The organism is Brevibacillus fortis (genome assembly GCF_003013395.1).
GTDB lineage: Bacteria > Bacillota > Bacilli > Brevibacillales > Brevibacillaceae > Brevibacillus > Brevibacillus fortis.
Window position 1 is genome coordinate 1 of record NZ_PXZM01000006.1, and the last position, 56252, is coordinate 56252.

The 56252-nt window shown below is 48.0% G+C and carries 62 protein-coding genes and 15 tRNA genes (1 of these 77 running past the window's edge); 64 read left to right on the forward strand and 13 right to left on the reverse strand.

Going from position 1 to position 56252, the window contains the following annotated elements:
* Positions 1-67 precede the first annotated feature (67 nt).
* The 15 genes from C7R93_RS05600 (at position 68) to C7R93_RS05670 (ending at position 1728) form a co-directional block, all read left to right on the forward strand.
* A tRNA-Asn gene (locus C7R93_RS05600) sits at positions 68-143 on the forward strand.
* 6 nt (positions 144-149) lie between these two features.
* Positions 150-225, forward strand: a tRNA-Thr gene (locus C7R93_RS05605).
* Positions 226-245: 20 nt separating this feature from the next.
* Positions 246-319: transfer RNA gene (locus tag C7R93_RS05610), tRNA-Glu, on the forward strand.
* 34 nt (positions 320-353) lie between these two features.
* Positions 354-429 (forward strand) — tRNA-Val (locus tag C7R93_RS05615).
* A 78-nt stretch (positions 430-507) separates the two neighbouring features.
* Positions 508-584 (forward strand) — tRNA-Met (locus C7R93_RS05620).
* Positions 585-661: 77 nt separating this feature from the next.
* Positions 662-738, forward strand: a tRNA-Asp gene (locus C7R93_RS05625).
* Positions 739-838: 100 nt separating this feature from the next.
* Positions 839-914 (forward strand) — tRNA-Thr (locus tag C7R93_RS05630).
* A 7-nt stretch (positions 915-921) separates the two neighbouring features.
* Positions 922-1006, forward strand: a tRNA-Tyr gene (locus C7R93_RS05635).
* 8 nt (positions 1007-1014) lie between these two features.
* Positions 1015-1090: transfer RNA gene (locus C7R93_RS05640), tRNA-Lys, on the forward strand.
* A gap of 65 nt (positions 1091-1155) precedes the next feature.
* A tRNA-Leu gene (locus C7R93_RS05645) sits at positions 1156-1241 on the forward strand.
* A gap of 19 nt (positions 1242-1260) precedes the next feature.
* A tRNA-Gly gene (locus tag C7R93_RS05650) sits at positions 1261-1336 on the forward strand.
* Positions 1337-1342: 6 nt separating this feature from the next.
* A tRNA-Arg gene (locus C7R93_RS05655) sits at positions 1343-1416 on the forward strand.
* A gap of 34 nt (positions 1417-1450) precedes the next feature.
* A tRNA-Pro gene (locus C7R93_RS05660) sits at positions 1451-1527 on the forward strand.
* A gap of 25 nt (positions 1528-1552) precedes the next feature.
* Positions 1553-1640: transfer RNA gene (locus C7R93_RS05665), tRNA-Leu, on the forward strand.
* Positions 1641-1654: 14 nt separating this feature from the next.
* A tRNA-Gly gene (locus C7R93_RS05670) sits at positions 1655-1728 on the forward strand.
* Positions 1729-2021: 293 nt separating this feature from the next.
* Here the strand turns inward: C7R93_RS05670 and C7R93_RS05675 are convergent.
* Positions 2022-3188, reverse strand: a complete 1167-nt coding sequence (locus C7R93_RS05675; RefSeq protein ID WP_106837889.1) for a sensor histidine kinase — start codon at positions 3186-3188, stop codon at positions 2022-2024.
* A 213-nt stretch (positions 3189-3401) separates the two neighbouring features.
* On the opposite strand from C7R93_RS05675, the gene C7R93_RS05680 reads away from it, so the two are divergent.
* From C7R93_RS05680 to ytfJ, 13 genes are all read left to right on the forward strand, one after another.
* On the forward strand, positions 3402-4052 hold the full coding sequence (locus C7R93_RS05680) for a TerC family protein (RefSeq protein WP_106837890.1): 651 nt from the start codon (positions 3402-3404) through the stop codon (positions 4050-4052).
* A 121-nt stretch (positions 4053-4173) separates the two neighbouring features.
* A complete protein-coding gene (locus C7R93_RS05685; RefSeq protein ID WP_106837891.1) occupies positions 4174-4758 on the forward strand; it encodes a YkoP family protein in 585 nt (194 codons plus the stop codon).
* Positions 4758-5888 (forward strand): MGDG synthase family glycosyltransferase, encoded by a 1131-nt coding sequence (locus tag C7R93_RS05690; RefSeq protein ID WP_106837892.1) that lies wholly within the window; start codon positions 4758-4760, stop codon positions 5886-5888. The genes C7R93_RS05685 and C7R93_RS05690 overlap by 1 nt, the downstream gene beginning before the upstream one ends.
* Positions 5889-5967: 79 nt before the next feature.
* Positions 5968-6171, forward strand: a complete 204-nt coding sequence (locus C7R93_RS05695; RefSeq protein ID WP_106837893.1) for an alpha/beta-type small acid-soluble spore protein — start codon at positions 5968-5970, stop codon at positions 6169-6171.
* Between the two features lie 150 nt (positions 6172-6321).
* The gene (locus C7R93_RS05700) at positions 6322-6528 is read left to right on the forward strand and encodes a DUF1657 domain-containing protein (protein WP_007717150.1); all 207 of its coding nucleotides are present in this window, start codon (positions 6322-6324) and stop codon (positions 6526-6528) included.
* An 82-nt stretch (positions 6529-6610) separates the two neighbouring features.
* Entirely contained in the window at positions 6611-7471 is an 861-nt protein-coding gene (locus C7R93_RS05705; protein ID WP_106837894.1) for a DUF421 domain-containing protein, read from the forward strand.
* A 16-nt stretch (positions 7472-7487) separates the two neighbouring features.
* The gene (gene spoVAC, locus C7R93_RS05710; RefSeq protein ID WP_106837895.1) at positions 7488-7961 is read left to right on the forward strand and encodes a stage V sporulation protein AC; all 474 of its coding nucleotides are present in this window, start codon (positions 7488-7490) and stop codon (positions 7959-7961) included.
* A 3-nt stretch (positions 7962-7964) separates the two neighbouring features.
* Positions 7965-8981: a stage V sporulation protein AD gene (spoVAD, locus tag C7R93_RS05715; RefSeq protein WP_106837896.1), complete on the forward strand. Its 1017-nt coding sequence runs from the start codon at positions 7965-7967 to the stop codon at positions 8979-8981.
* 4 nt (positions 8982-8985) lie between these two features.
* Positions 8986-9336, forward strand: coding sequence for a stage V sporulation protein AE (spoVAE, locus tag C7R93_RS05720; RefSeq protein WP_106837897.1), 351 nt, complete (start codon positions 8986-8988; stop codon positions 9334-9336).
* 95 nt (positions 9337-9431) lie between these two features.
* Positions 9432-10079 carry a spore cortex-lytic enzyme gene (sleB, locus tag C7R93_RS05725; protein ID WP_106837898.1) on the forward strand — a complete coding sequence of 216 codons (648 nt, stop codon included), beginning with the start codon at positions 9432-9434 and terminating at the stop codon, positions 10077-10079.
* A gap of 150 nt (positions 10080-10229) precedes the next feature.
* Positions 10230-11198 carry an S-layer homology domain-containing protein gene (locus C7R93_RS05730; RefSeq protein WP_106837899.1) on the forward strand — a complete coding sequence of 323 codons (969 nt, stop codon included), beginning with the start codon at positions 10230-10232 and terminating at the stop codon, positions 11196-11198.
* Between the two features lie 66 nt (positions 11199-11264).
* Entirely contained in the window at positions 11265-11924 is a 660-nt protein-coding gene (locus C7R93_RS05735; RefSeq protein ID WP_106837900.1) for a DUF2953 domain-containing protein, read from the forward strand.
* A gap of 109 nt (positions 11925-12033) precedes the next feature.
* Positions 12034-12516, forward strand: a complete 483-nt coding sequence (gene ytfJ / locus C7R93_RS05740; RefSeq protein ID WP_106837901.1) for a GerW family sporulation protein — start codon at positions 12034-12036, stop codon at positions 12514-12516.
* 69 nt (positions 12517-12585) lie between these two features.
* On the opposite strand, the gene C7R93_RS05745 is transcribed toward ytfJ, so the two are convergent.
* Together C7R93_RS05745 and C7R93_RS05750 are read right to left on the reverse strand one after the other, a co-directional pair.
* A complete protein-coding gene (locus tag C7R93_RS05745) occupies positions 12586-13272 on the reverse strand; it encodes a hypothetical protein (protein WP_106837902.1) in 687 nt (228 codons plus the stop codon).
* Positions 13273-13346: 74 nt separating this feature from the next.
* Complete coding sequence (locus C7R93_RS05750) at positions 13347-16793, reverse strand: pyruvate carboxylase (protein ID WP_106837903.1); 3447 nt, start codon at positions 16791-16793, stop codon at positions 13347-13349.
* Positions 16794-16905: 112 nt separating this feature from the next.
* Between C7R93_RS05750 and C7R93_RS05755 the strand changes: the two genes are divergently transcribed.
* From C7R93_RS05755 to C7R93_RS05815, 13 genes are all read left to right on the forward strand, one after another.
* A complete protein-coding gene (locus C7R93_RS05755; protein ID WP_106837904.1) occupies positions 16906-17349 on the forward strand; it encodes a gamma-glutamylcyclotransferase family protein in 444 nt (147 codons plus the stop codon).
* 49 nt (positions 17350-17398) lie between these two features.
* Positions 17399-17932, forward strand: a complete 534-nt coding sequence (locus C7R93_RS05760) for a hypothetical protein (RefSeq protein WP_106837905.1) — start codon at positions 17399-17401, stop codon at positions 17930-17932.
* Positions 17933-18020: 88 nt separating this feature from the next.
* Positions 18021-18542, forward strand: a complete 522-nt coding sequence (gene tpx / locus C7R93_RS05765; protein ID WP_106837906.1) for a thiol peroxidase — start codon at positions 18021-18023, stop codon at positions 18540-18542.
* A gap of 176 nt (positions 18543-18718) precedes the next feature.
* Complete coding sequence (locus C7R93_RS05770; protein ID WP_106837907.1) at positions 18719-19348, forward strand: TetR/AcrR family transcriptional regulator; 630 nt, start codon at positions 18719-18721, stop codon at positions 19346-19348.
* Between the two features lie 7 nt (positions 19349-19355).
* The gene (locus tag C7R93_RS05775; RefSeq protein WP_106837908.1) at positions 19356-20060 is read left to right on the forward strand and encodes an MBL fold metallo-hydrolase; all 705 of its coding nucleotides are present in this window, start codon (positions 19356-19358) and stop codon (positions 20058-20060) included.
* Positions 20061-20133: 73 nt separating this feature from the next.
* A complete protein-coding gene (locus tag C7R93_RS05780) occupies positions 20134-20649 on the forward strand; it encodes a hypothetical protein (protein ID WP_106837909.1) in 516 nt (171 codons plus the stop codon).
* A gap of 49 nt (positions 20650-20698) precedes the next feature.
* Positions 20699-21619, forward strand: coding sequence for an RluA family pseudouridine synthase (locus C7R93_RS05785; RefSeq protein WP_106837910.1), 921 nt, complete (start codon positions 20699-20701; stop codon positions 21617-21619).
* A 281-nt stretch (positions 21620-21900) separates the two neighbouring features.
* Complete coding sequence (locus tag C7R93_RS05790; protein ID WP_106837911.1) at positions 21901-22818, forward strand: fumarylacetoacetate hydrolase family protein; 918 nt, start codon at positions 21901-21903, stop codon at positions 22816-22818.
* A gap of 25 nt (positions 22819-22843) precedes the next feature.
* Positions 22844-24004 carry a homogentisate 1,2-dioxygenase gene (locus C7R93_RS05795; protein ID WP_106837912.1) on the forward strand — a complete coding sequence of 387 codons (1161 nt, stop codon included), beginning with the start codon at positions 22844-22846 and terminating at the stop codon, positions 24002-24004.
* A 19-nt stretch (positions 24005-24023) separates the two neighbouring features.
* On the forward strand, positions 24024-24644 hold the full coding sequence (locus C7R93_RS05800) for a flavin reductase family protein (protein ID WP_106837913.1): 621 nt from the start codon (positions 24024-24026) through the stop codon (positions 24642-24644).
* Between the two features lie 116 nt (positions 24645-24760).
* Entirely contained in the window at positions 24761-25108 is a 348-nt protein-coding gene (locus C7R93_RS05805) for a PspC domain-containing protein (RefSeq protein WP_106837914.1), read from the forward strand.
* Between the two features lie 110 nt (positions 25109-25218).
* Positions 25219-25404, forward strand: coding sequence for a LuxR C-terminal-related transcriptional regulator (locus tag C7R93_RS31095; RefSeq protein WP_425266728.1), 186 nt, complete (start codon positions 25219-25221; stop codon positions 25402-25404).
* 415 nt (positions 25405-25819) lie between these two features.
* On the forward strand, positions 25820-25999 hold the full coding sequence (locus C7R93_RS05815) for a hypothetical protein (protein WP_106837916.1): 180 nt from the start codon (positions 25820-25822) through the stop codon (positions 25997-25999).
* 66 nt (positions 26000-26065) lie between these two features.
* Here C7R93_RS05815 and C7R93_RS05820 read toward each other — a convergent pair whose 3' ends face one another.
* From C7R93_RS05820 to map, 3 genes are all read right to left on the reverse strand, one after another.
* Entirely contained in the window at positions 26066-26662 is a 597-nt protein-coding gene (locus tag C7R93_RS05820) for a TetR/AcrR family transcriptional regulator (protein ID WP_106837917.1), read from the reverse strand.
* A 14-nt stretch (positions 26663-26676) separates the two neighbouring features.
* Positions 26677-27702 carry an LLM class flavin-dependent oxidoreductase gene (locus C7R93_RS05825; RefSeq protein WP_106837918.1) on the reverse strand — a complete coding sequence of 342 codons (1026 nt, stop codon included), beginning with the start codon at positions 27700-27702 and terminating at the stop codon, positions 26677-26679.
* 180 nt (positions 27703-27882) lie between these two features.
* Positions 27883-28629 carry a type I methionyl aminopeptidase gene (gene map / locus C7R93_RS05830; protein WP_007717062.1) on the reverse strand — a complete coding sequence of 249 codons (747 nt, stop codon included), beginning with the start codon at positions 28627-28629 and terminating at the stop codon, positions 27883-27885.
* Positions 28630-28761: 132 nt separating this feature from the next.
* On the opposite strand from map, the gene nadE reads away from it, so the two are divergent.
* The 3 genes from nadE (at position 28762) to C7R93_RS05845 (ending at position 30627) form a co-directional block, all read left to right on the forward strand.
* Entirely contained in the window at positions 28762-29514 is a 753-nt protein-coding gene (gene nadE / locus C7R93_RS05835) for an NAD(+) synthase (RefSeq protein WP_106837919.1), read from the forward strand.
* Between the two features lie 2 nt (positions 29515-29516).
* The gene (locus tag C7R93_RS05840; protein ID WP_106837920.1) at positions 29517-30341 is read left to right on the forward strand and encodes an MBL fold metallo-hydrolase; all 825 of its coding nucleotides are present in this window, start codon (positions 29517-29519) and stop codon (positions 30339-30341) included.
* Positions 30342-30405: 64 nt separating this feature from the next.
* Positions 30406-30627 (forward strand): hypothetical protein, encoded by a 222-nt coding sequence (locus C7R93_RS05845; protein ID WP_106837921.1) that lies wholly within the window; start codon positions 30406-30408, stop codon positions 30625-30627.
* 64 nt (positions 30628-30691) lie between these two features.
* On the opposite strand, the gene C7R93_RS05850 is transcribed toward C7R93_RS05845, so the two are convergent.
* Entirely contained in the window at positions 30692-31177 is a 486-nt protein-coding gene (locus C7R93_RS05850; RefSeq protein WP_106837922.1) for a DUF2062 domain-containing protein, read from the reverse strand.
* Positions 31178-31389: 212 nt separating this feature from the next.
* Here C7R93_RS05850 and C7R93_RS05855 point away from each other — a divergent pair, with 212 nt between their 5' ends.
* From C7R93_RS05855 to C7R93_RS05885, 7 genes are all read left to right on the forward strand, one after another.
* Positions 31390-32019, forward strand: a complete 630-nt coding sequence (locus C7R93_RS05855) for a DedA family protein (RefSeq protein ID WP_106837923.1) — start codon at positions 31390-31392, stop codon at positions 32017-32019.
* Positions 32012-32530, forward strand: coding sequence for a YkvA family protein (locus C7R93_RS05860; protein WP_106837924.1), 519 nt, complete (start codon positions 32012-32014; stop codon positions 32528-32530). Before C7R93_RS05855 ends, C7R93_RS05860 begins: the two co-directional genes overlap by 8 nt.
* Before the next feature lie 19 nt (positions 32531-32549).
* Positions 32550-33497 (forward strand): 3'-5' exoribonuclease YhaM family protein, encoded by a 948-nt coding sequence (locus C7R93_RS05865; RefSeq protein ID WP_106837925.1) that lies wholly within the window; start codon positions 32550-32552, stop codon positions 33495-33497.
* A gap of 124 nt (positions 33498-33621) precedes the next feature.
* The gene (locus tag C7R93_RS05870) at positions 33622-35181 is read left to right on the forward strand and encodes a YcdB/YcdC domain-containing protein (RefSeq protein ID WP_106837926.1); all 1560 of its coding nucleotides are present in this window, start codon (positions 33622-33624) and stop codon (positions 35179-35181) included.
* A gap of 169 nt (positions 35182-35350) precedes the next feature.
* On the forward strand, positions 35351-36346 hold the full coding sequence (locus C7R93_RS05875; protein WP_106837927.1) for a hypothetical protein: 996 nt from the start codon (positions 35351-35353) through the stop codon (positions 36344-36346).
* Positions 36343-36618: a hypothetical protein gene (locus C7R93_RS05880; RefSeq protein WP_106837928.1), complete on the forward strand. Its 276-nt coding sequence runs from the start codon at positions 36343-36345 to the stop codon at positions 36616-36618. Before C7R93_RS05875 ends, C7R93_RS05880 begins: the two co-directional genes overlap by 4 nt.
* Before the next feature lie 81 nt (positions 36619-36699).
* Positions 36700-38769 (forward strand): YecA family protein, encoded by a 2070-nt coding sequence (locus C7R93_RS05885; protein ID WP_106837929.1) that lies wholly within the window; start codon positions 36700-36702, stop codon positions 38767-38769.
* Between the two features lie 78 nt (positions 38770-38847).
* On the opposite strand, the gene C7R93_RS05890 is transcribed toward C7R93_RS05885, so the two are convergent.
* Positions 38848-40065, reverse strand: a complete 1218-nt coding sequence (locus tag C7R93_RS05890; protein WP_106837930.1) for an MFS transporter — start codon at positions 40063-40065, stop codon at positions 38848-38850.
* Positions 40066-40294: 229 nt separating this feature from the next.
* Here C7R93_RS05890 and C7R93_RS05895 point away from each other — a divergent pair, with 229 nt between their 5' ends.
* From C7R93_RS05895 to C7R93_RS05930, 9 genes are all read left to right on the forward strand, one after another.
* Complete coding sequence (locus tag C7R93_RS05895) at positions 40295-41248, forward strand: carbohydrate kinase family protein (protein WP_106837931.1); 954 nt, start codon at positions 40295-40297, stop codon at positions 41246-41248.
* 56 nt (positions 41249-41304) lie between these two features.
* Entirely contained in the window at positions 41305-41442 is a 138-nt protein-coding gene (locus C7R93_RS30185; RefSeq protein ID WP_167402436.1) for a hypothetical protein, read from the forward strand.
* 229 nt (positions 41443-41671) lie between these two features.
* Positions 41672-43135 carry an LCP family glycopolymer transferase gene (locus C7R93_RS05900; protein ID WP_106837932.1) on the forward strand — a complete coding sequence of 488 codons (1464 nt, stop codon included), beginning with the start codon at positions 41672-41674 and terminating at the stop codon, positions 43133-43135.
* A 176-nt stretch (positions 43136-43311) separates the two neighbouring features.
* Entirely contained in the window at positions 43312-43626 is a 315-nt protein-coding gene (locus tag C7R93_RS05905) for a hypothetical protein (RefSeq protein ID WP_007717017.1), read from the forward strand.
* Positions 43627-43701: 75 nt separating this feature from the next.
* A complete protein-coding gene (locus C7R93_RS05910) occupies positions 43702-44178 on the forward strand; it encodes a hypothetical protein (RefSeq protein ID WP_106837933.1) in 477 nt (158 codons plus the stop codon).
* Between the two features lie 139 nt (positions 44179-44317).
* Positions 44318-46321, forward strand: a complete 2004-nt coding sequence (locus C7R93_RS05915; protein WP_106837934.1) for an oxidoreductase — start codon at positions 44318-44320, stop codon at positions 46319-46321.
* 165 nt (positions 46322-46486) lie between these two features.
* Positions 46487-46783, forward strand: a complete 297-nt coding sequence (locus C7R93_RS05920) for a hypothetical protein (RefSeq protein WP_106837935.1) — start codon at positions 46487-46489, stop codon at positions 46781-46783.
* Between the two features lie 73 nt (positions 46784-46856).
* Positions 46857-47705, forward strand: a complete 849-nt coding sequence (locus C7R93_RS05925; RefSeq protein ID WP_106837936.1) for a YtnP family quorum-quenching lactonase — start codon at positions 46857-46859, stop codon at positions 47703-47705.
* Positions 47706-47933: 228 nt separating this feature from the next.
* The gene (locus C7R93_RS05930; protein WP_106837937.1) at positions 47934-49169 is read left to right on the forward strand and encodes an MDR family MFS transporter; all 1236 of its coding nucleotides are present in this window, start codon (positions 47934-47936) and stop codon (positions 49167-49169) included.
* Here C7R93_RS05930 and C7R93_RS05935 read toward each other — a convergent pair.
* Positions 49161-49949: a GDSL-type esterase/lipase family protein gene (locus C7R93_RS05935; protein ID WP_106837938.1), complete on the reverse strand. Its 789-nt coding sequence runs from the start codon at positions 49947-49949 to the stop codon at positions 49161-49163. The two genes, C7R93_RS05930 and C7R93_RS05935, sit on opposite strands and share 9 nt — an antisense overlap.
* A gap of 129 nt (positions 49950-50078) precedes the next feature.
* Here C7R93_RS05935 and C7R93_RS05940 point away from each other — a divergent pair, with 129 nt between their 5' ends.
* The 3 genes from C7R93_RS05940 (at position 50079) to C7R93_RS05950 (ending at position 52528) form a co-directional block, all read left to right on the forward strand.
* Positions 50079-51038, forward strand: a complete 960-nt coding sequence (locus tag C7R93_RS05940) for an ABC transporter ATP-binding protein (RefSeq protein ID WP_106837939.1) — start codon at positions 50079-50081, stop codon at positions 51036-51038.
* Complete coding sequence (locus tag C7R93_RS05945; protein WP_106837940.1) at positions 51004-51999, forward strand: ABC transporter permease; 996 nt, start codon at positions 51004-51006, stop codon at positions 51997-51999. Before C7R93_RS05940 ends, C7R93_RS05945 begins: the two co-directional genes overlap by 35 nt.
* 88 nt (positions 52000-52087) lie before the next feature.
* Positions 52088-52528, forward strand: coding sequence for a small multi-drug export protein (locus C7R93_RS05950; protein WP_106837941.1), 441 nt, complete (start codon positions 52088-52090; stop codon positions 52526-52528).
* Positions 52529-52582: 54 nt separating this feature from the next.
* On the opposite strand, the gene C7R93_RS05955 is transcribed toward C7R93_RS05950, so the two are convergent.
* Positions 52583-53029, reverse strand: coding sequence for a GNAT family N-acetyltransferase (locus C7R93_RS05955; RefSeq protein WP_106837942.1), 447 nt, complete (start codon positions 53027-53029; stop codon positions 52583-52585).
* A 159-nt stretch (positions 53030-53188) separates the two neighbouring features.
* Between C7R93_RS05955 and C7R93_RS05960 the strand changes: the two genes are divergently transcribed.
* Entirely contained in the window at positions 53189-53449 is a 261-nt protein-coding gene (locus C7R93_RS05960; RefSeq protein ID WP_106837943.1) for a DUF2573 family protein, read from the forward strand.
* Between the two features lie 46 nt (positions 53450-53495).
* Here C7R93_RS05960 and C7R93_RS05965 read toward each other — a convergent pair whose 3' ends face one another.
* The 3 genes from C7R93_RS05965 to C7R93_RS05975 form a co-directional block, all read right to left on the reverse strand.
* On the reverse strand, positions 53496-54332 hold the full coding sequence (locus tag C7R93_RS05965) for a DUF1835 domain-containing protein (protein WP_106837944.1): 837 nt from the start codon (positions 54330-54332) through the stop codon (positions 53496-53498).
* Positions 54333-54472: 140 nt separating this feature from the next.
* Positions 54473-55867 carry a hypothetical protein gene (locus C7R93_RS05970; RefSeq protein ID WP_106837945.1) on the reverse strand — a complete coding sequence of 465 codons (1395 nt, stop codon included), beginning with the start codon at positions 55865-55867 and terminating at the stop codon, positions 54473-54475.
* Positions 55848-56252, reverse strand: the 3' portion of a protein-coding gene (locus tag C7R93_RS05975; RefSeq protein ID WP_106837946.1) for an RNA polymerase sigma factor. Its footprint extends 165 nt past the window's final position; the window shows 405 of its 570 coding nt (coding positions 166-570); the start codon falls outside the window, past its right edge — the gene reads right to left on this strand; the stop codon is at positions 55848-55850. The genes C7R93_RS05970 and C7R93_RS05975 overlap by 20 nt, the downstream gene beginning before the upstream one ends.

Consider the following 56252-nt stretch of genomic DNA (forward strand, 5'->3'; position numbering starts at 1 on the left):
CGAGGACTTATCCACAAATTCTTAGCAATCATGCGTATTCAGTTTTGAAGGAATAAACCTTCAACGTTCCTCGGTAGCTCAGTTGGTAGAGCAATCGGCTGTTAACCGATCGGTCGGCGGTTCGAGTCCGTCCCGAGGAGCCATACGATGCTCCTGTAGCTCAGTCGGTAGAGCGTTTCCATGGTAAGGAAGAGGTCGCAGGTTCGATTCCTGTCGGGAGCACCAGAAGTAATCTCATGATATTTGGCCCGTTGGTGAAGCGGTTTAACACAGCAGCCTTTCACGCTGTCATACAGGGGTTCGAATCCCCTACGGGTCACCTAGGAAAATCCCTACATACTTGTAGGTGATTTGGAGGCTTAGCTCAGCTGGGAGAGCATCTGCCTTACAAGCAGAGGGTCGGCGGTTCGATCCCGTCAGCCTCCACCACTTATATTAACGGACAAGGAAGGTCAGCTAAAAGCGCCACGTCCTGTGGCAACACTGACACTCAGTCGTCCTGACTATCGCGGGATGGAGCAGCTCGGTAGCTCGTCGGGCTCATAACCCGAAGGTCGCAGGTTCAAATCCTGCTCCCGCAACCAAATTTTCTACTTGCTCTACGTCGAGTAATCTTCTTGATCAAGTAGGATCAGAGTGCCCATTGGGTGCAACCAAATATGGAGCTGTGGTGAAGTTGGAGTTCACGCCGGTCTGTCACACCGGAGGTCGCGGGTTCGAGTCCCGTCAGCTCCGCCATCTTTCTTAACGAGATGGCATAGTTCATAAACATGAAAAAGGTTTAACGTAATAAAAAAACGTTGATTTTTCATGAAAGATATGCCATAATTAAAGATATGCCGGTATAGCTCAATTGGTAGAGCACCTGACTTGTAATCAGGGGGTTGTGGGTTCAAGTCCTATTGCCGGCACCATGAAAATGGGGAGATAGTGAAGTGGCTAAACACGGCAGACTGTAAATCTGCTCCCTCCGGGTTCGGCGGTTCGAATCCGTCTCTCCCCACCATTTTTCATGAGCCATTAGCTCAGTTGGTAGAGCATCTGACTTTTAATCAGAGGGTCGAAGGTTCGAGTCCTTCATGGCTCACCAGTTTTTATAAACCCGAAAAGTGAAAGTCAGCTTATCAAAGGCTCTGGCTACTTGGATGGGAAAATGCGGTCGTGGCGGAATGGCAGACGCGCTGGCTTCAGGTGCCAGTGGTGGCAACACCGTGGAGGTTCAAGTCCTCTCGACCGCACCAATCAACTTCTTCTTGCGATGCGGACGTAGCTCAATTGGTAGAGCGTCGCCTTGCCAAGGCGAAGGTCGAGGGTTCGAGACCCTTCGTCCGCTCCATAATGTGTGCCCTTAGCTCAGCTGGATAGAGCGTTTGACTACGAATCAAAAGGTCGGGAGTTCGAATCTCTCAGGGCACGCTTCTTTACTACAAAAGTAAAGAAAATAAAATGTCGGGAAGTAGCTCAGCTTGGTAGAGTACTTGGCTTGGGACCAAGGGGTCGCAGGTTCGAATCCTGTCTTCCCGACCATGATTTGCCCACGTTTTACAGGTTTGCCGGGGTGGCGGAATGGGCAGACGCAACAGACTTAAAATCTGTCGGGAGTTTCTCCCGTACCGGTTCAAGTCCGGTCCTCGGCACCAGCATCTATTTTGATGCGGGTGTAGTTCAATGGTAGAACTCCAGCCTTCCAAGCTGGTCGCGTGGGTTCGATTCCCATCACCCGCTCCATACATAAAGCAGAGAGCCAACAGGTTCTCTGTTTTTTTACGTCTAGGAAAGCAGGCCTATTTTTACTGGAGCCAAAAGTATGAAGGCTTATCCAAGAGTTGAATGGATAAGCCTATTTTCAATACAGATATAAATTTATGTCGAAAGCTGTCTGACGTTTTCTATGGTTGAAACATATATTTTCGTGTACAGTAAAACTAAGATCGCTTACCGATGAAATTGGTAACGGATCTCTTGCCTTGCCTCCTGCACTGTCAGGGGGCTTTTTTACGTTGTACAAGAGAGAATGTGTCTTAGAGGGCAGCCATTTTCGGACCAGTCTCCTGGGTATTCGCAATAGGCAGAGAAACGATAAAGCGCGTACGTTTTTCATTGGAATCACAATGAATCGTGCCTTGATGCTTTTCGATAATATTTTTGCAGATGGACAAGCCGATACCCGTCCCATTTTGTTTAGTCGTAAAGAATGGTTGGAAAAGATTCTCTACGATCTCGGGTGGAATCCTTTCGCCGTTGTTTTCCACACTCAAATAGAGCCAACCATCTGAAGACGTGGAAATGACATGAATATATTTGTCTGAACGATTTTGTACAGCGTCAATAGCATTGTTTAATAGATTGACGACAACTTGCTTCAAGCCTTCTTCATAACATGCGAGTGAGCAGGGGTGGATTTGTTTTTCAAAACGTATGTTTTCTCCCACGAGGCGAGGCGTAATCAGCATTTCTACTTCTTCAAGCAATTCTTCTACTTGAACGGTTTTAAAAATTTCATCGAGAATTGGTTTCTTGGAAAAGCTGAGGAATCCGGTTAGTTGCCGATGTAAATTCTCAAATTCATGCATGACGACTTGGATATACGTCTGAAGCTGGGCCTGTTCCTGTGTAGACTCGCCGATCAGTTTCAGGAACCCTTCAATGGCGCACAACGGATTGCGCAGCTCATGAGCCATATTAGCGGCAATTTTTCCGAGCATGGTCAATTTGTCGTTATGCAAATACGAGATCGTTTCTTCCTTCTGGACAAGCTCTTTATTCATCATTTGTTCAAAATGATAAACAGCCCAGAAGACACTTTCATCCATGGCTTTGCCCAGTTGGCTTTCTAGATAGTGCATTTCTTGTGAGGAGAGGGACCATCTCTGTAATTCTGGTTGAAGAACCCGCCAGAATACATTCCGGTACAATTGATATGTGCGCAAAATGGAGGAGAAAGGGAATTCCTGAGAACGAAGCCACTCTCCCATATCTAATGCCCAAGTCTGCATGTCATGATCTACATCCTCAACCAGATAGCGAGCCAAGAGCACTGTTCGTTTTTCTGCAAAATCGCGAGGAATGGTTACAGGAATTTCCATGCTGCGAACAATTTCTTGCAGCCATATTGTGGTGATACTTGGTGTTAAGTCTAAAATCTTCCTTGAAACTTCGTAAAGGTTTAGCGTCACAGTCTCCACCATCTCTTATCCACCCCACTAAAATCGTAAGGGAAAAGGCCTAGATTAGACAAGGTATAATTAGCCTGATTTCGCAATAAAATGTATTTTTTTCGGAAGTTTTTATCTACAAAATCCGCTGAAAACCGCCTTTTTTCGGAAAAATATTCAATCATGAGTCCGATTCCAGTCGCATAAAGTAGAATGGACGAACTTTATTGGACCAGGGAGGCAGGGATGGGCGAGTATTTTTGGCTAGGTCTTGTACACATCTTCATGATCGATCTGGTATTAAGCAGTGACAATGCTGTGGTCATAGGTATGGCCTGTCGCGGACTACCTCAAAATGAGAGAAAACGGGCGATATTATATGGGACATTGGGTGCAATTCTATTGCGAATTGTATTAACGGGAATGACTACCTGGATGTTGGATATTCCTCTCGTGAAGGCAATCGGGGGAGTATTATTGCTATGGATAGCGTGTAAGCTGATGCTAGGGGAGAACGAAGAGCTCGCAGACGTATCGCATAATCAGACAATTGGCCAGGCAGTCAGAACCATCATAGTCGCAGATTTTGTCATGAGTTTGGACAATGTTTTGGCAGTTGGTGGAGCAGCACATGGCGATTTATGGTTAGTTTTGCTGGGTTTAGCTATGAGCATTCCATTATTAATGTGGGGAAGTGTGTGGATTGCCGGCATAATGAATCGTTTTCCCAGTATGGTCATCATAGGCGGCGGAATTCTTACCTTTACAGCAGTTGATATGTGTCTTCAAGATCCGTATGTCTGGAAGTGGGTGAATCCTTTGCTCCTCAATCATATGTGGTTGCCCGTATTTGCTGCCGTAGTGGTCATGTTTTGGGGGCGGATGAAAAGGACGTGAAAAGGTGATGAGGATCGTACATTCTGGGGCATACTACAACAAAAGTCATGACCGTTGTTGCGGAATGTAAGTGGTCATATCAAGCTGAATGAAAACATAGCGGGAAAGGAACTATTTCGAAATGAATACAAGCCTCTTGATGCTATGGGGATACTGGGATGAAATCTACCAGCGTTGCACCAGACTTACCTATATTGAAAAAGGGAAAAATATATTTCGGGTTGTCGTTTTACGCTATCGGGGAGAGCCGCTCGTTACTACCGATAATTGCATCATCCATGACGGGGATTTGATCTTAAAGCTACATATACACAATTATTACTTTGCTACTCTGAGTAAAGAAGTGAAGGATGAACTGCGAATGGCTCTTCTCTTGCGTAGACATATCCTCCAGTCACTGCCGAAGCTAGCCACGTTTCTGAATTCCATGGAAAATAAAGACCAAATAAAAGGGATAGTGGGAACGACCATGCTACATAAAGGGGTAACACCTTTGGGTTTCTCGATTTCTGATGTGCCCATGACCCGTTTTTTTCGATACAAGCGATGGTACTTGCGTCTCATGCTCAGAATCGTACACCCTAATGGAAAGCGGCGATTGCAATCATGGAATCATGAAATGCCCCTAAAGCGTGTTTATATGTCAAAGGATTTATTAGTGAATCGATATGCTGAGAGCAAGCAGTCTCTAGGAGAGTCCTACTAATGGCAAAGCGGTTTCTATTAGTGACAGAGGAATGGGCAGGGAGCGGTCATCGGATGGCTGCCGAAGCTCTGCAAGAAGTTTTAATGGAAAAGGAGGGTGCACGATCTGCGCGAGTGGTGGGAGGACTGAAAACCGCCAGTCCAAGCTTACGTGTGCTCTCTCATTTTTTTTATCGCAATATGCTGCGGTACGGTCAACCAGTGTGGCAACGCATCTATGAACAAGAAGAGATGCTGGGTAGTGCATTGACCAAAGCACTGGGATGGTGGCTATCTGAAAGACTAACCAATCAACTATTACAAGAAGAGAAACCAGATGTGGTCATCGCTACGCATGCATACTGCTTGTCCGCATTGGCAGAAGCGAAGAGAAGGGTATCCAAGCCCTTCCAGCTCGTTTGTGTGCCCACGGACTTCCATATCAATCGGTTTTGGATTCATCCAGAAATTGATGCGTACATGGTGGCACATGAGCAAATTGCGCAAATTCTGCGTGAGCGCTATGGGATTGCCCCTGAAAAAATACATGTTTATGGCATTCCAGTTCGTCCTGCTTTTACTACAGCGTTACTTACAGACAAAGCGGCTTGGAAAAGACAGCTTGGACTCGTGCCAGATCAATTCACTGTGCTGATTAGTGGGGGAGAAGGCGGTTATGGTGGAGTGGAGCAGGTCGTACGAGAGTTGATGTTGGAAGAACATCCATTGCAGATCGTCGTCGTAACAGGGAAGAATACTGGACTGTACAAACGACTGGCGGACTTGCTAAGTACGGAGGCCAACTGTCATCGTTTTATATTGAAAGGGTTTGAACCGCAAATGTGGCAGTGGATTGGAGCAGCAGACGCCTATATAACGAAGCCAGGTGGCATTTCGTGTGCGGAGGCACTTGCTCTTAAGACACCCCTCATTTTATTCCATCCATTGCCTGGACAAGAACAGCATAATTGTTCCTTTTTACTCGAGCAGCAAGCGGCGATCTTGGCTGAAACGCCAGTAGAAATCAAAGAAATCATCAGGTTATGGCGTCAGCCTGAAACAAGGGATGCTTTTGTAGGCTGTTTGGACAAGCTGGGCCGACCAGAAGCAGCGCATCAAATTGCCCACGCTCTTCTCCAATTAACAGACTAAAATTGGAAGAAAAAAAGAACGAATGAACAAGCAAAACTTCACACATATTAAACTTACAAACGACGAGGAGGTGATACAGATGGCTAACAACAACAGATCCAGTAACAATCTGGCGGTTCCTCAAGCAAACCAAGCTCTGGACCAACTGAAATACGAAATCGCATCCGAATTCGGTGTTCAGCTTGGACCAGACACCACTTCCCGTCAAAACGGTTCAGTTGGAGGAGAGATTACAAAACGTCTTGTCTCCTTTGCTGAGCAACAATTGGCTGGACGTGGCTAATCTAATAAGCTGGATGAAGGAGAGGCACCTATGGTGTCTCTCTTTTTGTTATCGAGAAAAAGGGAAATTATTTACAGATAAAATTGGGGTAGACCACCGCATAAATAATGGGCGGAGGCAGATTCTATATGTGTTAGGAGGTGAGTGGAAATGACAGTAGGAGCACAAGTGAAACAGACGCTTGCCAGCTTAAAAGGTGCACAAGCAGATTTTGAAACGTTTGCTCTTAGTACGCAAAACAAGAAAGCAAAGCAATTGTATTCGCAAGCAGCAGAGCAAACACAATCCATCGTAGATAACCTCCAACAGCGTGTAACGGAGCTGGAAAAGGAAGAACCACAGTTTAAGGGATTCTAGGAAGTGTTGGGAAAGGGAGAGGGACTTCCTCTCTCTTGGTTTTACTACCTATAAAAATCACCTCAGGTGATGGAGGTGGCTTATGCCTGACTGGATAAATATCACGTTGCGTGCTATTGGCGCAATTGCGTACTTATTTTTATTGACGAAGATCATTGGGAAAAGGCAAATCAAGCAACTTACATACATCGAATATATTGTCGGCATCAGCATCGGTTCGATTGCCGCCTTTATGGCAACCGAAATGGATGGACCGATCTATCATAGTTTGATCGCCATGGGGGTCTTTGCGCTCTTCCCTGTTTTAATGGAGTGGCTTTCACTCAAAAGCAAGTTTCTCCGTGACTTTTTTGAAGGGAAATCAACCGTTCTCATCAAGGAAGGCAAAATTTTGGAGGACAATCTGAAGAAGGAACGATTGACCACGGAAGACTTGATGGAGCAATTACGAGTCAAAAATGTGTTCCGCGTAGCGGATGTAGAGTTTGCGTTAATGGAAACAAGCGGGGAAGTCAGTGTCCTATTAAAATCAGAGAGTCAGCCGGTAACACCCAAACACCTTGAATTGACCGTGGCTCCTTCGGAAGAGAATCAAGTGGTCATTATGGATGGGATGATCATGGACGAGCCCCTGGCAACAGCAGGTCTGAATCGCAGATGGGTTCGCACGGAGCTACAAAAAGCAGGAGTGGCCCTGGAAAATGTTTTCCTGGGGCAAGTAGACAAAGGTGGAGAGCTCTACCTCGACCTCTATGACGATAAACTGATGGTCCCTGAGGCCCAAGCGATGAAGCTGGCATTTGCTACATTGAAAAAATGTCAGGCGGATCTGGAGCTATATGCACTCAGTACAAAAAATGAACAAATGAAGCGTACCTACCAAACGGATTCGGAACAGCTACAACAGATCATCGATGAAGTAAAACCGTTCATGATACGGTAAAAAGGAGTGAGTGAGAATGGCAGATCAAAAAAAGAAAAAGCTGACCCCGGTCCAGCAAGAATATCAGCAATTGGCAAAGGGGCACGAGCCTCCGCGACCGCTTTTGCGCAATTTTACCCGGGCATTTTTAGTGGGTGGCCTGATATGCGTGATCGGACAAGGGATACAAGAAATGTTCATTCACTACTTCGATTTTACGGAGAAAACCGCTGGGAATCCCACAGTTGCTGTCTTGATCATTCTTTCAGCACTCTTGACCGGTCTAGGACTATATGACCGGATTGCCCAATGGGCTGGGGCAGGTACGAGTGTGCCGGTTACGGGTTTTGCCAACTCGATTGCTTCTGCGGCCATTGAGCATCGCAGTGAAGGATTTGTGCTGGGGGTCGGCGGCAACATGTTCAAGCTCGCGGGGTCAGTGATTGTGTTTGGAGTGGCGGCGGCTTTCGTCGTTGGCTTGATCAAAACATTGTTTACGATGGGAGGCTGACGGATGCGCCAAGGTCATCAGTCTTGGGTCTTTCCTTTAAAACCTGTCATTCTCGGGCACGCTGCAATTGGTGGGCCTTTTGAGGCTACGGGACCGTTAGCCGAAGACTTTGATATCTTGCACGGAGACTTGAATCTCGGACAAGACAGCTGGGAAAAGGCGGAGAAAGTCCTGCTGGAAGAAGCGTGCTCGAAAGCAGTGGAGAAAGCGGGGCTCACGAAAGAGCAAATAAACTTTATGCTTGCCGGGGATTTAATGAACCAGATCATCTCTGCTAGCTTTTCAGCCCGGACGCTTTCGATTCCGTTTCTGGGGATTTTCGGAGCGTGCTCAACCGCGATGGAAGGCTTGGCCTTGGCTGCTCTCATGGTGAATAGTCAATCTGCTGATTTCGTCTTGGCTGCTACCTCCAGTCACAATGGAGCTGCGGAAAAGCAATATCGTTATCCAACGGAGTACGGTTCACAGAAGCCCCCAACAGCACAATGGACAGTGACGGGAGCAGGTGCTGCGGTTGTAGCCAGTCAGGGTAGTGGATTGCGGATTACGGGAGCCACCATCGGGCATGTCGTCGATATGGGATTGACAGACCCCTTTAATATGGGGGCAGCGATGGCACCAGCTGCGTTATCCACGATTGAGTCTCATTTCCGTGACTTTCAGATCCCTCACGACCATTACGATTTGATCGTAACGGGCGATTTAGGACGAACGGGCCATGCCATTTTATCTGATTTGTTGCCCAAGCATCGCATGCAAATTCCATTAGAGCGTTACATCGATTGCGGGAAGCTCATTTATGGAGAAAATCCGAATGTGTGGTCGGGTGGTAGCGGATGTGGTTGTATCGCGACAGTTACCTATGGACATCTACTTCGGCGGATGAAGCAAGGAGAATGGAAGCGAATCTTGCTGATTGCCACGGGAGCCCTCTTATCCCCGTTGTCCTTCCAGCAGGGAGAAAGCATACCTTGCATCGCCCATGCCGTGGCTGTTGAGTCGGAGCAACTTGGAGAGTGATACCATGATGTTTTTGTGGGCGTTTCTCGTAGGAGGAACGATTTGTTTAATTGGTCAATTTCTCATGGATGTCGTCAAGCTCACACCTGCCCATACGATGTCCTCTCTTGTTGTCACTGGAGCAGTGCTGGACGGATTCGGTCTATACGAGCCACTGGTTAATTTTGCCGGAGCAGGAGCGACAGTACCTATAACGAGCTTTGGAAATGCACTGGTCCACGGGGCAATGGCGGAGGCCGAGCAACATGGAGTCATTGGCATTATAACTGGCATTTTTGAAGTGACGAGTGCGGGGATATCGGCTGCCATCGTCTTCGGATTTATCACGGCAGTCTTGTTCCGACCAAAAGGATAATGGCGAGGTACATGTTACCACTTGTGCCAAAATACTTGAATTGAACCTACTTTCGCCAACTAGTAGAATGGGTTGGGTAAAGGAGGGAACAATTTATGTGGTGGAGCAAGAAAGCAGTAACAACCTTGCTTGCTGCCTTTATGGCTGTAGCGTTTATTTTCCCGGCCAACTCCCTGGCGGCTACACAGATTCAACGCGGTAGTGTGAACGGGGATGTATGGGATTTGCAATATCGTTTGCAGATGCTGGGTTACTACAATGGCAAATTGGATGGCATTTACGGTGCGAATACAACGAAGGCCGTCAGACAGTTTCAAAAAGCATACGGATTACAGATTGACGGTATTACTGGTACAAATACATGGCGTGTTCTAAAGAAAGTGTCGGTAAATAAAGCCGAAATGCAAATGCTGGCACAACTGGTCTATTCTGAAGCGCGCGGAGAACCTTATAAGGGCCAAGTAGCCGTGGCTGCGGTCGCGTTGAACCGTATCCAGTCCAAAAGCTTTCCCAATACACTTGAGGGTGTCATCTTTGAGCCATTAGCGTTTACCGCTGTAGATGATGGACAATTCTGGATGACTCCTAACAAGACTGCTTACCAGGCAGCATGGGATGCTGTACGTGGATGGGACCCAACAAGTAATTCTCTTTACTACTTTAATCCTGTTACGGCTACCTCCAAGTGGATTTGGTCTCGTAAACATGTGAAAAAGATCGGCAAACACATTTTTGCCATTTAACGAACAACCATTTTAGCCCTTGAAACAGTTTTCGTCATGATGCTGTTCGAGGGCTTTCCTTTTAATTGGAAACTATTGTCCGTTGTGTTTGCAAAATAGTTCGATAAAATGAAACGAAAGGATTCGCATAGTTCCCTATGGAGGTTGATGATGAAGAAACGGATGATCCTTGCCTCGCTGGTAGCCTTTTTGCTCGTAGGTACACCAGTTGTCGAGGCAGAAACAACTCAAATTAACGAAACACCTTATGTAGACATTAGCGGCCATTGGGCAGAACAAGAAATCAATCAACTTTACATAACTGACGTAATTGGTCAAAATGAATATTTTCGACCTGATGACAACGTAACATTGGGTGAACTGCTCACGATGTTTGTGAATGCAAAAGGAATTGAACCTGTGGGTAACAAGCAAACATCCTTTGCGGACGTACCTGCAAACAGCTGGCTGTCGCCCTATGCTGAGACGGCCTATCGGCTGGGAATTGTCCATGGACAAAAGCAGGGGAATCACCTGTACTTACATCCGGATGCTCCAGTCAAAAGAGCAGAGCTCGCCTCTATTCTGGTAAGAACGATGGGAGCCAGTGGAGCAGTCAATAACCTGAAGTGGTCTACGACGATCCAGACATTGAACCAATACCCGGATGGGAACAACGTGAAAGAGAATGAGCAACGTCCACTTGTATACGCCATGCAAAGCGGGTTAATGAGTGCCTATGGGGACGGTACATTAAAGCCGAACAAGTACATGACGAGAGCCGAAGCAGCCACATACGCGGCCCTTCACTTGGTTTCGGATAAGCCGCGAACGACAAAAGCCCTCTCAAACGGTACACCTTTTCGCCAGGAATTAACGGTACAGACGACTGCCTACAGTTACACGAACGACAAGATCCTGTCGTATCTCGAGTATCCACTGCGCGAAGGTGTTGTAGCGGTTGATCCAAATGTCATCCCGCTTGGTACACACTTGTACATCGATGGCTACGGCTATGCAGTCGCAGCGGATATCGGTGGTGCGGTAAAGCAACGCCATGTGGATCTGTATCTTCCGACGATGAACGAAGCTGAAAATCACGGCTTGCAAAAAGGCGTCAAAGTATACGTGCTTGACTAATAAAAATGCTGAACATATTTCCTGCTCTTTCCACTCATACTAACGTGGAAGGGGTGGGATTTTTTCATGGTATGGGTGTTGCTAGGATTGGTTTGTTTATTTGTCCTAATCATTATCACGCCAATACAATTGACGTGTTTCTACAGTCGCGAGGGCGAAAATGATCAATTGGACATTACGATTGCAGCTTGGGGTATCATTCGCAGGAAATATGAAATTCCCATTCTTCTCGTGAAAATGACAGAAGCTGGGCCTGAGCTTGTCGCAAAGGTGGAAACGATCCAGCATGGAAGCAAGCTTCGGGAAAAGGTCAAAGATTTTACGCGGAGGCAAGTGAAAATATGGTATCGCAATTATCGAGATGTGCTGGAAAGAGTACGTGATTTACTGCCTGTGCTAAAAGATCTGCTCAAACAAATTCGCTGCACGAAGTTAGAATGGCATACGTTGTTGGGCACAGGTCAGGCGGCGGAAACAGGGGCGCTGACAGGATTAATCTGGGGAGTGAAAAGCCTGATTGTCGGGGTTCTCTCCCACTCCATCTCTTTACAGACGATGCCTGCCATGAGTGTACAGCCTGTCTGGAACCAAGCACTTCTACATACGAAAGTTCATGCTGTGTTGAATTTTTATTTGGGTCATTTCCTGTACTCAGCGCTAAAAGTATTTCTGCGGGTCCGAAAAAGTAAACAGCGAAAATGGCAAGCTGCGCCAACGCGTGCCTAAACACAAATGTGGGAGCACGCATATTTATTCCTTTGTACAAAGGTACATGCTCCTGATTTGTTGGGGGAATGATAAAACATGACACAGACAGGAAGGAGGAGCGACAAATATGGCAGACCACCCGATTCAAGGCCTCATGAGAACAGCGATGGAAAATCTCAAGCAAATGGTGGACGTGAATACAATCATTGGTGATCCTGTTGAGACACCTGACGGTAGTGTCATTCTTCCGATCTCCAAGGTCGGATTTGGATTCGCGGCCGGGGGTAGTGAGTTCCAATACGATCAACATCATAATGGGCATCAACACCATCAGCAGCATGAACATACTGGTCACCCGTTTGGTGGGGGTAGTGGGGGCGGTGTCTCCATCACACCCGTAGCTTTTTTGGTCGTTGGTAAACAAGGAATTCGTTCGATTCCGCTTGAAAATACGACTCATCTCTATGACCGGATTTTGGATTCTGTTCCGCAAATCGTGGATAAAGTTCAGGGGATGTTTACCAAAACGGATGAATCACCTGTTTATTCCAATACGATTATTGCCAGAGCAGAAGAACAAGATTTGGATGATCTTATGGATCGAAAATAAGGAAAGCACAAAACAGGTATGCCTCCATAAAAGGGGCATACCTGTTTTTTCGGTAGTAAGCGTATGGTATTACCAGCGTTCGTTTACATACAATCCTGTTTTCGCAACATGCTGATATTGAAGGCTCGAGCTGGAGGAGGCGATATAAGGATGGAGAGCCATCGCTTCCTCGTAGTAACGTGAAAAGGAGCCAAGGGGCTTGCTTTGTAATCCCAATGTACCTGCTCTGAATGCTTGGGCTACACTTTCCATTGTATTTGTATAGTCCGCATAGCGGGTCTGTACGGACTCCAGCCAATTCTCATCGTCCATTTCCAGTTGTCCATCGGGTAACAGCTTGATTCCAAACGATTGGAGTATTTCCTCAGCGTCTTTTGCAACTTGAGCGAATGTATCCAGCTTTTGCGTCGTCAAGGTATCTGCTTTTTCCTCAAGAAATTGCTGCAGGCGATTATAATTACTTACTATTGAGTGTGTGCGCTCATGTAATTGCTCAATGTCAGGTCCAGCCTCGTTGTCTTTTCCCGCTGCAATTAATTCCCGAGAACTCTTCTCCAAATCTGAGGAGAACCGGTACAGACGCGATAAGGAATCGGAAAGCTCCGTTGTCCATTGCTGCTGACGAGCGTAGTAAGGCTGCAAATTATAACGAAAGATCGGATTGACTGGCGTGCTTAATTTTGCCTGAAGCATATGGGAATGATAGCGGCCTACCCGCTGCGTAAATGGAACATGGCTGACTCGATTCGTTTTCATGTTCGGTCACCTCCTCACAAGTAAATGGAATGAATCTCCAGGAACAATTTACTATCTCCTATTATAGACGATGCCTACTCCATTTCAATGAGTAGATCGCCAGTTTGAATGGCTTCGCCAGCTTTCACATAGACGGCTTTAATTTTTCCATCGAGCGGGGCCTGGATCGTCGTTTCCATTTTCATCGCTTCACTCACCAAAAGATGCTCGCCTTTACGCACCTTGTCACCTTCTGCTACAAGCACCTTGAGCACTTTTCCTGGCATGGAGGCACCGAGGTGGGCAGGGTTTTGCGCTTCTGCTTTTCGACGGATCAGTTCAGAGACTTTCGCAGACTGGTCGCGGATGAAGATTTCACGCGGCTGTCCGTTCAGTTCAAAATAGATGATGCGTCGGCCATCTGGATGAAGCTCGCCGACTGCGACTAGTTTGATAATCAGCGTTTTACCGCGCTCGATCGTAATGGCAGTTTCCTCACCCGGACGCAATCCGTAGAAAAACGTTCCCGTATTCAATACAGACAGGTCACCGTATTCCTTCAGGCGTTGTTCAAATTGCAAATAAACTTGCGGATACATGATATAGGACAGGACATCTAAATGACTCGGCTCACGTCCGATTTTAGCTCCCAGCTCTGCCGCAACTTGCGTAAAGTCAATGGGCGCAAGCAATTCACCGGGACGTGCAGTAAAGGCATCGCGACCTTTTAGCACGAGCTCCTGCAACTCCTTCGGGAATCCGCCCGGCGGTTGACCGAGATACCCTTGGAAAAATTGAATGACGGAATCCGGAAAGTCGAGGCGGGTGCCTTTCTCCCAAATGTTCTCCTCATTCAAGTTGTTTTGGACCATGAACAGTGCCATATCACCGACGACCTTGGAAGACGGCGTCACTTTTACAATGTCGCCACACATTTGATTGACGACAGCATACATGTGTTTCACTTCGTCCCAACGACCTTCCAGACCAACCGCTTTGGCTTGCTGCTCCAAATTGGTGTATTGTCCACCTGGCATTTCGTGAACGTATACCTCCGTGTTGCTCGCTTTCATGCCGCTTTCAAAGCCTTGGTAGTACGGACGTACATCCTCCCAGTAATCAGACAGCTTGTTAAACGAATCAAGGGATAAACCAGTCTCACGCTCCGTGTGGGCTAAGCTCGCGATCAACCCGTTCAAGCTTGGCTGGGAAGTGAGTCCGGACAAGGAGCTGACGCAAGCATCGACGATATCCACGCCTGCTTCGATTGCTTTAAGAAGCATGGCGCCAGCATTTCCTGATGTATCGTGCGTGTGCAGATGGATCGGAATGCTAATTTCTTGTTTTAATGCAGAGACGAGCGAATAAGCAGCATACGGCTTCAAAAGACCTGCCATATCCTTGATCGCGAGAATATGGGCACCTGCTTTTTCCAATTCCTTTGCCAGATTGACATAGTAGTCCAAGGTGTATTTGGTTTTGGACGGGTCCAGAATATCGCCAGTGTAGCAAATCGCTGCCTCGGCTACCTTGCCAGATTCACGAACGGCTTCAATGGCTGTTTGCATCCCGGGAAGCCAGTTCAGGCTGTCAAAGATCCGGAAGACATCGATGCCATTTTCCGCAGAGGCTTTGACGAAGGATTGGATCACATTATCTGGGTAATTGGTGTAGCCTACGCCATTTGCTCCGCGCAAGAGCATTTGGAACAGGACATTAGGTATGCGCTGGCGAAGGATTTGCAGCCGCTCCCAGGGAGATTCCTGCAAAAAGCGCATCGTTGTGTCAAAAGTGGCGCCGCCCCACATCTCCAGCGAGAAGAGCCCGGAACCGAGCTTGCCTGTCGCTTCTGCAATGGAGGCGATATCGTAGGTGCGCACACGCGTAGCAAACAAAGACTGATGAGCATCGCGGAATGTCGTGTCTGTGACAAGCACCTGCTTCTGCTCCTGAATCCAGCGTACCAGACCGTCGGCGCCTTCTTTGTCCAGAATTTGCTTCGTACCGTCGGGATATGGCTGAGTAAATGGTGTCCGCGGGATGCGGGGCGAGTCGAAGTGCGGCTTTTTCTCCGATTTACCCAGTCCTGGATATCCGTTGACAATCGTGTCTCCGATATAAGATAGTAATTTGGTACCTCGGTCTTGACGGCCAGGGAAGATGAACAGCTCTGGTTTGGTGTCAATGAACGACGTATCGTAGTTGCCACTCAAAAAATCGGGATGCGTCACGACATTTTCCAAAAACGGAAGGTTCGTTTTCACGCCACGAATACGGAACTCACGCAATGTTCGTAGCATTTTGCGAGCGGCTTGATCAAAGCTCGCGCCATACGTGGAGATTTTGACCAGTAGCGAGTCATAAAACGGCGTAATGATCGCGCCTGGATAACCATTGCCGCCGTCGAGCCTTACGCCGAAGCCTCCACCGGAACGCCAGGCGGACAAGCGACCGGCATCTGGCAGAAAATTGTTTTCAGCGTCTTCGGTCGTGACACGGCATTGGATGGCAAAACCACTCATCTGGATATCACTTTGCGCCCGGATGCCAATCTCTGCATCGGAGAGAGAATGCCCCTCGGCTACACGAATCTGCGACTGAACAATGTCGATTCCAGTGATGAGCTCCGTGATGGTATGCTCTACTTGAATGCGTGGATTGACTTCTATAAAATAAAAACGCTTGTCCGGCGTTAACAAAAACTCGACAGTACCAGCGTTCGAATAACCGACTTTTTGCATGAGAGTGAGAGCAGCATGGCAAATATCTTCACGCAACTTGTCATCCAGCGATAGGCTCGGTGCTACTTCGACCACTTTTTGATGGCGCCGCTGAACAGAGCAATCGCGCTCATACAGATGAACGATGTTTCCGTGGTTGTCACCGAGAATTTGGACCTCGATGTGTTTGGGCTGTTCTAGGTATCGCTCCAAATACACCTTGGCATTACCGAAGGAAGAGCGAGCCTCGGAACGTGCACGATCTAACGAATCTTGCAATTCCTCCTGACTGCGGACGATACGCATGCCACGGCCTCCGCCGCCAGATACGCCTTTAATAATAATGGGGTAGCCGTATTCTTTGGCAAAAAGAAGCGCCTCTTGGAGTGTTTCGATTGGCTCCGGAGTGCCTGGAATCACTGGGATTTCCGCTTCAGTCGCAAGACGACGGGCTTCTACTTTGTCCCCGAATTTTTCGATCAGCTCAGGGGATGGACCAATGAAAATGATGCCTTCCTCTTGGCAACGCTTTGCAAAATCAGCATTTTCAGCAAGGAATCCATAGCCTGGGTGAATGGCATCGATATCGTTGCGCTTGGCAATTTCGATGATACTTTCAATATCGAGGTAAGCCTCAATAGGCCCTTTTCCCGCTCCAACCAAGTATGACTCGTCAGCCTTGAAGCGATGGATAGAAACGTTGTCCTGCTCGGAGTACACGGCTACCGTACGTATGCCGAGTTCCGTTGCTGCACGAAAGATCCGAATGGCGATCTCACCGCGGTTTGCTACCAGTAGGCGATTGATTTTTCTCTTTTTCATTATTCTCTCCCCCTTACGTCTCGGAAAAAAAGACGTATTAAAATTATATATAGAACAAATATACAAAATTTTCACGACACAAGACACACTTTTTTCGATTACAGGAGGATGGATGAACGTGACCAATCAGAACGACAGGCTGCCTGTATTTGTGTACGGCACACTTTTGGCGGGCTTTGGAAATCATAGGAATTACGTCAAACCGTATAAGCATGAGGCAACACTTGCAACGATTCAAGGTCAGATCTATCATTTGCCGGCAGGCTATCCGGGATTGCTTCAAGGAGAGCAGGAGGTCGTGGGGGAAATCGTCACGTTTGCTCCTGATGTGTACGAGCAAGCACTAGCTGGACTGGACGAGCTGGAGACGTACTATGGTGAGGGTGATCAGCGCAATGAATATGAACGAATCATCGTGCCTGCGACAATGGAAGGAACAGGTCAGGTCGTGAACGTCTACGTATATCGTTATTTGGACCAAGAACTTGTCAAGCAAACAGGGGTGCACATTCCGCATGGGAATTGGCGACGCTACATGCAAGAGCTGTCTGAATAGCCAGTGCTAGTTTTGCCAAAACTGGTAGGGAAAAGGAGGGAACCCTACCATGGAATTACTCCATTGTGATCCTGCACAGATCTGGCGTTACCTGATTCCGCAAAATCACTGGATGTTTCCCGACGAAGTTCCAGAAGATGAACTGATCTTTCATTATCGCGACCATATTTATTTTGTAAACAATGACGGCTCAGTTTTGTCCATGCCTCAGCCTGCTTGCTTCGAAACGCTGGATATGGGGACCTTGCTGGAGTATTTGGCAATATCGGATGACACCATTGATTTTGACGATGAAGGAGAATTCGATTACGGTCATGTCTTAAAGCGTATGGGGTATATCGTGCCAGTCAGGGACAAACGGGAAAAAGCCACGTATCAAATCGAGATTATCAACACGGCATTGCCAAAAGCACATGGAACGCGGTACGAAATGAAGCAGGTTACCTTCGCTTTTGCCCTCTATCACGCGCTGATGCGCTGTCATGAGCTGAATGCGAAAACGGATTGGGAATATGAGCATGAAGTGAAGCGAATCGCCAAGGTACAAGCCAAGCAAGGTGGTAAAGTGCAAGTGAATCTGTAATTTCTACTATTGGCATAGTGAAAAAAAGTGAATGATAGGGTATGATAATTGAGGTACATATGAAAGATTTGGTGAGGAGGAAGAAATCATGACAACTGCTGTTGAGCGTCAAGGCGCATTTGTATTCAAAGGTGGTCCTGTAACACTACTCGGTCCTGAAATCAAAGTGGGAGATACTGCTCCTAACTTTACTGTAGTAGGTGGCGATCTGTCCCCTGTAACTTTGGAAGACTCCAAAGGCACTATTCGCATCATCTCCGTAATCCCTTCTATTGACACAGGCGTGTGCGATGCACAAACTCGCCGTTTCAACGAAGAGGCTGCGAAATTGGAAGGCGTAACGGTGTTGACTGTTTCCGTTGACCTGCCATTCGCGCAAAACCGCTGGTGCGGTGCTGCTGGCATCGACAAGGTGAAAACAGTATCTGACCACAAAGACCTGTCCTTCGGTACAGCTTATGGCGTAGCGATCAAAGAATTCCGTCTCTTGGCTCGCGCTGTATTCGTAATCGATGCAAACGACAAGGTTGTACACGCTGAGTATGTGGCTGCTGCTGGTGAGCATCCAAACTACGAAGCTGCGATTGCTGCTGCACAAGCTGCGAAGTAAGCAAAATCATAAGCAAGCTCCCTTTTTGTCCAAGTGACGAAAAGGGAGTTTTTTATTTGCAGCAAGTGGAAAAAATAGTCTTGACGGAATTGGTAACCAGTGGTTATATTATAACCAACGGTTACTAACCACTGGTTACAAAAACCACAACAGAAGTAAGGAGCTGAATATCACGCATGGCAAGCAAACAAGAAATACGCTCAGAAGAAACGAAACGGGCGATTTTGACGGCGGCAGCAGACCTATTCGCCACCCGAGACTTTGATACGGTCTCCATCAGGGAAATCGCCAAAGCAGCCGGCTGTTCTCATACAACTCTCTATATATATTTCAAGGACAAAGAAGCGCTACTTCATCATCTGTCCAAGGAACCGTTGCAAAGCTTGGCGCAACAAATGGAAGAAACACTATCAAAACGCGGACGAACACCAGAAGAGATCTTGCGTGAAATCAGCAGTCAGTTCATCCACTTTTGCTTGCGCAACCGAACGATGTATACCTTATTCTTCATGATCAAAGCCTCTCGGATCGATGTAGAGGAACCGGAAAAAGAATTGCAAACGCTGCGCAATCAATTGTTTGGTTTGTTGAGGCAGGCAGTAAGTAGATGCTTGCCAAGTGAGATAGAGGAAGAAAAAGCGCTTGCCCATGCACGGATTTACTTCTACACGCTGCATGGCATCGTCGGTACGTATACACATTCCGAAGAACCGTTGGACAGCTTGATGGAAAGGCTGGCACCTACATTCGCTTTAGCTGTAGATGTTTTTCTCGCAGGAAGTCAAAAAATAATGAACAGGGAGTGACGATAGAATGATCAGAGTGGAACAAATCTCGGAGAACATTTGGTGTATCAAAGCGTGGTTGTTGATTCCTTTGCGGGTCTGGATTGTCAGGGAGGAAGACGGCGTTACACTTGTCGATGCGGGGATGCCATTTATGACAAAACGGATTATGGCATTTATCAAGCAGTTGAATGCAGGACCACTCAAACGAATTTTGCTGACGCATGGTCATTCGGATCACGTGGGGGCCGTTAAAAAAATCACGGAGGCAGAATCTGTACCAGTCTATGCACATCGAATCGAAATTCCATATATGGAAGGGCAAGAGCTGTATCCTCGTCGTAAAAAGCTGGAAGCAAACGTTCAGCCGGGCGTAGCTCAGTCTTTGCCAGAGGATGCCGAAGGGAATGTAGCTCCGATAGGCGGACTGCAACCGTATCTGACACCTGGTCATTCTCCGGGGCATGTGGTGTATTATCACGAAAAGGACGGAGTGCTTTTGGCGGGAGACTTGTTTACTTCCAAACGCGGCAGATTGCATCGTCCCATGCCGATGTTCACAGCGGATATGGCACAAGCACTCAAAAGCAGTTTGATCGTCCGACAATTGCGACCACGCCATTTGGAAGTATGTCATGGCAAGCCGATTCAAAATCCGGCAGGGCAGCTCGATGACTATTTGAAAGAGGTCTCTACTTCTTTTTCGATTCCAAGTAGTGTTTGGCAATCATAGGGCATTTTTCGCCTGAATCGAATCGGATGAAACGAATCCCCTTTTCCTCCCGTCATAGGTTTGAGGTGATTGGATGAAAAAGGTAGGATGGATTGGTCAACTATTTCTGATAGCGACACTGTTACTGACGGGGTGTGGGAACGGATCGTCCGCGCAAGGGAATTCGCAGCTTGCGCAACCACCGCAGCCAGTCATCGAATGGAGTGGAAAAACAGCTGCGACGGTGCCTGCATCTTCCTGCTGGAGCTATAATAACGAGGCGATCTGCAAGGATACGGCGGCACCACCGGAACTCGTCGCAGAGCAAAAGCCTGCACCGCTGCAAGTAAGGCCAGGGGCCACGCTGACCGTAACTTTTGCCCAGCAGCCAACCGCAAATACGCTCAAGGTAACCCAATGGAATGGCATGAAAGAAGTGGAGCAAGTGATAGAGAATGGCAATCAGTGGAAGGCGCCCGAACAGCCAGGCTGGTATTTGTTTGACGTTCGCGGTCAGTGGGCGCAAGGTGATGCAGGTCATGCATTTGTTATCGAAGTAAAGGACAGCATCGGATCATCCTTCCAGACGGTTATGGCCAAACAGCCATGATCGTTTTTTGCTATACTGAAGGGGAGGGAAGACTTAAAGGAGAGACAACATGCTAGAAGAAGTAATAAGCTTCACGGTTGATGAGGCAGATGCAGGGCAAACTGTGCGAGAAGTACTTCAAAAGCGGTATGGTGTATCGCGTCGCTTGCTCATTCGTGCTAAGTTTAAAGGCTCCATTACACGGAATGGCGTCCTCGTATTCGTGAACGAAAAATTGCAAGTTGGCGACAAAATAGCAGTCATGGTTGAAGAAGAGGCAGAAGAGACCGTTGCTCCAGAGGACATGCCGCTCTCCATCCGTTATGAGGACGAGGATTTGATGGTCATCGCAAAGCCAGCGGGATTGGTCGTTCATCCGACAGGAAATCATCCGAGTGGAACCTTGGCAAACGGGATGATCGCTTATTGGAAAAAGCGTGGCGAGCACAGAAAGTTCCGAGCGGTGAACCGTTTGGATAAAGATACATCAGGCTTGATGATCGTGGCGAAAAATCAATGGGCGCATGAACAATTCAGCCGCATGCAACAGATCAGGACGCTTACGCGGACCTATCGAGCTATCGTGCAAGGGATCGTTGATTCAGACGAAGGGACGATTGATGCCCCGATTGGCCTTGCGGAAAATTCGTTTATCACCAGACAGGTAAGACCGGATGGGCAGACAGCTGTTACCCATTATCGTGTGCTTGCCCGAGGAGAAGGAATGAGTTTTGTCGAGGTGAAGCTGGAGACTGGGCGAACACATCAGATTCGCGTGCATATGAGCAGTGAAGGGCATCCACTAGCAGGAGATGATCTGTACGGGGGAGAACGGGAGCATATCGGCAGACAAGCTTTGCACGCATGGGGGCTATCCTTTGTCCATCCGCGTAGCGGTCTTGCGATGAGCTGGGAGGAGCCGCTGCCAAGCGACATGGAGCAGGTAGCCCAACAGTTTTTTCCGGATTATCTGCGCAAGGAAATGACCTAGGCGAAAAATTTCGTCATTTCCCTCTGGAAAGCTGTAAGCGTTTTCGATATGATAGAAGAAATACGTTACAAACATTGGAAACACAACAGAGAATAGCTGGCTGTCTGCGGGGGGAAATCCCGCAAAGATTTTTTTCAGTAGCAGACTAGACCCAGCTTGCGCCTGATGCCTGTTTCGGATCGTTTTGACAAAGAGGGCTTCCCTTTTTATTTGTCATGCACCGGAATTGCTTTGGGGGTGAGCTGGGTTTTCTTATTTGCCCAAGAGAAGGAGAGGGTTTCATGAAGCTGGTTTCCTATCGAGAAAGGGAAGAGGATGCTTGGCGAGGGGGGTTTATGCACGAAGGAAGAGTCAAGGATATTGCACATGCTTGCCCGGGGGCGCCAAGTACAGTGCTGGGTTTGCTCGAGGAGTGGGCGAACTGGTTGCCCGTTCTCCAAACAGCTTACGAGGCACAGGATGGCTGGGATTTGGAGCAAGTCGAGCTAGGTTCGCCACTTCCCCGTCCCGCCAGCTTTCGTGACTTTTATGCCTTCGAGGCCCATGTGAAGACTGCGCGAGCCAAACGCGGGCTTCCGATGGTGCCCGAATGGTATCACTTCCCCGTTTTTTATTTTTCAAATGCAGCAGCTTTTACAGGGACGCAAGCGAATATTCGCAGACCAAAAGCAACCGAGTGGCTGGACTATGAGCTGGAAATAGCCTGCGTAATTGGGAAAGCAGGAGTTAACATTCCAGTTGAACGAGCGGAAGAGCACATCGCAGGATATTGTATCTTAAACGACTGGAGCGCCCGGGATATACAGCGCGAGGAGGTCAAGGTCGGCTTAGGGCCAGCCAAGGGCAAGGACTTCGCAACGTCCATGGGACCGTGGCTGGTTACACCGGAGGAGCTGGCGGATGTACGCATCACAGGCGAAAAGGGTAGCCGCTACGATCTGGAGATGGTGGCACGTATCAATGGTAACGAGTACTCAAGAGGAAACCTCAAAGACATTCACTATACATTCGCTGAAATGATTGCTCGCGCCTCGGAGGACTGTTCCTTGTATCCCGGAGATGTCATCGGATCGGGAACAGTAGGGACTGGCTGCATTTTGGAGCTTGGGGCAGAACAGTATGACTGGCTTGTGCCAGGTGATGTAGTGGAGCTAGAGGTGGAACGCCTCGGTGTGCTCCGCAATACGATTTCTGAATAAGGATGAAAAAAGGAGGAAGGAACGTATGGCTTTTTATCAAAGGATGGGGGAGCTTCCACAAAAGCGGCATACGACGTTTTACAAGCCGGATGGGGGACTATACCGCGAACAAGTGATGGGAACGAAAGGGTTTTCCGGGATTCAATCGATTCTGTATCACCACAATCCGCCTACCCAAGTAAGGGAGACGCGCAAATACGCAGACGTCCGCTTGGAATATGTAGAGCAGGTTGATTTGAAGCATCAGCATTTTAAAACGTTTGATGTTCAGCTAGGCGGGGACCCGATTTTCGGACGGCGCTACATGCTGGGGAATAACGATGTCGTCATGGCTGTATGCGCACCGACAGAGCCGATGGATTACTTTTATCGCAATGCAGATGGGGATGAGGTTGTTTTTGTCCATCAAGGTGAGGGAGAGCTGCAAACGGTTTTTGGTACGCTCACTTACAAGCCTGGCGACTACCTCGTCATTCCGATCGGCACGACCTATCGGATTGTACCTTCTGTGCAGAGTCGTTTCCTCGTCATTGAGTCCCAAAATGAGATCGTTCCCCCAAAGCGTTATCGCAACGAGCATGGTCAATTATTGGAACATTCTCCGTTTTGTGAACGAGATATTCGTGTACCGGAAAAATTGGTGACACATGTGGAAACCGGAGACTTCGAAGTGCGCGTCAAACGCCAGTCCGTGGTCTACAGCTACTTCTTTGACTTCCATCCGTTCGATGTCGTTGGCTGGGACGGTTATTTGTATCCGTATGCACTGAGTGTACATGATTTTGAACCGATTACTGGACGCATTCACCAACCGCCACCTGTCCATCAAACCTTTGCCGGTCAAAACTTTGTCATCTGCTCGTTCGTTCCGCGGATGTACGACTATCATCCGCAAGCGATCCCTGCGCCTTACTATCACAGTAATGTAGAAAGTGACGAGGTGTTATACTACGTAGATGGCAATTTTATGAGTAGAAAAGGGATTTACGAGGGTTCTATTACTTTGCATCCAATGGGGATTCCTCACGGGCCGCATCCAGGCAAGGTAGAGGCGAGCATTGGGAAAAAAGAAACGCAGGAGCTTGCCGTCATGTTGGACACATTCCACCCGCTTCGCGTCACAAAGCATGCGTTGGAAATCGAGGATGAGGCGTACATGGCGAGCTGGTTGCCGCCGCGCGAGTAGGAAGAGGGGTAAGCGTATAATGGAAATCGCCATTCATGAGATAGAACGACAGGAAAAATACAAGCTTTTGATCGGATGTATCGTCCCAAGGCCGATCGCTTGGGTCACCTCATTAGGGGAGGGAGGGATCGTCAATGCCGCTCCTTTCAGTTATTTTAATGTCGCCAGCATTGAGCCGATGATGGTTTCGGTTGCCGTCATGCGCAAGCCGGGTAGCGTCCCGAAAGATACGGCACGAAACATCATACAAACGGGAGAATTCGTGGTCAATATGGTGGACGTTCACAATGTGGATGCGGTCAATCAGACTTCTGCTGATTATCCGCCAGAGATCAGTGAAGTAGAGGCATTGGGGCTGGAAGTCGCTCCTTCTGTTCGCGTCAAGGTGCCGAGGCTGCGTGCATCCCGCATCCATTTTGAGTGCAAGCTGCATCAGATTGTGGAATTAGGGAGTCCGACGACTTCGGATTTAATTATCGGGGAAGTGGTGCATGCTCATGTAGAGGATGAACTGTATCATGCAGGACGGATCGATTCCGCAGCGTTTGCACCCGTTAGCAGATTAGCGGGCCATACGTATGCGACTCTGGGCGAACGGTTTGATCGTCCACGCCCCGTTTATGAGCCACCGGTCAAATGATTGATCTCCGCCCAGCGACGGAGGACAAATCCCTCTACGGACCATTTTACCGGAATCGCCTATCGGGTATCCTGTAGATACAAGGCAAGCGGATACTGTAGAGAGGGTGGAATGCAATGATGGAAAGACGACTATACCGTTCTCATGATAAACGGTTATTTGGGGTTTGTGGTGGGATTGCGCAATTCTTACGCATTGACTCTACGCTGGTACGTGTAGGAGTTGTCGTTCTCACTGTTTTTACAGGAGTACCGATTTTGTTTTACTTGCTGATGGCGATGATCATGCCAAAGGAACCGCAGTGGTCATACGCTTCTGACGGTTTCCCGATGCATGATGCACCGTATAGTGGACATGCACGCATGAACGATTTGGATCAGGAAATTGACCGTCTGGAGAAGCGTGCTTTGGTACAGGAAGTATATCGCCTGCGCGAAGAGTTGGGTAAATATAAAGGGCTTTAAAGTAAAAAGGGAATTCTAGAGCAGAACTGTGACCCGTTAGTTGGATACTTTGAAAAAAGTGACCGGCTAACGGGTTTTTGTGTTGTAATCATCATGAACAAATTAAAAGATTGTTCCTACGTAGCAAAAAAGAAAAAGAAATACTTCGGTTGATCGGACAGGGATTATCTGATTCTGAAATCACAACATCACAGCATATAAGCCTTTCAACAGTCAGAGCTCATGTGAGAAACGTTTTAGCAAGTGAGGCACTGGGTCTCTATTCTGAATCAAAGGAGAAATTTAATGATTCTTAAAAAAAGACTAATAGGAATTTTTGGCATAGTATTACTTTTTTCAGGAGTAGTTGTTCCATTGGGCATTGCTCCAAAAGAAGCGTGGTACTACACATCTCTACCAGGTTTCATTCTGCTGTTGGTGTCAAGCTTCATAAAAAAGTAGTACTCATTTATAAAGTGCTTTATCAATGAGTCGGGTGTGAACTGTGACCCGCTAGACAGATACTTTAAAAAAAGTGACTGTCTAGCGGGTTTTTGTGTTTCATTTAAACGCTTTTTCAAATATTGTTCTCGGGTCACAGTTCAGGCGTAAAAGCCGCAAAAATCTATTTCCCCGTTTGCCTTATTTGATCTTACGAAAAAATGGTCTGCAACTTCTGGCGATCGCTGCATAACATGTAAGGTGGAAAACCTACATAGGGAGGGAAAAGTAGTGTATCTCGGCGTGTTCGATTTGAATCAGCGTTTGGAGCAAACCCGCAAAATTCTGCGGGAAAAGCAACATCTGAAAAAACTGATTGAAGAAGACATTCATGACTTGGAAAAAGACGTCAAAGAATTAGAAGCGATGACGGCGAAACAAGAAAAGTATGCGACCAGTGCCCAGCGCTAAAAACAGCTGGATGAGCGACAAAAGAAGGAAGTGGCAACTGCCGGAAAAAGGCAGGGAGCCACTTTTTTAATTTTGAATCGCTTGGTCCAAAACTTTTTCAACGATGGCAGGAACCATGCGGATCGCTGCACTATCGGTGCCGTACGTCTGGCTATCCGCGTAAGTACCTTCCATCAACAAGATAAGCGTATAGGCCAGCTCGCATGGATTCGAAGCGCCAAGGGCAGTCGTGCGTTCCAAAAAAGCGTCGCGGATTCGTTTCTGATGCGAGCAAACCAACTCGCGAACAGGATGAATCGGATCAGGAAACTCTACAGCTACATTGATAAAGCAACAGCCGCGAAATTGCTCATTGGTCGCTCGCTCAGCCAAATCAGCAAAAAACTGAATGATTTGCTCTCGTGGCCGTTTGGGGTGTTTGGCAATGCTCTCTTCCCACTCTTGCCAAAAAACATCCTGCTTCCTCGTCATGTAGGCGAGAATCAGGTCTGTTTTCGAGGAAAACTGCCGATAGACGCTCATTTTATTCATGCCAGCACGCTCAACAATGGCGTCTACACTGACGGCATGGATCCCTTCTTGATAAAACAATTCTTCAGCAGCATTCAAGATGATCTCTTGTGCTTTTTCACGCGGCACGCGAGGCCGTTTTGCTTCCGTCATATACATTCCCCCATTTAGGACTCCCAGACGTCGGCGACAATTTCAAAAGAGCGCACACGATCGGCATGGTGGTACATTTGCGTCGTAATCATGAGTTCATCTGCTCCTGTAGCGTCGAGCAACTCTTGCAGTTTGCTTTTCACGGTAGCAGGGCTGCCGATGATCGAAGAACGTAGCTGCGCTTGGACAGACAGTTTTTCGAATTCGCTCCATAGCTCATCCATATTGTCCACAGGTGGTTGGATTGGCTTGAGATCACCACGGACGAGATTTAAGAATGCCTGATAATGAGAGGTGGCCAGTCGATTCGCGAGCTCATCCGTATCGGCTGCCATCACATTGACGCCAACCATGGCATATGGCTGATCCAGCACTTCCGATGGACGGAAGCAATGGCGATACGTTTGCAGCGCAGGCAAGGTAAAGTTCGGTGAAAAATGTCCTGCAAAGGCAAACGGTAACCCGAGCATACCTGCCAGTCGCGCTGAGAAATCGCTGGATCCGAGCAGCCAGATCGGGATGTTCAGACCTTCGCCAGGGATAGCGCGAATAGCTGATGCTGACTCACTGGTTTGTGGACGAAGATATTCACGCAGCTCCTCCAAAAGCTCCGGGAAATCCTCTCCACCAATCCGCAAATCTCGGCGTAGCGCTCGTGCTGTTCGTTGGTCTGCCCCGGGTGCTCGCCCAAGACCTAAGTCGATCCGGCCTGGATAGAGAGACTCCAGTGTCCCAAATTGCTCGGCGATGACGAGCGGAGCGTGGTTAGGCAGCATAATGCCGCCTGAGCCTACACGGATTTTGCTGGTGCCACCGGCTATGTGACCGATGAGAACGGAGGTGGCAGAGCTGGCTACACTGGGCATCGCGTGGTGTTCGGCGAGCCAGTAACGTGTAAAGCCCCATTTTTCCACCTGTTGCGCCAGATCGAGACTGTTTTTGTACGATTCAGCAGCATTGCTGCCTTCCGTAATGGGGGCTAAATCGAGAACGGACAATGGTATGTCTCGTAGTTGCTTAAATGAGATTGTATCGGACATGGGATGGAACCCTCCTTGTGCATAGCGGTTGCTGGTCTGATTAAGTTTGTTACTGAGTAGTAACAAAACGTACTTGCATCATACGAACCGCAAGAAGGGATGTCAACGCTTGAATGTGCGACCGAGCACATTGGGAGAAAAAGAAAAAGCCCTGACAATGCAAGGGCTTTTCGTACATCCTTATTGTTTTGTTAAGATAACAGGTCCATTCGCGGTAATCGCGAGGGTGTGCTCGTATTGAGCGGACAGCTTGCCATCGCGTGTACGTGCTGTCCAACCATCTTCATCGACCATCGCATGGTAGGTCCCGATGTTCAGCATGGGCTCAATGGTAATGACCATGCCTTCTTTGAGGCGTTGTCCTCGGCCTGGAGGGCCAAAGTGAGGAACAAATGGCTCCTCATGCATTTCCTGCCCGATACCATGTCCGGTAAAATCGCGTACGACGGAATAGCCTTGCTCTTGCGCATACGTTTGGATGGCGTGGGAAATGTCACCGATCCGATTGCCTACGACTGCTTGCTCGATACCGAGATACAGCGATTTTTCAGTGACTTCCAGCAGTCTTTTCGCTTCAGGGGACACGGTTCCCACTTCATAAGACCAAGCGGAGTCAGCCAGCCAACCGTTTTTGCGAACAACCATGTCGATGGTAACGATATCGCCATCACGCAAAGGCTCTTTTTTCGGGAAGCCATGGCAGATGACATCATTTACTGAACCGCATGTGGCATAGGGATATCCATGAAACCCTTTTTGCTCAGGGGTCGCGCCATTTTTAGCCAAAAATTCTTCTGCGAATTGATCAATCTCCCAGGTAGAAATGCCTGGACGAATCATCTTGGCAATCTCACGATGACAAGCAGCCAAAATCTTGCCTGCTGCATGCATGAGTTCAATTTCTTCAGGTGTCTTGAGGATAATCATCGACTCTCTCCTTCTCCTCGTTAGTCAAGAACTCTCTATAGTATATAGTGTAGTCCCGTTCTGCGCCAATTGCCACACTGAAAACGGCATGGTAGGATGAGGGAGAAATAATCAACCCTGGGGGTAGGTAGCGTGGACAAGTTTCAAGAACATCTGGCGAACTACCAGATTCATGTAAAAGAAGACGTGGAAAAACGTATTGCCTTTATTCGTGAGCAAATTGACGGAAATGGCCTTGGCGGTGCAGTCGTCGGTATTTCTGGTGGGATTGACAGTGCCGTTACAGCAGCGCTTTGTGTTCGTGCATTAGGTTCAGAACGCGTTATTGGCGTTTGGTTGCCTGCTTACTCGCAGACGGTTCATGAAGAAGATTCCAAGCGTCTTGCTGAAGCGATCGGATTGAATTTGCACACGGTAGATGTAGGGCCAGCCTACGACGCTTTGGTCCCTGTTATCGAAGGTGTACTTGGGCTTGATGACAAAACAAAGGGAAATACAAAGGCTCGTTTGCGCATGACAGTGCTGTATGCCATCGCTAACCAAAAAGGTTACTTGGTAGCGGACACGTGCAACCGAAGTGAGATTCATGTTGGCTATATGACAAAGGGTGGAGACGGTCTTGCCGACTTTAATCCAGTAGCAAGTCTGACCAAGCATGAGATGCGGATTCTCGCTGCTGAGCTCGGAGTACCTGGAGCGATCATTACGAAGCCGCCTTCTGCCGATTTGTGGGAAGGGCAGACGGATGAACAGGAGATGGGTTTCACCTATGAGGATCTGGATCGTTTGCTGATTACAGGAGAAACTCGACCGGAAGCCAAAGAACGCATTGATTACCTGCATAAAATCTCTGAACATAAGCGCAACATCATGCCAGGCATATAGATATGGCACAATCCTATCAGCTGTTTACGAGTTGTCTGTGGCAAACGACCAGTGCAGTCGTATCAACCGAGCAACGTCTCTACTTGTTTGATCCTGCCTATTTTCCCCATGAGATAGAGGCGATTGCTGACTATGTGCAAAGGGAGAGGAATGGAAGAGAACTTGTTCTCGTCCTGACTCACGGAGATTGGGATCATGTTGTCGGGGTCGGCAAATTTCCGGATGCCACAATCATTGCACAAAAGGAAATCCTCACTGGTGGACGGATCGAGAAGAAACTGAACAAGGCGAAACGGTTTGACGGTTCGTATTACGTGGTCAGATCGTATGAAGTAGGAATGCCGAAATTCACGAAGTTAGTAGAGGATGCCCAAGATTGGCAGGAAGTCTTTTTCCTGCCTGTACCAGGACATACACCCGATCAGATGGCGACTTTGTTCCGGGAGCAGAAGCTGCTTGTTGTCGGTGATATGCTGTCCAATTTGGAGTTCCCGTTTATCGATGATAGCAGTGCCTATCTGGATAGTTTGGAAAAAATCGAGCAATTGGTTCTTCAAGGAAAAGTGGAAGAAGTCATTCCAGGACACGGTGTACCTGCAAAAGGACGCGAGGAAATCCTGCATCGAATTGAACGGGATCGCCAGTACTTGTTGGATGCACGTGCAGTCGTTTTCGAGGGTATTACCAATAACGTAGAGGAAGACGTACGGAGAGAGCAGTTTTCACAACTGACGTATGATGGTGTGTCGATCGATGAACATCTCCACTCTGCTCATGACCAAAACCGGGATCAACTATGCAAGGAAGCTCTTTCGCCGAAAGGTTGATTATTCCGCGGTTTTATAAGATAATAGGGGTTACGCAAATCTTTCTAGGAAAGAGGTGGAACAGATGTCTACAACTGAATTGATGCTGAGAACAAGTCTGGAAGGACGTGTGAAGCGTACGTTGCAAACGTACTTCCGTCGCCCTAACGACGTGTTGATCAAGGAGAGCCTGGGAGCGAACGGTTTGTCCCCAGAGCAAGTGGAAGTAACCTTGGAGCTCATGAATGAAGAGAAAACTGTTGCCGAAATCATGGAGCACCTGCGCGATAAAGGCTACTTTGCATAACATTGCGAGCAAAAAAGACCGGACTGACATTTGATTGTCGGACCGGTCTTTTTCGTTCGAGCGATTAAGGTGTAGGGCTTCCCTCGGGCAACGAGCGCCGTATTTTCTTGCGGCGATACAAGTGAAGGCCAGTTAAGACGAGAAAATAGCTCGTGAACGCGACAATCAGCCCCATGATGGCACTCCCAGTAAAATAGGCAAGTCCTTTTTCTTTCACCCAGACAAGCCATTGCCTCCCAGGCTCGTGATGGACAAAATGCCCTTGTAACGGTTTGCCGATCAACACGTATCCAATATTGTAATTGAAAAGGATGAAAAGCGGTAAGATGAGCTTTCCGATAACAAACGCAACTAAACCAGCGGGCAAGCTGGCACGAAACAGTTTGCAAAGTGGGAAAAGCAACAGAAACGCGAGTCCAAAAGTAGGCAGGGTAATGAACTCGATGAAGATTCCGAGTGAAAATCCGCGGGCGACAAAAGCTGGAGCCCCTTTCATTCTCAGCACCTTGTAGTATTCGAATTTTAGCTTTCGATATGTTTTTTTCCACATCCGTGCTATCCCTCGTTTGTCCCAAGTCATTTGTCTGTGAAATCCCTTAAGGGTATGGCGAACGGTGAAGCTGGATCCGTTTTTAGGTTGATGCTGTAGAGTATCTCCAAATTGGCAAAAATTAATAGTTGCTATACAAGCTCTGATTTGTGAATGCGCCTTTCTTTTGGCATAATGGAAGAGGGCAGCTTGCTGGAAAAGTGGTGACATTCGTGGAAGATGTAATGGGAACCTTTGGTGACTATATTTCGCAATATGGGTATGGCGCCTTGTTTGGATTGTTCTTTCTGGGAATTTTGGGGATGCCCTTGCCTGAAGAAACGCTGCTCGTTTTTTCTGGATTTCTTGTTTCAACGGGAAAATTGGAATTTTGGCCTACTTTTTTCGTCTGCTTTCTCGGTTCCGTTACAGCGATGACAGTGGCATACTGGATCGGCAGAACATTAGGCTACCCTTTTCTCGAACGATATGGGAAACGACTGGGGATCGGCTATACCGTTTACAAAAAAACGGAAGAGTGGTTTAATCGCGTCGGTAAATGGGCGCTTCCACTAGGCTATTTTATCCCTGGTGTTCGTCAATTTACGGCCTATTTTGCCGGGATCACGCGATTGCCGTTTCCGACTTTCATGCTCTTTACCTATTTGGGTGGGCTGTTTTGGAGCTTGCTTTTCGTGACGCTTGGCTGGCAATTAGGAGAACGCTGGGATGAGCTGTTTGATTTGATAGCCCGTAACCTCGCGATTTTCTTTATCGCTTTGCTCGCATTGATCGCAGCCTGGTCGTATTTCAGACACAAGGCGAATGTAAAAAAGCAATTACGGAGGGATCAGAATGAGTGAAGAAAACCGCAACGAAAATCTACTGCCTGTGGTTCAGAAGCCAACCGAGCTGGTTCCTGTCGTATTACCGGAAAAACACCAGCGATTTTATGATAAATTGCGTGAGAAAATGGAAACGTTCATCAAAGATAAAGGAGTCAATGAGTCTGTAGCCAACTTTATTTTGCTTGCGCCAGACTTGTTCGTTCTCTTAGCACGACTGATGTTGGACAAGCGAGTAGGTGTTCAATCAAAAGCATTAGCAGGTGTGGCTGTTGCCTACTTCATTACCCCGATTGACTTTATTCCGGAAGTATTAATCGGTGGTTTTGGACTTGTGGACGATGTCATTTTGGCTGTTTATGCCCTACGCAAGATATTGGTCGATATCGATGAAGCGATTGTGCGTGAGCATTGGAATGGAGAAGAAGATCTCTTGGCGGTCATTACAAAGGTCATTAAGTCTGCGGATGATCTAGTCGGCAAGAAAATTGTGCGAAAGCTGGAAGAAATCCTGTTCCGAAAAAAATAAGCTAGGATGGGACAAATAGATGAAATATTTAATGGATTATCAAGAGGGAGAGCGTGTTGTCGCTTTTTGCCTGATTAAAAACAAGGAAGCTGGTGTAGCCAGTAATCAGAGTGAATACTTGAATCTGGAGCTGGGAGATCGCTCGGGTACGATCATGGCAAAGCTATGGGATGTTAATGCAGAAATGAAGGAATGGATTAACGTCAAATCTGTCGTAAAGATCGACGCTGCCGTCCAAATGTATCGAGGGAAAAAGCAATTGGTGATTCAACGGATCAGACCGGCTGCCGCATCAGACGAAGTTCAGATGGAGTCGCTCATTCCGATCTCGCCAGTCCCAGTGGATGAACTGTGGACGAAGCTTACCCATGCAGTCGACAGCTTGCAGAGTGCCACGCTCAAGGCAATCATTCAAGAAGCTCTGGCTACAGAGGAGATTCAGGATCGCCTTCGCCATTATCCAGCTGGCGTGCGCATGCACCACAACTATTACCATGGGCTGCTCGAGCATATTGTCTCTCTATTGACGGCAGCACAGAGCCTCTTGCCACTGTATCCACATGTGGACAGGGATGTACTGTACGCGACTTGTATCTTGCACGATATTGGAAAACTGTACGAGCTATCTGATCCCATCGCCCCGGATTACACGACGCCGGGCCAGTTGATTGGTCATCTGGTCATGGGAGTCGAGATGGTGAGCGGCATTTGCCAAAAGCTAGATATTTCTGTAGGGGACGCTGAGGTTCTGCACTTGAAGCATTGTATTTTGAGTCACCATGGAGAGGTAGAGAATGGCTGGGGCAGTGCTGTATCTGGGAAAACGCCTACAGCTGTCATGTTCCATTACCTGGACCAAATCGACAGCAAAATGAATGCTTTGAGCCAAACACTAGGGGACATGACGGAAGAAGAGGAATGGGCATATGCTGGCGTGCTAAGACGAAAAGTCTGGCGCGGGTATTAATCAAGTTTGAAAAAGCCAACTGCTTAGCACCAACAAGCAGTTGGCTTTTTTTCGATAAATCAGAAACGTTTCTTCTATCAAGCTCGTCTTATCTATTAATGTCTTGTAATTAGGGGGTATTTATGTGAAAAAGCGAAACAGGGCTGCTATGCTCATACTGGCAGTCACGATGGTTACAGCACCAGTGATACTTCTGCATCCGTATTCTTCCTATGCGTATGATGGCAAATCGAGTCTGGAACCCATTGAGTTGCCAGAAGACATCGTCCACTTGTTAAACGAATTGAAAGAGGACTATGTGCCTCACATGAAAGACCTTCATGTGGACTCATACGGAGGGACAAGCAATTCGGGGTATGTTATTAATCTTTCGGATCGAAAGAGTGTCATTACCACCAATACGACGCTCAATATCTCCACAAATGCAGAGGGAGATATGACCAAACTTGTCCTTCATGATGTGAACCGGGACAAAACAACCAAAATCAATAAAAAAGAAGCCTATCAAAAGGCAGTGGATTTCATTCGAAATTACATAGCGGTTGACCATGTTATTTCCTCGCAAGCAATGCTCTCTTCAGATCGTGCATCAGAGCTGGATCATCTGGCAGTTGTCAGTGTCTATCCACAGTTGAACAATACATGGGTGGACAAAGAGACAGCACGGGTCATGGTTGACGCAAAGGGTCAGGTTGTCCGTTTTCAACAAGAAAAGGTAAAGCTTCCTACTGCAGCAGAAGTAGCGGACCCAAGCAAGGCTGTACCGCTCGAAAAGGCAGGGAAGGAATGGCAAGACAAGGTGTCCTTGGAATTGGTATACGATGAGTCAGCGGGCAAGCTCGTTTACCTGCCTGACCAATTGCCAACGATAGATGCTCTGTCTGGTGAAGAAGTTCCGTCTGTGTATAAAACAACGAGTGAAACGATGAAAATCAAAGGAACAGCTGACATGGGCGTCTGGCGTGACACGAAAAAAATGGAGCAGATGCTCGAGAAGGATTTCGGCCTGAAGCTGAATCAACGCACGTACAAAAATGTAAAAGAAGACAAACAATATAAAAATAGTGATATCGATCGCCATGAGTGGAATGCCAGCTCATATCAAAGCGCGTGGATTACCCTCGACCGAAAAACAAAATCACCGATCGAATTCAAACTGGACGGATCCGTGGAAAAGGAGCTCGAAAAGCCGCTCACGCATGACGAGGCAAAAGACCTTGCCATTACCTTTGTGGAGAAATACTTGTTGTCCAAAGAACAATCTTTCTCCGTGAAGGAGAAGAGTCTTGTGGAAAATCTGCCGGGGTGGGCGGATCAAAATTTGGTGCGGCCGATCAGTAGCTTTGCTTTTCATCCTGAGGTTAACGGTATCCCTACCAAGAGCCCACTATTCTACATTGAAGTGGACGCCAAGAAGGGCAATGTAGTCCTTGCTCAAGTAAATGACCTGCCGTCCATGCCTGCTACCATCAGTAAAGACGGTATTGTCAAGGATGAGAAAGCAAAGGATGCGTATGTCAAAGAGGCAAATCTGCGCTTGGCATACTGGTATCCGAAGGTAGGTACCCATACAGCGAAACTGCCGCAGTTAGCCTATTTACCGACAGCCGATGCCAAGTCTCTGCAAATCGATGCTGCTACGGGTGCAGTGGAAGCAACCTGGCTGGAATGGAAAGCTAACTAATAACCAGTACCCGATATGGTGTAGAAGCCATGTCGGGTTTTCCATTTCATCATTATCGGAATTCATAAACACTTCAAGGTAGGTAGGATTTTTTTTCTTTTTGTAGAATATCTTCTTGATTCCCATTTGAATTGGCAAACAATGCCGATCACGAGAAGGAGAAAGTGCAATGAAACGGCCAACTTATACCCTACCAAGTATTGTAAAAAAGGTATTCCGGCCCGGTGAGCGCTCCCTTCCACGTACGGAGATCTGCTCCCGGATGGAAGCGAATGAGCTGAATGCTTTTTTGGATCTGGACTGCAAGACAATACTGGATAAAGTGTTGAACATGGAGCAGTCTCCTGTGCGAGTTGGAAGCTCAGAGGCGATCGTAGAGGTCACTCACCAGCCGCATCAGGTGTACGACTTGGCTTATCGCTTTTTGCGCGATAGCCAAACACCGAAAAAGCTAGAGCAAATTGTCGCAGAGCTGCGTCGTCAAACGCAGTTTGGTTGGAACCAGATTCTTCGTATGCTGCAATTGGAACGCGATCCTCGCTTTGTGCAATATCAAGGCGACAGCAGATGGTTTTTGGCAGAGTGGATGTTGGGCAATGACCAAGTGTATGCGTTTTGCCGCGACAATGGCATTACGCAGGTAGCTGCTCGCACATTAGTCCATTTTCTGGAGCAGGAAGTAGGGATTGCTGCAGATGCTGCTTTTCTCCCTGCGCAAGATGACCGCTTCCGCATTGACGGTGATACCATGTACATCATTGCTCGTAGCGAAGATTCCAAGGAAGAGCAGGTGGCCCTCGAGGTTGCTGTTGCTGCCCCTTCTGTATCGATAGGAAACAGCGAGTCCGTCTCAGAAGAAATTGCATCGGAAGAACCAGCGAATCCCTTACACCAGGTGGAAGAACAACAAGAAGTACTATTTACTAAGGAGGAAGCTACTATGTCTACCATTACCAACCAGCAAGTTCTTGAGGAAGTACAAAAACTGATGCAAGATGCCATCAACCGCTTGGAGACAAGAAACCATGAAATGTCCCAAGAAGTTGTCGCTCATTTTCAACAAAGCAATATGCAAGCTATAGAAGTGCTAATGAAAGAGAAACATAAGCATGAGCAGATCGTACTTGGCATTCAACAGGTGCTGGCGACCAGTGAACAACAATGAGTAAACTTGAGGCTACGATCCGGTTAGAGCAGAGATTTGCCTTCCTGCGCGAGGTTATCGCGGGCTATCGGATTCGCCTTCAAGACATGGAGCAGGAAGTGGTGGAGCTTTTTTCCGCCAACCAGCTCTCTGCTATTTCAGCATGCATGGGCGAGAAGCAGCGCATCGTCAGGTTGATGAATCGACTGGAACAATTTATTGTTCAATGGGAAAGCAACAACACGGATGTGGGTATCGCACATGAACCAAAGCGAGAACACTTGAACACATGACGAATAATGCGGTAAAATAGGGGGATTGTGCATGATTCCCCGCGCATGCCGCGTGGGATGGAAAGGAGATCCAAACCCTCTATGTCGGTAGGAAGAAACGAACTGTGCCCTTGTGGGAGCGGAAAAAAATACAAAAAATGCTGCGGGGTTGTCACTCCAATTACGGAGCTGCGTAGCCGCCACGAGCAAAAGCTGCAAAAAGAATACGCTGGCTGGGTCGAAAGACTGAACCATTTTGTCGGCGCAAATGTAACCAGCGAGACGATTCAAGAAGCGCGGAGTCGTTTTGCCGAAGAGGTTGGTTTGACCCAAGAGAGTGTCGCACGTCCTGAATGGGCAGCGCATTTCTTCAATTGGTGTGTATTGGACCTCAAAACAGGTGGAAGCACGCTGCTTGAGAACTATATCAAACAGCATGGACGTCGGATGGAGCCTGATCTTCGCCGTGCGTTTGCTGGATTGCACCTGAATGTTTATGAAATCGTAGAAGTGGATCGTGATGTCATCACGGTTCAACAACCGATTTCCGAAGAAAAACACTACCTGCTTCGTGCCAATACGTTGAATGTTGTCCCTGGACAATTGATCGTAGGGCGCCTGCTGAATCTAGGTCTGCGTGATATGCTCTTCTCTGGCAGCATCATCTTGCAGCCACATGTCAAGGAAAGCCTGCTCGAGTGGTTACACCAACATCCAGAAGTAGAAGCTGCGAAAACAGATACGAGCGAGAGAAGTTATACGACAGAGCTGTATCACTTCATCGTTCAATTTGGCGAAGCGGCAAGCGAGACAGAAGCACCGAAGCAAGATTCGCTCCTGCGACGCACTTATGCCATGCCAGATCGTAAACAGCTGCTGAAAGTAATCGAGTCGAATCCTGCTTTTGAGCTGAAAAAACGGGACGGAGCTCGCGAGACATGGGTCTATGCGACACGCAAGGAAGAGCATTTGTTCCCGAATTTAAAGGATGCCTTGCTGGAGCTATACGAAGTACAGGCAGAAGTGATTTTGCAGGATGACAGCCTGGTTCTGGAAGGGTATGCGCCGCAGTTGGACGAAGTTGCAGAACTTTTGCTGCTGCTTGCATTTGAGAAAGAAGAGGAGATTCGCGTTCTTACTTCAACGGGCTCTCGTTTGTCCAAAGGAACTCTGTTTATCACGAGTCAGCCTACTTTGCCACCAAAAGTGTTGCAGTGGGCAGTCCAAACCTATTTTGCTGAAAAATGGCTGGTTACTTCCCATGAACAGCTCGATGATTTGGCTCCGCTCTTGGTTGCGGCTACAGACAACGAGGCGTTGCATGAAAAACTCCACAAGCTGATGGAGCAAATGGAACAGGATCATAAAATCGGACAAGGCTTGGCTCGCTTTATCCGAATGGACATGCTTCGTCCTCGCCTCTCGTTGTCAAATGACAGCCTGCATGTGCATAACCTGCTGCGCCGTCCGTTGATCGAGGGCTTGCCGGAGAGCGTGTACACCGTGCATCCTGACAGACTTGCGGACATCAATCGCTTCGTGCAAGAGATGACCGAAGGCAAGTCGGAAGCAACCGTTAAAAAGTACGATGAGGTCATGAACAACTTCCGTTCATTCGTCAGAGGAGCGTTTGGCCCATCTTTCACATGGGAGAAGCTGCGCAGAGAGGACCTGGTATACTTCCTCGTCCACGACATTTTCACGCGCACGGACGCAACGACCAAAACGTTGGCAACAAATCTGATGTCTGTTTTGACGGCCTTCTTCAAGTGGCTGGATAAGCAAGGACCATACGCACTTTACTCTGTCATGCAGCCATTGTTCGCAGAGTTGAAAGAAACATTGCCGGAAGCCTATCGCTTGCGTGGCGTGCTGGAAAAAGAAGCGACTCAAAATCTTTACAGCAACCCGATGGTGATCAAAGATATCACGGAAGAATCGATGCTCGTGCAAGAGATCACTTCCTCTGGATGTACGGCAAAACTTTCAAATGGCGAGACAATCAATCTGTCTATTGGCGCCGAATTGGGTGCTATGCTGGCAGCAGATTGGATGATCCATGGCTTGTTCGGTCAAGGTGAGGACGGTAATTGGAGACTGTTCGGTACGCCTGAGGTGTATCCGCCAGTCATTGCCCAAGTGCTGGGCGCACCAACAGGAGTTTTGGTATAGATCCACTACGCATAAAAAACCCGAGGATTCGTGTCCTCGGGTTTTTTGTCTTTGTCTTGATTTGTTTTTGCGTATAAATTAATGAGCCCATTCGCGGAGTGCCTTGTCTTTCGGCAGCAAAAAGCCCATAAACCCGATCAACGGGAGGAACGAACATAATAGAATGACAAAGCTCAGACTGTAGAGATCGGCGAGATAGCCGAATACGAGAGCGCCCATGCCTCCCATTCCAAAGGCAAGCCCGATAATCAGTCCGGATACGGTCCCGATTTTGCCAGGCAATAGCTCTTGCGCGTATACGACCGTGACGGAAAAGCTGGAAAGCATGATAAAACCGCTGATCATCAGCAATGGAAAAGTCCAAAACCCTGAGACGTAAGGCGTCAGCAGTGTCAGTGGAAGTGAACCGAGTGTGGAAATGATGAGCAAGTTTCTTTTACCGAATCGGTCCGACAGCGGTCCCCCAAAAAATGTCCCAATCGCGCCTGCGAAAAGGAAACCAAAAATGACGAGCTGTGCACTGGCGTACTCCATATCTTTGACATACATCAAATAAAACTGGTAAAAGCTTTGATAGCCAGCATTCATCCAGGATCGTACACTGACGATGGCAATCAAGAGGCCGAGGGCAATCAGCCGCTTGTTCCGATTCGTATACGTGACAGGTGCGGCAGTAGCCTTTTTCAAACGCTGTTCCCCACGATACCATAGAGCAACATAGAGCAAGATGCCGCTAGCTAATAGCGCGGGCAGAAGAAACCAGGCAGCCCCTGTCTGTCCCAGGTTCGCAAAGACTAGAATAGTCATCAGGGGAGCGAGTGCTTGCCCAGCATTTCCACCTACTTGAAAAATCGATTGCCCCAGCCCTCTGCGAGGACCGGATGCCAAGTGGGCGAAGCGTGAGGCTTCTGGGTGGAAGATGGCTGAGCCAATTCCAACACAGGCGACAGCTACGAGAACGAAATAGTAATTGCCGGAGAAAGCGAGTGCCAGCATCCCCAATCCCGATACGATCAAAGCCAGTGGTGGCAATAAAGGGATCGATTTGCGATCGGAGAAGTAACCGACGAATGGTTGCAAAACAGATGAAGTAAGATTCATGACGAGTAAAATCATTCCGACTTGTGTAAACGTTAACGCCAGGTTTTTCTCTACAATAGGAAGCAATGCAGGGATGACTGCTTGCAAGCTGTCGTTTAACAGATGCGCAATGCTAATGGCAAATAGCATGCGGTAGACAGTCGGTGCCGTAGTCCCTGCTGGCGTAGAGTGAATGGGTGTCGATGAGGCACTCATGTCAGTTCATCCCCAACCTTTCTTTCGTAGCTAACTTTTCAGTTTGGTTCAATGTAGCACGGATTCTACAGGACGTCATCCATAAACAACGGGAATATGATGGCCGGAAATAAAGGATTTGATCTGTCAGGAAGTTTTTAAAAAGGTAGGTAAATGGAGAAACGCTGTCGAAAAAAGAGAGGAGCACAATGGACTAGACCATGAGCAGAAGGCTAGGGGGAATGCTGGAATGCTGGAAGGTATAACAGAATACTGGCTATGCGTGGGAGGGGCCAACGTTGACGTGCAGGGAGTCACTTCTGCCAGACTGTTGCCTGGAACAAGTAATCCGGGTGAAGTGCATCAAGCAGCAGGCGGCGTAGCTCGAAACGTGGCGGAAAATCTGGGATGGCTAGGAGAAGAAGTGCAGCTGTTTGCTCTGGTGGGAGAAGATGCAGATGGCGAGTGGCTAAGACAGGTCACAGCAAATAGTGGAGTTGCTACCCATGGCATGCTGCGAATCGCAGGAAAATCGACTGGGCGTTACTTGGCTATTCGTGATCGTGATGGTGAATTGTACACGGCTGTTGCAGATATGGAACTAAATGAAGAGTGGCCAGCGGAGATTGTCCAGCAAGGTCTCAAGCGTTTGCCTCAGGCTGCAGGTTTGTTCCTAGATGCCAATCTTCCCGTCGATGTCATGCGGGCATTTTTGGCGGAAGCAAGGCGACTTGACAAAAAGATTATCGTGGACCCTGTTTCTGTGAAAAAAGCAGAAAAATGGAAAGGGTTGCTTGAAGGCGTTCATATACTTGTCGCAAGCATTGAAGAACTGGAAGTGTTAGGTGGCCAATCGCTCCATTCCTATAATGATGTGGAAGCATGCGCGAAAAAATTGGTGGCAGAAGGAATTCATCAGGTCATGGTCATTTGTGGGGAAGCAGGGCTGTGGCTGTGCACCGCCCATGAGGAAAAATGGCTTGCTGCACCGACTATGCCGATTCGGGAGGCAGCGGGAGATGTGTTTGCAGCGGGTATCATTTACGCTCAAAACAAAGCATGGTCCCTTACAGAACAAGCAGCTTTCGGTGTTGCTCTGGCGGAGATGAGAACAAAGGGAAATGGCCGATACGATATCGATGCTCTTCTGGCACGAAAAGATTACTATGCTGCAAAAGAAAGACAGATCATCGACAGAGAATGAAAATACATAGCTTGACGTACACTACCCGTTAGTTGGAATTAGGAGGAGTGTATGTCATGGAAAAGAAATCGAATGATGTCAACGGAAAACAAGAGAGCCATGTTCGGCAGGGCGGAGATTCACACCGCTCCAAAAATAAGCGTCCTGATGGTCCTGTACAAGGGTTTAGTCAGGCACCACGCGGCTTGCAATAAGACGAGAATGATATCTGCTACTAAAGTCCCCTTATCGACAAAAAGATGGGGGACTTTTCGTTTAAAGGAACATTTTTCTACAAATGCAGACAACGATATGATACAATACCTGAATCAGAGTATTACCAACTGAAGAAAAAAGTGGTGCATATTGTCGAGTGGCACAATTCAAAATCGTGCCTCCCTTTACTTTGTCAAAAAGCGTGCGCGAACAAGGAGACTGATTCATATGCCAGATACTGTTGTGAAAACACGCGCTTCAGCTTCTCGAAAGAAACAGCCGAGCCGTAATCGCAAAATACGTAAACTCGTTGTATCCCTCACATTGATCACCTTGCTGTTGGTTGGCGGTGTGGCTGGAGCAATTTATTGGAAAATTGAAGACACTCTGACGGAAGTAACGAGCCCTGTAAACAGCGGATTTACTTCGCCAGTATCCCAAAATAACGATCCTGTTTACTACTCGGATAAGCCGATGTCGTTCGTATTGCTTGGTTCTGATACGCGTCCTGAGACGGGGTCCATGAACACAGACGTAATGATCGTGGCAGTTGCCAACCCGAAGACGAAGAAAGTTACCATGGTATCGATTCCACGGGACACTCGCGTCAAGATCCCAGGCTATCGCGACTACCACAAGATCAATTCTGTCTATGCTAATGGCGAAGCAGAACGCAGGCAAGCAGAGCGCAATAACCAGACGGTTACCGAAGATGGCATTTCGTTAACAAAGAAAACGTTGAACGAAGTACTGGGTATTCCAATTGAGCATTTTGTAGCCATTGATTTCGATGGTTTCAAAGCGGTCATTGACGAGTTAGGTGGTGTGGAAGTCAATGTGGATCGCAGACTAGTATACGATGATCCAACTGATGATACACATATCAATCTCCAGCCAGGAGTTCAAACATTGAATGGCGAACAAGCACTTGGTTATGTGCGACATCGTCATGACAACCGTGGAACGAAGTACTACTCCAGTGACTTCGACCGCAACCGTCGTCAACAAGAGGTCATCAAGGCTGTCGTGGGCAAAACGGCTTCTCTTGAAGGCTTGACTAAGATTTTTAACGTTATGGACGTAGGTGCCAAGAATATACATACGGATCTTTCCAAGGATCAGATCAAAGGCTTGGCCTACGATTTCAAAGGATTCAATTCCTCTACGGTCACCGCACTGGAAAATGGGGCATATTGGCAGGGAGGATACACGTATCTCGAAAAAGAAAAGCTCGATGCTGTACGTGATTCCTTGCAAACAGAGATGGGATTGAGTGGAAGCGTCGTAGCGTCGCTCAACAATTCGCCGATACTTGGTTCCGGTGAAGCGGTTGCGACAAGCAACAAGAAGAGCGTAAAGAAGAAAACGACAGAATCAGCTGCGTCAGCGCAAGCTAAGTCAAAAACGGGGGCTCAAAAAGAACAAGAGCCGACGAATACAACAGGGGATCAAGACGGTACGACAAATGAAGGCGCAATGCCGCCACCTGATGTTGTGACCCCAGACGGGCAAGGCCAGTCGACTGATCACGGTCAAGAAGCGCAGACGCCTTCGGCTGATGCAACACAATCACCTGGAACTGTACCAGCAGGTAATAACGGCAGCAACTCCACTCCACCGCCGGATATCATCCCGCCGTCCAGTCAGGATGCTGGTCCACCACCTACAGAAGGTCCGAGCACGAACTCCTAAAGAATACGAAAAACACCCGTTCATAACCAGCGGGTGTTTTTTATTTGTCGATTCATTAGAAATTTTTAAAAATTCGTTTATGGAAAAGGTTTAGAAAACACCAATTTCGTGGTACAATAATAATATGCTGATAAGACAGATTAATCAGATAATTATTACTGACTGGAGGGATTTCTATGACGATTTTTTTGGTGAACCTGTTTCTGGTGATTGCGTTTGTGTACCTGATCAGCCGCCAACAAAACGAAGAGTTTGTGTACGATGAAGATTTTTTCCTCCAGAACCCTTCAGCACTGGAAGAATATCAGCAGATGCCGATCGATTTCCAGCATGCCTTTTTCCGCAAGCATAAAGAGTGGATTAAGGAAAAATATATGCGCGGAGAAAGCTACATTTTGGGTTACTGTCCAAACAAAGAAGTACGTCGTGCGTGGCTGTCAGAATTCATGAATCAAAAAAATATGAACAATACACCGACTCCTTCTTCGTGAAGGGGTTTTTCGCATCTGTAGGACTCGTGCTATACTGCTACGAGAGAATATCGTGAAACAGGAGGAAAGAAATACGTGCTACAATTTATGGTGGAAAAACTAAATCAACAGTTACATATGCATGGAATGATTTCGGATATCGTCTTGCGCTCCGACCATTCTTTGTTGGAAGAATCGGAAGAGCAAGAAGTTCTGATCACGTTTTCCGAGGCGGAGGACGAGAAGCAACCAAAGGCTACCATCCATCTGTTCTCGCTTGAGGAAGAGGACAGCTGTGAAATTGAGGTGGAAATTGACTACCCTTATAGCCTGCAAGATGAGGAAATTCAACAATTATGGACGCAAGCAAAAAGCTTGGTAGCCGAGTGCTCGCTGACAGAAAAACGTCGATTTGTGGAGCCTGGCAAGCAGGCAGAAGCGAATGTCCTGCTGGATTATCACTTTGTCGTGCAGTTGCCGCAAACAGAAGCTGAGGAAATGGCATTTGCGGAAACCCTCGCAAGATTTTCCGCAGATTTGGGGATGCTCGTCAAGCTCGTCATAAAAAAATAGTCTGTTGATAAGTAAGCTCAGGAGCTGTGTCCCTGAGCTTTTTGTATGAAATGTTAGGAAGAAGGAATATGAGAAGGGGAGAGAGAATCGTATAAATAATGAAATGAATGAGCATTCACTCGTTAGGAGGGCGTTTCACATGGAACTTTCAAAAGTATGGGAACCGATTCAAATTGGTTCGATGACGTTGCCAAATCGGATAATGATGGGGTCCATGCACGTTGGATTCGAAAAGCTTCAGAATGGTGTAGCCAGGCTGGCCACCTTTTACGCAGAGCGTGCCAAAGGAGAAGCAGGTCTGATCGTGACAGGAGGGGCTGCCGTACATCCAAAAGGCGGCATGGGCGACGAGTATTGCAATGTATATCATGACGAGGATATCGAGAAATTGCGCCTGATCACGAAAGAGGTTCATCAAGCCAATGGGAGAATTGCGTTACAGCTGTTCCATGCCGGGCGTTACGCGTATAAGGAAGCAACGGGATTAGACCCGGTAGCACCTTCGCCATTGCAGGCGCCGATTAACCGATGGAAGCCGAGAGAGTTACGCGCAGAGGAGATCGAAGCTACGATCCAATGCTTTGCTGATGGTGCCGTCCGCGCCAAAAAAGCTGGTTTTGATGCCGTAGAGATTATGGGTTCGGAAGGATACTTGATCAATCAATTTTTGTCCCCTGTGACGAATAAACGAGAAGATGAGTGGGGTGGGGACTTTTTACGCAGAGCCCGCTTTGGCATCGAGGTGGCTAAGCGGGTTCGCCAAGCAGTGGGACCGGAATATCCGATCATCTACCGTATGTCGGGTTTGGACTTGATGCCAGATAGTACGACGATGGAAGAGACATTGCAATTTGCCAAAATGGTTGAGGAGGCAGGTGTTGATGCTCTCAATATCGGAATTGGCTGGCATGAATCACAAGTACCGACGATTGGTATGATGGTGCCGCGTGGAGCGTATGTTTGGGTGGCTCAGCAAGTCAAGCAGGTCGTGAACATCCCGGTTATCGCCAGCAATCGAATCAACGACGTGCGCCAGGCTGAAAAGATTTTGTATGAAGAATGCTGTGATATGGTTTCGATGGCCCGACCATTTTTAGCGGACCCGTATATCGTTCAAAAAAGTCAAGAAGGACGATTTGATGAAGTAAACACATGTATTGCTTGCAATCAAGCCTGTCTCGACCATATTTTTGATGGGAAGGTAGCCTCCTGTCTGGTCAATCCTCTCGTGGGCAGAGAAGCAGAGTGGCAGTTGGTTCCGGCGGAAAATCGTAAGAAGGTAGCTGTAATCGGTGCGGGGCCTGCCGGTTTGGAGGCAGCTCGTGTGCTGGCAGAACGAGGGCATCAGGTGGTCATCGTGGAGGCCAAAAAACAGATCGGTGGACAATTGAATTACGCTAGACAGGTGCCGGGCAAAGAAGAATTTAATGAAACGCTTCGCTATTATCGGACAGAACTTACGCGTCTTGGTGTAGAAATCAGGCTGGGAACATTGGCGGAGGCAGAGGCACTGATCGAAGAAGGCTTTGCAGAGGTTGTAGTGGCAACGGGAGTCATTCCTCGACGTCCTGAGATTCCAGGTGTGGAGCTCGGACATGTGAAGGGATATGATGCGGTATTTGAAAAGCGCGCCAAGGTCGGTAGACAAGTGGTCATCGTCGGTGCGGGGGGAATCGCATGTGATTTGTCGCATTTGCTGATGCACGACGAAACGATTTCAGCAAAGGCAGCAGAATACTTGCAGGAGTATCGGATTCTGGATGGGAGAGCTGTTCAGCAACTGCAACAGACAAAACGAAAAATCAGTATGCTACGTCGTGGGAAGCATGTCGGATCGGGCTTGGGCAAAACGACGCGCTGGGCAGTACTCGCCAACCTGAAGCGACGTGGTGTAGAGATGCTGACGCAAATTGAATACAGCCGGATTGCAGAAGAAGGGGTATTTTTCATTCAGAATGGAGAAGAACGCATGATACCTGCTGATACGGTCATTGTAGCGGCTGGAGCGACCTCTAACAATTCGCTCTACCACGCATTGCTTGATCGACTGCCTGTGCACCTCATAGGCGGGGCTAAAGAAGCGGGAGAGCTCGATGCGAAGAGAGCCATTTTGGAGGGTGGGACCGTAGGAAGAGCGATTTAAGGCGCTGAAAAGATTTTCTATTTCGAACATGATGCTTTTCGGATATGATTAAGAAAAGTATGTCGTCTTTTTAGAAGTTTTGTCGAATCGCTTTTCAACGTACGCTAATTTTTGCAAAATGAAGTTATACTGTTCAAATTCATTTGATTGGGGGCTCTCGCCTTGATGAACCATAATGGCATTCTCTTAGGGAAACGTTACTTCCTGTACTCGTTAGCACCGCTAGTAGAGGTGGAGGGATGGACGTTTACGATAGCCCCGGGGTTTAAGATGATCGCAGGCGGGAGTGCTAATCCATTACAGACATTAATCAGCGTTTACCGAGAGACTGAAAAGGTAGCGCAACTCGTGCTTCATCATAGACGAAGTGATTCAGATGTCACTGTGCAGGCTGTATCGAGTGATCTCCTGTTAGAAATCGCCCCGGCCACTAGAACTGTAAGTGTAGCAGAAAAGCAGTAAGGCACCCTGAACGGGGTGCTTTTCACTTTCAACTTCAATCATCAATCCGAGCAATCGAGGAGGCGGCAGGATCATGGTAGGGAACGAATGGCAGGTAGGTCAGTTTCAATTGTCTTGGCTGAGTGGTGGACTCACCAAGTTGGATGGGGGTGCAATGTTTGGAGTGGTGCCAAAGCCGCTCTGGAGCAAAAGATATCCAGCCAATGATCTCAATCAAATCCCTTTGCGTGCTGACCCGATTCTGGTACAGGCTCATGGCAAGCGTATTTTGATTGAATCGGGTATGGGAAATGACCGTCTAACGGAAAAACAGAAGCGTAACTTTGGCTTGGAGGAAGAGTCACAAGTGGTGGCTTCCCTCGCGGCGAAAGGGTTGACTCCTGCCGATATTGATATCGTCATCATGACGCATATGCACTACGATCATGCCAACGGACTTGTCTCTATTCGTGATGGACAACTTGTTTCTACGTTTCCACAAGCTGTCATCTACGTGCAGGAGCAAGAATGGGCGGAGATGAGAGAGCCTAATATTCGTTCGAAGAATACATATTGGGAAGAGAACTGGCGTCCGATTGAGAATCAGGTGAAGACGTACGGAGATTCGCTCGAAGTTGTGCCGGGAATCACGCTTCATCATACAGGCGGTCACAGCCAGGGACATGCCATCGTACGGATGGAGACAGAGGGGCAGCTGCTTTTGCATCTAGCTGACATCATGCCTACACACGCCCATCAAAATCCATTATGGGTGATGGCCTACGACGACTACCCGATGACCTCCATCTTTGCAAAAGAAGAATGGATCAACAACGGGATCAAGCAAGGAGCTTGGTTCACGTTCTACCACGATAGCGTTTACCGTGCGGTGAAATGGAACGAACAGGGAGAAATAATTGATCGGATAGAAGTTGTTTTGTAAAAAGGGATAGGCAAAGACCGTCAGTGGTTTCTGGCGGTCTTTTGCGTTGTTTACGTGTTAATGTGTCCAACCCTATCGAAATTTTGATTACTCTAATAGAAATGTTTCATAATCAAAAAATTTTGAATGCTCATTGACGAACGACAATTGCCTCTCTACAATGGGAACATCACAGAGCATCTGTTCTGGCAGAGATGGAAGGGCATAACAGTGGTGAGGAGAGAGACAATGAGCTGGATCAAGATGCGTTTACAGGAATTTCACCCGATCGTCTGGTCATTAGTCGTTGGGACCGTGTTCGTCCGGGCCGCCAGCTCGATGAGCATGCCGTTTTTATTTTTATACTTGTCTAATCAAACAGATATGAGCTTGGCAATGATCGGATTGACTATTGGAGCAGGACCGCTCGCGGGTACGATCGGAGGCTTTATTGCGGGGGCATGGTCGGACAGGATCGGGCGCAGGAGAGTCATGCTCGGGGCGTTGTACGTGTGGACGCTCGTGTTCGTCGGGTTTGCGCTTAGTAAAGACCCGTGGATTCTGCTTTTGCTCAATATAGCAGGGGGGCTCTGTCGATCGTTCTACGAACCGGTCTCACAGGCGCTGATGGCAGATGTAACGCCACAAGAGAAGCGGCTTCGTGTGTTCGGTATTCGCTACATGGCGATTAATGTGGGGGTAGCGGTAGGGCCTATCGCAGGGGTAGTACTCGCGAAAAGCTCTGTAGCTCTGCCTTTCCTGATGACGGCGCTGATCTATTTGATCTATGTGATTAGCTTGCAAGGATTATTGAACAAGTTCGGCATTAAGCAAATTGAAGGTCAAAAGAAAGAAGTCGTTACATTCGGGCGTGCATTCAGTATTGTGATGAACGACAAGGCCTTTCGCTTGTACATGCTCGCCGGAGTTTTAGGAGCGATTGGTTACTCGCAGATGTCTTCTACGTTGGCAAAATTTGCAGAAATGACGGTCGTAAATGGAACAGAGCTGTTTGCCATCCTGATGACAGTCAATGCGATTGTCGTCATTGTGATGCAGCTTCCGTTGACGAACTGGGCAGAAAAAAAGACGCCTCTCACCGCGATTGTGGTGGGAAACGCCATGTATGCGGTTGGTGACGTGGGTTATGCATTTGCCAATTCGTGGTTGATATTCATCGTGGCGATGGTATTTTTCACAATTGGTGAAATCCTAACGTTTACAGCAGGGGACGTCCTAATCGACCGAATGGCTCCAGAGAGTATGCGCGGCAGCTATTACGGTGCGAAAAGCTTCAGCAACCTCGGGCAGTTCATCGGTCCGTGGATGGGTGGATTGCTGTTGGCACACTACGGAGGTACGACCTTGTTCCTGATTGTAGCAGCTACCTCGATGATGAGCAGTGCGTTCCAATGGGCGGGTGCTCGCGCCTTTGAGGCAACCCGTGGCAAGCCCTTGAATCAAGCGAGGGCTGAATCACTCTAACGTTTGCAAGATACGATCCGCCATCCGTTTATAGCCATCAGTATTCGGGTGGAAATGGTCTGTGTACAAGTAGCTTTGTTCCTTGCGCAAGAACAAGTCGTAGGTCGGCACCACGAATACTTGCGGGTACCGTGAGGCGATTTGGGACGCCTGATTGTTCCAGTCGAGCACGGGCCCGATGGTGTCGACGGCAGCTTCCGTATTGCCAAAAGGATTGTACAGGGAAGTATAGACGATCGTCGCCGTCTTGTTGACGCTGCGAATCTGTTTGAGTATCTCTTCATAGTTGACCGCAAGCTGATGAAGAGCTGTGGTCACTTTTTCTTTTTCAATGGTATACAGCCCGCCTGTTTGTCTGAACAAGTCATTGCCACCGATGGTAAAAAGAATCAGATCGGCTTGCGCGAGCAGCTTCTTTACTTGCTCCTGGGACATTTGTTTTAGCAGATCAGAAGATTCCTGTCCATTAATCGCGAGGTTTGTGAAGGTAATAGACTGGCCCGCTTTTTTCTCCAATGCTTGGCGAACGAGTCCGACATAGCCTTGGCCGTTTGCGTCTCCGGCACCGCGTGTGAGCGAATCCCCTAGTGCGACTACTTTGTGTACACCCGTTTTAGGTAAAGGCGAAGGAGGCTGCTCGTTTTTGGCAGGTAGGGTTGCGGTGGATGGGGCCAACTGCTGCGGATTCATCGCGAGGACAAACCCTGTTGCAAATAAGAGAAAAGAGAGTAAAGACAAGAGACCTGCCGTGCGCCAAAGAAGTTGGCCGGATGTGCGCATCGGGTATCCTCCTATTCGTTTTAGAGTGTATGGTCATGGTATAATGTGGATGGACATCTTATGACAGTGTACCATAAACAGAATGCCATCGTCAGTTGACGAGGGGAGACTCAGATAGGAGGGCGCACATTGGCCGAAACGGTCCTCTCAGTAAAAGGATTGCAAAAAGCGATTGGCAAAAAGCCGATCATTCATGATATTACGTTTGACGTTTTCGCCGGAGAGGTATTTGGATTTCTCGGGCCGAATGGCGCAGGCAAAACCACTACGATCCGCATGCTCGTCGGTTTGGCAAAAGCTGATGGGGGAGATATCCGCATCGGAGGTATCTCGCTTCAGGAACAGTTTCCGCAAGCGATTGCGCAGGTTGGTTGTATCGTCGAAAATCCGGAGCTGTACAAGTTTTTGACTGGCAGAGAGAATCTGGAGCAATTTGCGAGAATGAGCGGAGGTATTACGCCTGAACGCATTGAGGAAATCGTCCGCTTTGTTGATTTGGAGCGGGCGATTGATGATAAGGTAAAAACGTACTCGCTCGGAATGAGGCAGCGACTGGGGATCGCGCAGGCACTTTTGCACCGTCCGAAAATATTGATCCTGGACGAACCGACGAATGGATTGGACCCGGCGGGGATCCGTGAGTTGCGTCAGTTTATTCGCAAGCTGGCCGAGGAAGAAGGGCTCGCTGTCTTCATTTCGAGTCACCTTCTCAGTGAAATCGAGATGATGTGCGACCGGGTGGCGATTATCAGCCAAGGGAAGGTCATTTCGGTTGGATTAGTCAAAGAACTGATGGAGCAGTTTGCTGATCAGGTCGATTGGACAATCCCATCTTCCCACATACAAAAGGCCGAGGAAGTCCTGCGAAAACTGCAAGCAGTGACAGAGGTGTGGGTAGTCAGTGAAGAGCGCCTGAAATCACGCATGGATATAGAAAAAGTGAGCGAGGCTAACCAAGCGTTGGTCAATGGCGGCATACCTGTGATGGGAATTGCGACGAAGACGGTAACTCTGGAAGACCTGTTCCTTACATTGACGGGAGGAGGGGGAAGTCATGGAGCAGAGCATGGTGGGGCTCGTACAGAATGAAACCATAAAATTGCTGCGTCGGCGCCGTTTTCTCGTCGTCGTGCTGATCTTGGCGATTCTGATTCCGATTTTTACATATGCACAGTACCGCTCGGTTGTCACTGCACAAGAACGAATGGGGACAACTGACTGGCGCCCGCTATTAACCCAGCAAATCGTCGATATGCAAAACAGGCTGGCATCAAGCCGTCTTCCCGAAGAGTGGCGGGATTTTATCAAGGTTAGGATCGCACAGCAGCAATATTATTTGGATCACGACATTAACCCAATGGCACCGGGTGGACCTACATTCGCCCGTGGCTTTATGGATCAGGCCATTTCGATGTTTTTGCCAATGATTATCGTCGTACTCGCGGTCGACCTCGTATCTTCTGAGTTTAGCGAGGGGACGGTCAAATTGTTATTGACGCGACCCGTACGGCGATGGAAGGTACTGACCAGCAAATATATCACTCTGCTGCTGTTTACCTCTCTCACTGTTCTCACAACACTGATTCTTGCCTATTTGCTTTCTGGGGTCGTGTTCGGCTATTCGGGATGGGACCTGCCTATTTTGACTGGATTTCAAGTGTCGGGAGGAGAACTGGAGACATCTGGCGCATTCATGTTGCCACAATGGCAATTTTTACTGATGCAGTACGGGCTTGGTTGGTTCGTCTGTGTCGTGGTTGCAACGGTAACCCTCATGGTCTCTGTTTTGGTTCGGAGTGCAGCTGCGGGGATGGGAATCATGATGGCAGCGTTGATCAGCGGAACGATCCTGACGCAGATGGCATCCTCCTGGGAATCGTCCAAATACTTGTTCGTGGTAAATTTGCAGCTTACGGATTATCTCAATGGAACACTGCCTCCGATTAAGGGGATGACGTTGCCGTTCTCGTTGACGGTATTGAGCGTATGGGCGATCGCAGCGCTAATCATTGCGTACGCGACTTTTACCCGTAGGGATGTCACATCCTAATTTGGCTTTTTCCGTTACTTTCTGACATGTCTGCTCGTCTTTACCATGACGAATGAAAAAGACAGCGAGAGGGGAAAGGCGAAACAGAATGGACGTATTATGGAAAGCAGGATCGGTGACACTATCTGGTATGCTTGAGCTGTGGGCAGCGATCCCTGTAGGTTTTATGTTGGAACTACCACCGGTGTTAATCGGAATATTTAGTGCGGTGGGTGCGATCATCAGCGCAGGTGTCGTCATTTTTCTGGGAGGCTCCTTGCGTACCTGGCTTTTAAAGCGTGTAGAGAAACGCAGCAAGCGTCAAGGGCGTATGTGGCAGATATGGGATAAATACGGGGTAATTGGCCTTGGTCTCGCTTCGCCGCTTTTAACGGGAGCACCGCTCGGAGCTGCTATTGGTATCTCGCTGGGAGCACCTACGAAAAAGCTCATGTTGTGGATGTCGGTGGGCATCATTATCTGGAGCGTGTTATTGACGGCAGGAGTGGCTTTTGGTCTTTTGCACTTCATGGTACCAGAAGCGAAATAGCTTGTATGCATGAAAAACCGCCAATTTTTTCTGGCGGTTTTTGTTCATACGAATTCATAGCGAGAGTCTGTAGACAATCTCTCCATCGTATACGTCGCCGGTTTCTTCAAAACCGAATTGACTGTATAAATGTCTTGCACTCGCATTGCCCGTCCATACAGTCAAGTTGACAAATCGGCTTTGTGGGAAACGGTTCCGTACCGTATCCACTATCGCTACGAGAGCCGCTCTGCCATATCCTTTGCCTTGATACTGTTGATCGATGAAGAAGCCGTTGAACCAGTAACACCAATCTGTTGAGGCGTCATAGGTAATCATGACAAACCCAACCATTTTATCAGCGCCATACAGACAGAATGGTTCATATACGCAGTCGTCACCATCAGGGCGGATGTGAACCTTTGCCAATGAAACGGCAACAGACGGGACAAAGCGCTGCTGCTCATCATGAACCTGCAAGCGTAGTGCATCCTGCCAGTTATCCCTGGTTGTTGGAACCAAGCGGATACGTGTGTCTTTGATAGGTCTTCACCTCAATCATCTGGATAGCTTAAGCGTAACCGATCACTCCTGAAAAATCTTCCTTTTCCGCATGGCTGTTTTTTCGTAAAATAAACTAAGGACACAAATAGAAATGTTCCCGAAAGTGAGGTAACTGACATGGACGAGAAAAAAGAAGCGTTGGTCCCTGAACTGGAGGATCTAGTTCGTAAATTTACAGAGTTGTTGACAGGAGAAGCGACTCCTGAGCGCGTAGAAATGGTGAAAGTATGGTGCCTATACACGACAATGGCAAAAGCGATGCCACCGCTGATTCAGCATTGGGGAAGCGAGCCTGAGCATATGGAAGCACGAAATCAAATTCGTGAAATCATTGAGCAAATCAAGCTGTGGAATCAGGAGAAAAATCAAAAGCATTAAGGATGGAAAAAACGCTGTCTCTTTGTGAAAGAGAACAGCGTTTTTTTTACTTCAATCGAATCTCTAACCGATGTAGAGGCATCAACTCTCCTCGGTACTCTAACAGGCGCTTCTTGATCAGCTCATGAACACGGTGTATCAAATACGTGTCACCAATACATTGATCGCTTTCTCCCATGACGGTACCGATAACACGTGCAGCCTTTTGGAACTTTTTTGATGCATGTTCCAAGAGTGAGGCATCATAAAAATCTTCCGATACGGCTAGCACTTCACCTTGTTTGAAAACGCGGAGCATGCTTTCATCCGAATGCGACCACTTTTCCCATTCGAGGATCAAGTTTTGTACAAGAGGCGCAGCCATATCCTTCTTTACCTGATAGGCGTCCATCACTAATCGGGGAGGGAGGGCAGCCACACTTTTCAATACATAAGATTCCTCGTTGCCGTCCAAGTCCTTTAATTTATAATCGCTATCCACGCTAAATGCGGTTACGTCGATTGTTTCGAACGAGAGGTTTTTATCCTGAAGCATGGAGACAGCATAGCTCATTCCTATGGCGTCAGATGCGTTCTGACCATGCCACAGAATTACGTTAGTGCCGTCTGGAATCTGTGATGGAAGGGTTAGATTTCGCAGCAGGTATGCTTTTAGCGTACTCATGTCTTCGGGAGAGACCCCTTCTACTTGTTTGAAGAAAGAATGAATCCATTCTATCCTTTCATTCATCCCGTTTGCCGTTTCCAGTCGATGAAGCGGTCCAACCGAGAAATCATCGTCGATGCGGATGATGCTTTCTGTCTGTAACAGATTTTGTTTGTGAAAGACGGACCGGAGGGTACCGTAAGAAGAGGGACCGAAGCAGATGTGAAATTTGTTCATAAGTTAGCTCCTTATATTTATCTTCCTTCATTATATCGTAATTGGATTTGTGAGCAAAAAATAGAACAGCCTCTTTTGATAGACAAAAAAAGACACGACCCTGAAAATCAGGTCGTGTCTTTTCAGTTGTAGAGAGTTTTTTACGGATTCCACGTGATGTGCTTGGTAGTCTCCATTAGTTCATTTAAGGTGACTCCGTTTGCAGTCACTACCACATACAACGATTGGTTGTCGGATTGAGCATTAAAATGAACCGAGTGCTGGGCTGTTGATGCTTTTGAATCGGATTGATCAAAAGAAACAGCGATGGCCTGCTCTCCGTTGACTGCGAACAACTGAGTAGCGGAGAAAGTGCCTGGGATAGAGAGGCTGCGCTTTCCTTCTGTATTACGCACAACATCTATGCGAATCCAGTCGTTGTTCCGCTTGTAATCTGCTGTCAAGCGAGTCACCTTCTGGCTGGTTTCCGATTCATATTGGACCGATACCGTACTCATCGAGAACCCATTCGGTGCTTGCGTAAGGGCAGGCACGGGCATATCTGATGCTTGTACAGCGGTGTTCAAATCCGAGAAGGAGGAGAGCGTAATGGGCTGCTTCGTTGCCGTCGGCAACGCTGGACCCACTAATGCGTTCTCCGTTGTACCGCTATCCGCATTGTTTGGTTCCACTTCGGAGGCAATCCCAAAAGTCGTAGGTTTCTCTGTAGTAGAGCCATTTGATTCCTTAGCGGCTACAAGGTTACCAGTATTTGACGATTCGGCTGGAAGCTCCGATTTCGCTTTTGCTGCTTGATCAGCCGTATTTCCTTGCAGTCCGCGAGATGCCACGTTGCTCCGCTCGTCTTTCATTACTGTACGTGGCTCAGGTGTTGTTACTTTTTCCTGTGGTTTGACCATCGCAATCGCATTGTTCGATTGGGTAGGTGGTGCAGGAGGTGTATCTGTTGCCGGTGCAGTCGGAGTGACCTGCGATTGTGTAGCAGCGGACCCTGGATTGCTTTCTGCCTTTTTCATCGCCTGACTATCGGCAGCTGCTGGTACGGAAGCGAGAGCAGGTGCTTGAGCTGACGGTGCCGATTTTGATCCCGATTCGTTGAATGCAAAGGTGCTCTGGTTGTCTTTCATCCCGTCTTCTTGTATGGCAGCCATTTGAATAGTACTCGGTGACAGCTGTTGGTAGCCGACGAAACCAACTGCGAGCAAAACAGCCGCTGCGCTAACCCAGGCGTATGAAGGGAAGCCTTTGGTCCAGCGCTTGTTTGGCTTTGCTATCACTGTGCTAGTTTGTTGCTCTGAAGATGCAGTAGCGGCGTGAGGGGGTACACCTTTTCCGGCGGTCTGGTAGATTGCTTGCATGATTCTGTCTTCCAGGTTCGCTTGAGGTAGTGGAACCTCCTTCAAGAACTGCACCTCCTCTTCTGTTGTCATTTGCGTTTCTATCCAAGCGATGCATTCGTCACAGGTTTCAATATGCGAGTGCGAATCGCTATCTGTGTCATCTAGCCATGCTTTTCTAAATGCCTGGCAGTTCATGTACGAGCCCTCCTTCCTTGCGGGATAACAATTTTGCGAGTTCCTGACGAGCACGCAAGTAACGGACGCGAGCTGTAGATTCGGCGATGCCTAAGAGTGTAGCTATTTTTTCAAACGGATATTCGTGCGTACAGCGAAGGACGATCACTTCTCGATAAGAATCTGATAGTAAGGAAAAGGCCTCCTGGATTTCTCGACGTTGCTCTTTTGTCATGAGCGATTCCTGAGGGGATTCGTCACGTGTATTGGATGGCACATAAGCCAATTGTTCATCCGAGTCATGATACTTTCGGCGACGCAAGAAGTCGATGCTCTTATTTCGGGCAAGCGTATGTAACCAAGAGGAAAACTGGCTGTCCCCACGGAATGTGGACAGTTTTTCATA

Coding starts and splice junctions, on each gene's coding strand:
- C7R93_RS05675 (WP_106837889.1), bottom strand. CDS start 3,188: ATGGTGGAGACTGTGACGCTAAACCTTTACGAAGTTTCAAGGAAGATT.
- C7R93_RS05680 (WP_106837890.1), top strand. CDS start 3,402: ATGGGCGAGTATTTTTGGCTAGGTCTTGTACACATCTTCATGATCGAT.
- C7R93_RS05685 (WP_106837891.1), top strand. CDS start 4,174: ATGAATACAAGCCTCTTGATGCTATGGGGATACTGGGATGAAATCTAC.
- C7R93_RS05690 (WP_106837892.1), top strand. CDS start 4,758: ATGGCAAAGCGGTTTCTATTAGTGACAGAGGAATGGGCAGGGAGCGGT.
- C7R93_RS05695 (WP_106837893.1), top strand. CDS start 5,968: ATGGCTAACAACAACAGATCCAGTAACAATCTGGCGGTTCCTCAAGCA.
- C7R93_RS05700 (WP_007717150.1), top strand. CDS start 6,322: ATGACAGTAGGAGCACAAGTGAAACAGACGCTTGCCAGCTTAAAAGGT.
- C7R93_RS05705 (WP_106837894.1), top strand. CDS start 6,611: ATGCCTGACTGGATAAATATCACGTTGCGTGCTATTGGCGCAATTGCG.
- spoVAC (WP_106837895.1), top strand. CDS start 7,488: ATGGCAGATCAAAAAAAGAAAAAGCTGACCCCGGTCCAGCAAGAATAT.
- spoVAD (WP_106837896.1), top strand. CDS start 7,965: ATGCGCCAAGGTCATCAGTCTTGGGTCTTTCCTTTAAAACCTGTCATT.
- spoVAE (WP_106837897.1), top strand. CDS start 8,986: ATGATGTTTTTGTGGGCGTTTCTCGTAGGAGGAACGATTTGTTTAATT.
- sleB (WP_106837898.1), top strand. CDS start 9,432: ATGTGGTGGAGCAAGAAAGCAGTAACAACCTTGCTTGCTGCCTTTATG.
- C7R93_RS05730 (WP_106837899.1), top strand. CDS start 10,230: ATGAAGAAACGGATGATCCTTGCCTCGCTGGTAGCCTTTTTGCTCGTA.
- C7R93_RS05735 (WP_106837900.1), top strand. CDS start 11,265: ATGGTATGGGTGTTGCTAGGATTGGTTTGTTTATTTGTCCTAATCATT.
- ytfJ (WP_106837901.1), top strand. CDS start 12,034: ATGGCAGACCACCCGATTCAAGGCCTCATGAGAACAGCGATGGAAAAT.
- C7R93_RS05745 (WP_106837902.1), bottom strand. CDS start 13,272: ATGAAAACGAATCGAGTCAGCCATGTTCCATTTACGCAGCGGGTAGGC.
- C7R93_RS05750 (WP_106837903.1), bottom strand. CDS start 16,793: ATGAAAAAGAGAAAAATCAATCGCCTACTGGTAGCAAACCGCGGTGAG.
- C7R93_RS05755 (WP_106837904.1), top strand. CDS start 16,906: ATGAACGTGACCAATCAGAACGACAGGCTGCCTGTATTTGTGTACGGC.
- C7R93_RS05760 (WP_106837905.1), top strand. CDS start 17,399: ATGGAATTACTCCATTGTGATCCTGCACAGATCTGGCGTTACCTGATT.
- tpx (WP_106837906.1), top strand. CDS start 18,021: ATGACAACTGCTGTTGAGCGTCAAGGCGCATTTGTATTCAAAGGTGGT.
- C7R93_RS05770 (WP_106837907.1), top strand. CDS start 18,719: ATGGCAAGCAAACAAGAAATACGCTCAGAAGAAACGAAACGGGCGATT.
- C7R93_RS05775 (WP_106837908.1), top strand. CDS start 19,356: ATGATCAGAGTGGAACAAATCTCGGAGAACATTTGGTGTATCAAAGCG.
- C7R93_RS05780 (WP_106837909.1), top strand. CDS start 20,134: ATGAAAAAGGTAGGATGGATTGGTCAACTATTTCTGATAGCGACACTG.
- C7R93_RS05785 (WP_106837910.1), top strand. CDS start 20,699: ATGCTAGAAGAAGTAATAAGCTTCACGGTTGATGAGGCAGATGCAGGG.
- C7R93_RS05790 (WP_106837911.1), top strand. CDS start 21,901: ATGAAGCTGGTTTCCTATCGAGAAAGGGAAGAGGATGCTTGGCGAGGG.
- C7R93_RS05795 (WP_106837912.1), top strand. CDS start 22,844: ATGGCTTTTTATCAAAGGATGGGGGAGCTTCCACAAAAGCGGCATACG.
- C7R93_RS05800 (WP_106837913.1), top strand. CDS start 24,024: ATGGAAATCGCCATTCATGAGATAGAACGACAGGAAAAATACAAGCTT.
- C7R93_RS05805 (WP_106837914.1), top strand. CDS start 24,761: ATGATGGAAAGACGACTATACCGTTCTCATGATAAACGGTTATTTGGG.
- C7R93_RS05820 (WP_106837917.1), bottom strand. CDS start 26,662: ATGACGGAAGCAAAACGGCCTCGCGTGCCGCGTGAAAAAGCACAAGAG.
- C7R93_RS05825 (WP_106837918.1), bottom strand. CDS start 27,702: ATGTCCGATACAATCTCATTTAAGCAACTACGAGACATACCATTGTCC.
- map (WP_007717062.1), bottom strand. CDS start 28,629: ATGATTATCCTCAAGACACCTGAAGAAATTGAACTCATGCATGCAGCA.
- C7R93_RS05840 (WP_106837920.1), top strand. CDS start 29,517: ATGGCACAATCCTATCAGCTGTTTACGAGTTGTCTGTGGCAAACGACC.
- C7R93_RS05845 (WP_106837921.1), top strand. CDS start 30,406: ATGTCTACAACTGAATTGATGCTGAGAACAAGTCTGGAAGGACGTGTG.
- C7R93_RS05850 (WP_106837922.1), bottom strand. CDS start 31,177: ATGTGGAAAAAAACATATCGAAAGCTAAAATTCGAATACTACAAGGTG.
- C7R93_RS05860 (WP_106837924.1), top strand. CDS start 32,012: ATGAGTGAAGAAAACCGCAACGAAAATCTACTGCCTGTGGTTCAGAAG.
- C7R93_RS05865 (WP_106837925.1), top strand. CDS start 32,550: ATGAAATATTTAATGGATTATCAAGAGGGAGAGCGTGTTGTCGCTTTT.
- C7R93_RS05875 (WP_106837927.1), top strand. CDS start 35,351: ATGAAACGGCCAACTTATACCCTACCAAGTATTGTAAAAAAGGTATTC.
- C7R93_RS05880 (WP_106837928.1), top strand. CDS start 36,343: ATGAGTAAACTTGAGGCTACGATCCGGTTAGAGCAGAGATTTGCCTTC.
- C7R93_RS05885 (WP_106837929.1), top strand. CDS start 36,700: ATGTCGGTAGGAAGAAACGAACTGTGCCCTTGTGGGAGCGGAAAAAAA.
- C7R93_RS05890 (WP_106837930.1), bottom strand. CDS start 40,065: ATGAGTGCCTCATCGACACCCATTCACTCTACGCCAGCAGGGACTACG.
- C7R93_RS05895 (WP_106837931.1), top strand. CDS start 40,295: ATGCTGGAAGGTATAACAGAATACTGGCTATGCGTGGGAGGGGCCAAC.
- C7R93_RS30185 (WP_167402436.1), top strand. CDS start 41,305: ATGGAAAAGAAATCGAATGATGTCAACGGAAAACAAGAGAGCCATGTT.
- C7R93_RS05900 (WP_106837932.1), top strand. CDS start 41,672: ATGCCAGATACTGTTGTGAAAACACGCGCTTCAGCTTCTCGAAAGAAA.
- C7R93_RS05905 (WP_007717017.1), top strand. CDS start 43,312: ATGACGATTTTTTTGGTGAACCTGTTTCTGGTGATTGCGTTTGTGTAC.
- C7R93_RS05915 (WP_106837934.1), top strand. CDS start 44,318: ATGGAACTTTCAAAAGTATGGGAACCGATTCAAATTGGTTCGATGACG.
- C7R93_RS05920 (WP_106837935.1), top strand. CDS start 46,487: ATGAACCATAATGGCATTCTCTTAGGGAAACGTTACTTCCTGTACTCG.
- C7R93_RS05925 (WP_106837936.1), top strand. CDS start 46,857: ATGGTAGGGAACGAATGGCAGGTAGGTCAGTTTCAATTGTCTTGGCTG.
- C7R93_RS05930 (WP_106837937.1), top strand. CDS start 47,934: ATGAGCTGGATCAAGATGCGTTTACAGGAATTTCACCCGATCGTCTGG.
- C7R93_RS05935 (WP_106837938.1), bottom strand. CDS start 49,949: ATGCGCACATCCGGCCAACTTCTTTGGCGCACGGCAGGTCTCTTGTCT.
- C7R93_RS05945 (WP_106837940.1), top strand. CDS start 51,004: ATGGAGCAGAGCATGGTGGGGCTCGTACAGAATGAAACCATAAAATTG.
- C7R93_RS05950 (WP_106837941.1), top strand. CDS start 52,088: ATGGACGTATTATGGAAAGCAGGATCGGTGACACTATCTGGTATGCTT.
- C7R93_RS05960 (WP_106837943.1), top strand. CDS start 53,189: ATGGACGAGAAAAAAGAAGCGTTGGTCCCTGAACTGGAGGATCTAGTT.
- C7R93_RS05965 (WP_106837944.1), bottom strand. CDS start 54,332: ATGAACAAATTTCACATCTGCTTCGGTCCCTCTTCTTACGGTACCCTC.
- C7R93_RS05970 (WP_106837945.1), bottom strand. CDS start 55,867: ATGAACTGCCAGGCATTTAGAAAAGCATGGCTAGATGACACAGATAGC.